Source organism: Kitasatospora sp. GAS1066B (assembly GCF_041262605.1).
In the GTDB taxonomy this organism is placed as follows: Bacteria; Actinomycetota; Actinomycetes; order Streptomycetales; family Streptomycetaceae; genus Kitasatospora.
The window spans coordinates 1-57671 of sequence record NZ_JBGCCO010000043.1 but is presented as its reverse complement, the minus strand read 5'-3'; the positions used below and the strand labels follow the sequence as shown (position 1 = coordinate 57671).

Annotated in this window: 44 protein-coding genes and 1 pseudogene; 26 read left to right on the top strand and 19 right to left on the bottom strand. The window is 72.4% G+C overall.

What is annotated here, in order from left to right:
• Positions 1–6: 6 nt before the first annotated feature.
• Entirely contained in the window at positions 7–1281 is a 1275-nt protein-coding gene (locus ABH937_RS33975; protein ID WP_280694290.1) for a S53 family peptidase, read from the bottom strand.
• Positions 1282–1800: 519 nt separating this feature from the next.
• On the opposite strand from ABH937_RS33975, the gene ABH937_RS33970 reads away from it, so the two are divergent.
• From ABH937_RS33970 to ABH937_RS33960, 3 genes are all read left to right on the top strand, one after another.
• Positions 1801–2997, top strand: a complete 1197-nt coding sequence (locus tag ABH937_RS33970) for an aminotransferase class V-fold PLP-dependent enzyme (RefSeq protein WP_370220462.1) — start codon at positions 1801–1803, stop codon at positions 2995–2997.
• Positions 2998–3382: 385 nt separating this feature from the next.
• Positions 3383–5530, top strand: a complete 2148-nt coding sequence (fusA, locus tag ABH937_RS33965) for an elongation factor G (RefSeq protein ID WP_370220461.1) — start codon at positions 3383–3385, stop codon at positions 5528–5530.
• Between the two features lie 307 nt (positions 5531–5837).
• Positions 5838–6947 (top strand): PP2C family protein-serine/threonine phosphatase, encoded by a 1110-nt coding sequence (locus ABH937_RS33960; RefSeq protein WP_280694274.1) that lies wholly within the window; start codon positions 5838–5840, stop codon positions 6945–6947.
• Positions 6948–6980: 33 nt separating this feature from the next.
• Here the strand turns inward: ABH937_RS33960 and ABH937_RS33955 are convergent, their stop codons facing one another.
• Positions 6981–7433, bottom strand: a complete 453-nt coding sequence (locus ABH937_RS33955) for a hypothetical protein (RefSeq protein WP_280694273.1) — start codon at positions 7431–7433, stop codon at positions 6981–6983.
• A gap of 124 nt (positions 7434–7557) precedes the next feature.
• Between ABH937_RS33955 and ABH937_RS33950 the strand changes: the two genes are divergently transcribed.
• Positions 7558–7932 carry a hypothetical protein gene (locus ABH937_RS33950; protein WP_280694272.1) on the top strand — a complete coding sequence of 125 codons (375 nt, stop codon included), beginning with the start codon at positions 7558–7560 and terminating at the stop codon, positions 7930–7932.
• Positions 7933–7981: 49 nt separating this feature from the next.
• Here the strand turns inward: ABH937_RS33950 and ABH937_RS33945 are convergent, their stop codons facing one another.
• Entirely contained in the window at positions 7982–8413 is a 432-nt protein-coding gene (locus ABH937_RS33945) for a nuclear transport factor 2 family protein (protein WP_370220460.1), read from the bottom strand.
• Between the two features lie 85 nt (positions 8414–8498).
• On the opposite strand from ABH937_RS33945, the gene ABH937_RS33940 reads away from it, so the two are divergent.
• Both ABH937_RS33940 and ABH937_RS33935 read left to right on the top strand, forming a co-directional pair.
• Positions 8499–9068 carry a PadR family transcriptional regulator gene (locus ABH937_RS33940; protein WP_370220459.1) on the top strand — a complete coding sequence of 190 codons (570 nt, stop codon included), beginning with the start codon at positions 8499–8501 and terminating at the stop codon, positions 9066–9068.
• Positions 9069–9250: 182 nt separating this feature from the next.
• Positions 9251–10057, top strand: coding sequence for an SDR family oxidoreductase (locus ABH937_RS33935; RefSeq protein WP_280694269.1), 807 nt, complete (start codon positions 9251–9253; stop codon positions 10055–10057).
• Between the two features lie 21 nt (positions 10058–10078).
• Here ABH937_RS33935 and ABH937_RS33930 read toward each other — a convergent pair whose 3' ends face one another.
• The 3 genes from ABH937_RS33930 to ABH937_RS33920 form a co-directional block, all read right to left on the bottom strand.
• Positions 10079–11659: a GMC oxidoreductase gene (locus tag ABH937_RS33930; protein ID WP_370220458.1), complete on the bottom strand. Its 1581-nt coding sequence runs from the start codon at positions 11657–11659 to the stop codon at positions 10079–10081.
• A 36-nt stretch (positions 11660–11695) separates the two neighbouring features.
• On the bottom strand, positions 11696–12643 hold the full coding sequence (locus tag ABH937_RS33925) for a cyclase family protein (RefSeq protein WP_370220457.1): 948 nt from the start codon (positions 12641–12643) through the stop codon (positions 11696–11698).
• 85 nt (positions 12644–12728) lie between these two features.
• Positions 12729–14549, bottom strand: coding sequence for a glycoside hydrolase family 15 protein (locus ABH937_RS33920; protein ID WP_370220456.1), 1821 nt, complete (start codon positions 14547–14549; stop codon positions 12729–12731).
• Positions 14550–14709: 160 nt separating this feature from the next.
• On the opposite strand from ABH937_RS33920, the gene ABH937_RS33915 reads away from it, so the two are divergent.
• The 3 genes from ABH937_RS33915 (at position 14710) to ABH937_RS33905 (ending at position 17992) form a co-directional block, all read left to right on the top strand.
• Complete coding sequence (locus tag ABH937_RS33915; RefSeq protein WP_370220455.1) at positions 14710–15660, top strand: DUF389 domain-containing protein; 951 nt, start codon at positions 14710–14712, stop codon at positions 15658–15660.
• Between the two features lie 62 nt (positions 15661–15722).
• The gene (locus ABH937_RS33910) at positions 15723–16220 is read left to right on the top strand and encodes a gluconokinase (protein ID WP_280694289.1); all 498 of its coding nucleotides are present in this window, start codon (positions 15723–15725) and stop codon (positions 16218–16220) included.
• Positions 16217–17992 (top strand): cation:proton antiporter, encoded by a 1776-nt coding sequence (locus ABH937_RS33905; protein WP_370220454.1) that lies wholly within the window; start codon positions 16217–16219, stop codon positions 17990–17992. The genes ABH937_RS33910 and ABH937_RS33905 overlap by 4 nt, the downstream gene beginning before the upstream one ends.
• Before the next feature lie 3 nt (positions 17993–17995).
• Here ABH937_RS33905 and cydB read toward each other — a convergent pair whose 3' ends face one another.
• The 3 genes and pseudogenes from cydB to ABH937_RS33890 all read right to left on the bottom strand — a co-directional run bounded on the left by cydB (position 17996) and on the right by ABH937_RS33890 (position 21628).
• Positions 17996–19015 (bottom strand): cytochrome d ubiquinol oxidase subunit II, encoded by a 1020-nt coding sequence (cydB, locus tag ABH937_RS33900; protein ID WP_280694263.1) that lies wholly within the window; start codon positions 19013–19015, stop codon positions 17996–17998.
• 26 nt (positions 19016–19041) lie between these two features.
• A complete protein-coding gene (locus tag ABH937_RS33895; protein WP_280694262.1) occupies positions 19042–20424 on the bottom strand; it encodes a cytochrome ubiquinol oxidase subunit I in 1383 nt (460 codons plus the stop codon).
• 179 nt (positions 20425–20603) lie between these two features.
• A pseudogene (locus ABH937_RS33890) lies at positions 20604–21628 on the bottom strand (alcohol dehydrogenase catalytic domain-containing protein).
• 190 nt (positions 21629–21818) lie between these two features.
• On the opposite strand from ABH937_RS33890, the gene ABH937_RS33885 reads away from it, so the two are divergent.
• On the top strand, positions 21819–22481 hold the full coding sequence (locus ABH937_RS33885; RefSeq protein WP_280694260.1) for a DUF998 domain-containing protein: 663 nt from the start codon (positions 21819–21821) through the stop codon (positions 22479–22481).
• A gap of 21 nt (positions 22482–22502) precedes the next feature.
• Here ABH937_RS33885 and ABH937_RS33880 read toward each other — a convergent pair whose 3' ends face one another.
• From ABH937_RS33880 to ABH937_RS33860, 5 genes are all read right to left on the bottom strand, one after another.
• Entirely contained in the window at positions 22503–23498 is a 996-nt protein-coding gene (locus ABH937_RS33880) for an alpha/beta hydrolase (protein ID WP_280694259.1), read from the bottom strand.
• 140 nt (positions 23499–23638) lie between these two features.
• Positions 23639–24337: an alpha/beta hydrolase gene (locus tag ABH937_RS33875; protein WP_280694258.1), complete on the bottom strand. Its 699-nt coding sequence runs from the start codon at positions 24335–24337 to the stop codon at positions 23639–23641.
• An 87-nt stretch (positions 24338–24424) separates the two neighbouring features.
• Positions 24425–26005, bottom strand: a complete 1581-nt coding sequence (locus ABH937_RS33870; RefSeq protein ID WP_370220452.1) for a glycosyltransferase family 39 protein — start codon at positions 26003–26005, stop codon at positions 24425–24427.
• Positions 26006–28774 (bottom strand): glycosyltransferase family 2 protein, encoded by a 2769-nt coding sequence (locus ABH937_RS33865; protein ID WP_370220451.1) that lies wholly within the window; start codon positions 28772–28774, stop codon positions 26006–26008.
• A gap of 263 nt (positions 28775–29037) precedes the next feature.
• Positions 29038–33723, bottom strand: coding sequence for a choice-of-anchor D domain-containing protein (locus ABH937_RS33860; RefSeq protein WP_370220450.1), 4686 nt, complete (start codon positions 33721–33723; stop codon positions 29038–29040).
• A gap of 331 nt (positions 33724–34054) precedes the next feature.
• Here ABH937_RS33860 and ABH937_RS33855 point away from each other — a divergent pair, with 331 nt between their 5' ends.
• The 3 genes from ABH937_RS33855 to ABH937_RS33845 all read left to right on the top strand — a co-directional run bounded on the left by ABH937_RS33855 (position 34055) and on the right by ABH937_RS33845 (position 37814).
• Positions 34055–35419 (top strand): ricin-type beta-trefoil lectin domain protein, encoded by a 1365-nt coding sequence (locus tag ABH937_RS33855; protein ID WP_280694251.1) that lies wholly within the window; start codon positions 34055–34057, stop codon positions 35417–35419.
• A gap of 205 nt (positions 35420–35624) precedes the next feature.
• Positions 35625–36545 (top strand): alpha/beta fold hydrolase, encoded by a 921-nt coding sequence (locus tag ABH937_RS33850; protein WP_280694250.1) that lies wholly within the window; start codon positions 35625–35627, stop codon positions 36543–36545.
• Between the two features lie 174 nt (positions 36546–36719).
• Complete coding sequence (locus ABH937_RS33845) at positions 36720–37814, top strand: M20 family metallopeptidase (RefSeq protein WP_280694288.1); 1095 nt, start codon at positions 36720–36722, stop codon at positions 37812–37814.
• A gap of 33 nt (positions 37815–37847) precedes the next feature.
• Here the strand turns inward: ABH937_RS33845 and ABH937_RS33840 are convergent, their stop codons facing one another.
• Positions 37848–38228, bottom strand: coding sequence for a nuclear transport factor 2 family protein (locus ABH937_RS33840; protein ID WP_280694249.1), 381 nt, complete (start codon positions 38226–38228; stop codon positions 37848–37850).
• A 139-nt stretch (positions 38229–38367) separates the two neighbouring features.
• Here ABH937_RS33840 and ABH937_RS33835 point away from each other — a divergent pair, with 139 nt between their 5' ends.
• Positions 38368–39273 (top strand): AraC family transcriptional regulator, encoded by a 906-nt coding sequence (locus ABH937_RS33835; RefSeq protein ID WP_280694248.1) that lies wholly within the window; start codon positions 38368–38370, stop codon positions 39271–39273.
• Between the two features lie 47 nt (positions 39274–39320).
• On the opposite strand, the gene ABH937_RS33830 is transcribed toward ABH937_RS33835, so the two are convergent.
• Positions 39321–40160 (bottom strand): oxidoreductase, encoded by an 840-nt coding sequence (locus ABH937_RS33830; RefSeq protein ID WP_280694247.1) that lies wholly within the window; start codon positions 40158–40160, stop codon positions 39321–39323.
• Between the two features lie 97 nt (positions 40161–40257).
• Here ABH937_RS33830 and ABH937_RS33825 point away from each other — a divergent pair, with 97 nt between their 5' ends.
• From ABH937_RS33825 to ABH937_RS33815, 3 genes are all read left to right on the top strand, one after another.
• On the top strand, positions 40258–40869 hold the full coding sequence (locus tag ABH937_RS33825) for a TetR family transcriptional regulator (RefSeq protein WP_280694246.1): 612 nt from the start codon (positions 40258–40260) through the stop codon (positions 40867–40869).
• 107 nt (positions 40870–40976) lie between these two features.
• Positions 40977–41993: a LysR family transcriptional regulator gene (locus tag ABH937_RS33820; protein ID WP_280694245.1), complete on the top strand. Its 1017-nt coding sequence runs from the start codon at positions 40977–40979 to the stop codon at positions 41991–41993.
• A 69-nt stretch (positions 41994–42062) separates the two neighbouring features.
• Complete coding sequence (locus ABH937_RS33815; protein WP_280694244.1) at positions 42063–42770, top strand: DUF3592 domain-containing protein; 708 nt, start codon at positions 42063–42065, stop codon at positions 42768–42770.
• A gap of 33 nt (positions 42771–42803) precedes the next feature.
• On the opposite strand, the gene ABH937_RS33810 is transcribed toward ABH937_RS33815, so the two are convergent.
• Complete coding sequence (locus ABH937_RS33810; protein WP_280694243.1) at positions 42804–43127, bottom strand: putative quinol monooxygenase; 324 nt, start codon at positions 43125–43127, stop codon at positions 42804–42806.
• 217 nt (positions 43128–43344) lie between these two features.
• On the bottom strand, positions 43345–44139 hold the full coding sequence (locus ABH937_RS33805; protein WP_280694242.1) for a polysaccharide deacetylase family protein: 795 nt from the start codon (positions 44137–44139) through the stop codon (positions 43345–43347).
• A gap of 523 nt (positions 44140–44662) precedes the next feature.
• Between ABH937_RS33805 and ABH937_RS33800 the strand changes: the two genes are divergently transcribed.
• Positions 44663–45919, top strand: a complete 1257-nt coding sequence (locus ABH937_RS33800; protein ID WP_280694241.1) for an APC family permease — start codon at positions 44663–44665, stop codon at positions 45917–45919.
• A gap of 59 nt (positions 45920–45978) precedes the next feature.
• Here the strand turns inward: ABH937_RS33800 and pepN are convergent, their stop codons facing one another.
• On the bottom strand, positions 45979–48456 hold the full coding sequence (gene pepN / locus ABH937_RS33795) for an aminopeptidase N (RefSeq protein WP_280694240.1): 2478 nt from the start codon (positions 48454–48456) through the stop codon (positions 45979–45981).
• 552 nt (positions 48457–49008) lie between these two features.
• On the opposite strand from pepN, the gene ABH937_RS33790 reads away from it, so the two are divergent.
• The 8 genes from ABH937_RS33790 to ABH937_RS33755 all read left to right on the top strand — a co-directional run.
• Positions 49009–50178: an acetyl-CoA carboxylase biotin carboxylase subunit family protein gene (locus tag ABH937_RS33790; RefSeq protein ID WP_280694239.1), complete on the top strand. Its 1170-nt coding sequence runs from the start codon at positions 49009–49011 to the stop codon at positions 50176–50178.
• 67 nt (positions 50179–50245) lie between these two features.
• A complete protein-coding gene (locus ABH937_RS33785; RefSeq protein ID WP_280694238.1) occupies positions 50246–51577 on the top strand; it encodes an MFS transporter in 1332 nt (443 codons plus the stop codon).
• 239 nt (positions 51578–51816) lie between these two features.
• A complete protein-coding gene (locus ABH937_RS33780) occupies positions 51817–52290 on the top strand; it encodes a VOC family protein (protein WP_280694237.1) in 474 nt (157 codons plus the stop codon).
• Positions 52287–53348, top strand: coding sequence for an FAD-dependent oxidoreductase (locus ABH937_RS33775; RefSeq protein WP_280694236.1), 1062 nt, complete (start codon positions 52287–52289; stop codon positions 53346–53348). The genes ABH937_RS33780 and ABH937_RS33775 overlap by 4 nt, the downstream gene beginning before the upstream one ends.
• A gap of 245 nt (positions 53349–53593) precedes the next feature.
• A complete protein-coding gene (locus ABH937_RS33770; RefSeq protein WP_348533716.1) occupies positions 53594–54901 on the top strand; it encodes a SidA/IucD/PvdA family monooxygenase in 1308 nt (435 codons plus the stop codon).
• Between the two features lie 80 nt (positions 54902–54981).
• A complete protein-coding gene (locus ABH937_RS33765; RefSeq protein WP_280694235.1) occupies positions 54982–55389 on the top strand; it encodes a cupin domain-containing protein in 408 nt (135 codons plus the stop codon).
• Positions 55386–56951 carry a class I tRNA ligase family protein gene (locus ABH937_RS33760; protein WP_280694234.1) on the top strand — a complete coding sequence of 522 codons (1566 nt, stop codon included), beginning with the start codon at positions 55386–55388 and terminating at the stop codon, positions 56949–56951. Before ABH937_RS33765 ends, ABH937_RS33760 begins: the two co-directional genes overlap by 4 nt.
• The coding region (locus ABH937_RS33755; RefSeq protein WP_370220449.1) for an MFS transporter at positions 56948–57671 on the top strand (724 nt) is incomplete at its 3' end. The genes ABH937_RS33760 and ABH937_RS33755, both read left to right, overlap by 4 nt.

The window sequence follows — 57671 nt, the reverse complement described above, 5'->3', positions numbered from 1 at the left end:
GGCGAATCAGCCGCTGAACGCCCCGGTGCCGTTCGGCGTGCCGAGGCCGGTGGGGCCGTCGTAGCCCGGGCCGGCGGTGCACAGGTAGGAGCCGCAGCTACCGTTGGAGCCGGTGGTGACGTCGTTCAGCGCGGACGGGTTGGCGTACAGGTCGGCGGCCGGCGTGGTGTTCGCGCCGGGGTTGCCGGCCAGCGCGTAGACGCTGGCGATGATCGGCGAGGAGGCGCTGGTGCCGCCGTAGACGTTCCAGCCGGAGGCGCCGTAGGTGTCGTACACGGCGACACCGGTGGCCGGGTCGGCGACCGCGGAGACGTCGGCCACCGTCCGGTTGGCGCAGCCGCTGTCGGTCTGCCAGCTCGGCTTGGCCTCGTAGGCGGAGCAGCCCGAGCCGGTGCCCTCGGTGGCGCTGGTGCCCCAGACCGACTCGCTCCAGCCGCGCGCGCTGGAGTCCTGGGTCAGCGAGGTGCCGCCGACCGAGGTCACGTACGGGGAGGCCGCCGGGTACTCCACGCCGTAGGCGCTGTCACCCGCCGAGGCGGTGATCGCGACACCCGGGTGGTTGTAGTACGAGCTGTCGGCCGACGTCTCGTCCGACGACTCCGAGCCGCCGTAGCTGTTGGAGACGAACTTGGCGCCCAGCGAGACCGCCTGGTTCACCGCGGTGCCGAGGTCCTGGGTGCTGGCCGTGCTGGCCTCGACCAGCAGGATGTGGCAGTTCGGGCAGGTGGCGCTGACCATGTCCAGGTCGAGGGATATCTCGCCGGCCCAACCGGAGTCGGGGGAGGGGTAGTTGGTCCCGCCGTTCTCGTCCACCTTGGTGAAGCAGCCGCCGGCGGAGGTGCAGGCGGGCAGGCCGAACTGGCTGCGGTAGGCGGCCAGGTCGGACTCGGCGTTCGGGTCGTCCTGGGCGTCGACGATCGCCACCGTCTCGCCGGCTCCGTTGGCGGCGGCCGCACTGGCCAGGTTGTAGGCGCCCTGGATGTCGGCCGGACCGTAGCCGGACACCGAGGCGTCGGCCTGGGCCTGGGCGGTCCGGGTGCCGGCCGGGTGCGCCAGCCGGGTCTTGACGGTGCTCCCGCCGGTGACCCGCAGGGCGTTGCAGGCCAGGTAGCCGGCGTGCTGCGGAACCGCGCAGGACCGGGTGAACGTCACGTTGTGGTGAGCGTGGTCGGCCGTGGCCGCGGTGGCGGACGCGGCCTGGCTGCCGATCCCGAGTCCGGCGATCGCCAGGCCCGTCGCGGCGGTGAGGGCCAGCGTGGTACGCCGGACCTTCGGGTTCATGGGGGTACGCAAAAACGTGCTCCTCTGCGGGTGCACCAGTGGGGGTGAGGCCCTTCGGGCGTGGGGTGCCCTCGGGCCGGCCGCGCACGGTCGCTGACGGTGTGCCGTCGTCAGGGGCCGGGTCAACTGAGCGGCTTGGCAAGAGAGTAGGGGCGCGTGGGCATGACAACAATGGGGCTCCCAGGAAACTCACAGAATCCCCTCACCTGACCGTCGATCAAGCCTGGACCTGCACCGGTGCTACGCACAGCTGACGCCCCGTCGGATCCCGGGCCGGATCCCAGGCCGGATCCCGGGCCGGATCCCAGGTCGGCCTCGCGGTCGCGTCGGGTGAGCGCGGCCGATCGCCTTCGCGGTGGTGCTGGTCGGCGTGGTCAGCCCGATGTGGGGGCGGCGTCGAGTCAGCCGTTGGAACCGGCAGGTGCACGTGGGGACAACGGCATGGGCTGGAGCGTTCTGGGGAAGTCGGAGTATGCGTGGACAGCCGAGGTGCCGGAGGCGACGGTGGGGACGACGGGGATGGCAGGGACAGCAGGGACGGCAAGGATCGACGTCGAACGGGTGCGGCGGGACACGGCGGGCTGCGCGCGGGTCACGCATCTGAACAACGCCGGGGCGGCCCTGCAGCCCCGTCCGGTGGTCGACGCGGTGGTGGAGCACCTGCGGCTGGAGGAGGAGATCGGGGGGTACGAGGCGGCCGTCGCGCGGGCCGACCGGGTCGAGCACACCTATGACGCACTGGCCCGGCTGGTGGGCGCGGCCCGCGAGGACATCGCGGTGGTGGAGAACGCCACCCGGGCCTGGGACATGGGCTTCTACGCGCTGCCCTGGGCCCCGGGGGACCGGATCCTGACCTCGCGTGCCGAGTACGCGAGCAACGCGATCGCCCTCCTGCAGACCGCCCGCCGGCACGGTGTCCAGGTCGAGGTGGTGCCCGACGACGAGACCGGGGCCCTGGACGTCGACGCGCTGCGGCGACTGGTCGACGAGCGGGTCAGGCTGATCGCCGTCACCCATGTCCCCACCCAGGGCGGACTGGTCAACCCGGCGGCCGAGATCGGCAAGGTGGCCCGCGAGGCGGGCATCACCTACCTGCTGGACGCCTGCCAGTCGGTCGGCCAACTGCCGGTCGACGTGGGCGAGATCGGCTGCGACCTGCTCACCGCGACCGGCCGCAAGTTCCTCCGCGGCCCGCGCGGCACCGGCTTCCTCTACTGCTCACCGCGCATCCGCGAGAACCTGGAGCCACCGTTCCTGGACCTGCACGCGGCGACCTGGACCACCGCCGACAGCTACCAGGTGCGCGCGGACGCCCGCCGGTTCGAGACCTGGGAGACCTCGTACGCCGGGAAGATCGGCCTCGGCGTCGCCGTCGACTACGCCCTGGACCTGGGTCTGGACGCCATCGAGGCCCGGGTCACCCACCTCGCCGACACCCTGCGAACGCGCCTGCGCGCCCTGCCCGGCGTGCGCGTCCAGGATCGCGGTACTCGGCAGGGCGGCATCGTCTCCTTCACCGTCGAGGGCCGGGACAGCCACCGGATCGCCCAGGAACTCCAGGCCCGGCAGATCAACGTGTCGGTCTCCGTGGTGACTTCCGCCCGCTGGGACCTCGAAGCGCGCGGGCTCGACTCCCTGGTTCGCGCCTCCGTGCACTACTACAACACCGAGGAGGAGCTCGACCGGCTCTGCGAGGCGCTGCCGGGTCGCGGGTAGGGCCTGTCCGTCCGGCCGTCGGTGGTCTGACGCTCTGTCATATCAGGCGGGTAATTCGCTTTCGGCGGCCGCGCGGCGTGCCTACACTCGCTCTCAGATCGCACACCGCCGAACCGAACGGCGGTGCGCCCGCGACGAGAAGGGGGCCCGGCCATGCGTGAGCGCATCGCTGCCGTCGTCCCCTCGTCGCTCTCCGAGGTGATTCCGGTGTCTTCGCCCCTCCGGTGCCCGCTGCGCGGCCGGCACCGGATGACCGTGGCGAACGCCTGACCCTTGCCCGCCTGCCGACGCCGGCGCGGGGGAACGCGTGCGGCCTCAACGGAGGCCGCATCGCCCGGTGAATCGCGCCGCCCGCTAGCGGAATCACCAGGAAAGGCCATCGGCCGTGCGTACCGACCTGCACCAGTCCCCGAACCAGCAGTCCGTCAACCCCCTTGCCACCGTGCGCAATCTGGGCATCCTCGCCCACGTCGACGCCGGCAAGACCACCGTCACGGAGCGGATCCTGTTCCTGGCCGGCACCACGCACAAGCGCGGTGAGGTCCACGACGGCACGACCGTCACCGACTTCGACCCGCAGGAACGGGAACGCGGCATCACCATCTTCGCCGCGGCGGCCAGCTGCGACTGGGACGGCCACCGGGTCAACCTGATCGACACCCCGGGTCACGTGGACTTCGCCGACGAGGTGGAGCGCTCGCTTCGCGTGCTGGACGGCGCGATCGCGGTGTTCGACGCCGTCGCCGGGGTCGAGCCGCAGAGCGAGTCGGTCTGGCGGCAGGCCGACCGGCACGGGGTGCCGAGGATCGCCTTCGTCAACAAGCTGGACCGGGCCGGGGCGGAGCTGGACACGGCGGTCGCCTCGATCCGGGAGCGGCTGCGCACCGTACCGCTGGTGGTGCAGTTGCCGATCGGCCGGGAGGACGGCTTCACCGGCGTGGTCGACCTGGTCCGGATGCGCGCCCTGGAGTGGCCCGACAGCCGGAGCACGGTCGCCGAGGTGCCGGTGCCGGCGGACCTGCTGGAGGAGGCGGCCCGTCGGCGCCGGCTGCTGGAGGAAGCGGTGGCGGAGCTGGACCCGCAGGCGCTGGAGGAGTTCTGCGCCACCGGGGCCCTCGTGGAACGCACGCTCACGGCGGCGCTGCGCGAGGTGACCCGCACCGGTGCGGGTGTCGTGGTGCTCTGCGGCTCCGCGTACCGCAACCGGGGGATCGAGCCGCTGCTCGACGCCGCGGTGGCGTACCTGCCCTCGCCGCTCGACGTGCCGCCGGTGCGCGGCACGGTGGCGGACCCGGGCGGTACGGCGCAGGAGCGGGCGGCCGATCCGGCGGCGCCGTTCGCGGCGCTGGTCTTCAAGGTGCAGGCGGCGCCCACCGGGCGGCTGACCTTCCTGCGGGTGTACTCGGGAACGCTGGGCAAGGGAGAGGCGGTGCTGGACGTGGGCGCGAAGCGCACCGAGCGGATCGCGCGGATCCTGCGCGTGCAGGCCGACCGCCACTTCGAGGTGGCACGGGCGGTGGCCGGGGACATCGTCGCGGTGGTCGGCCCCAAGGCCGCCCGCGCCGGTGCCACCCTCTGCACGCCGTCCGCGCCGCTGATCCTCGAACCGCCGACGGCGGCCGATCCGGTCGTCTCGGTGGCCATCGAGGCCCGGCGGAGCACCGACACCGAGCGGTTGGCGTCGGCGCTGGCCCGGCTGGTCGAGGAGGACCCGTCGCTGGTGGTCCGCACCGACCCCGAGACCGGGCAGACCGTGCTGTCGGGGATGGGCGAGCTGCACCTGGAGGTCGCGGTGGAGAAGCTGCGCCGCGCCCACGGGCTGGAGGTGGGCGTCGGCCGGCCGCAGGTGTCCTACCGGGAGACGGTGGTCCGTGGGGTCTCCGGGCTGGTGTACCGGCACGTCAAGCAGGACGGCGGCGCCGGGCAGTTCGCGCATGTCGTCATCGACGTGGCACCGCTGGCTGCCGAGCCGGCCGACGCGACCGATGCGGCTGTCGCGGCGGAGGGGGTTGATGCTGCGGCGGAGTTCGCGTTCGGCTCCACCGTCATCGGCGGCCGGGTGCCGCAGGAGTACGTGCGTGCGGTGGCGGCCGGCTGCCGGGACGCGCTGGCCGAGGGTCCGCTCGGTGGCCATCCGGTCACCGGGCTGCGGGTCACCCTGACCGACGGGGCCACCCACAGCAAGGACTCCTCGGAGCTGGCGTTCCGGACGGCGGGCCGGTTCGCGCTCCGTGCGGCGCTGCGGGCCAGCGAGATGGTGCTGCTGGAACCGATGGCCGAGGTCACGGTCACTGTCCCGGACGACGCCGTGGGCGCGGTGCTCGGCGACCTGGCCGCCCGGCGCGGCCGGATCGCGGGCCAGACCTCGCGGGGCGGCACGGCGCAGGTCACCGCGACGGTGCCGCTGGCCGAGCTGTTCGGCTACGCGACCCGGCTGCGCGGCCGTACCCAGGGCCGGGGCACCTTCACCACCCGGCCCGCCGGGTACGCCCCGGTGCCGAGCGGGCTCGCCGAGGCCGTGCGCGCCCGCTAGGGGCCTGTACGGCGGATCTTTTCGGATGAGCCCGCGGCGTTGGGCGCCCGGCTGGGCGTGCGCCCGAGTCGTCCTCGTACTGGACGTACTTGGGCGATTCGGGCGTGCGTCCAGCCGGGATGCCCGGCGTCGCGGGCCCGAAAAGATCCGCCGTACAGGTCCTAGCGCCGGCCCGGACCGGGTCTCGCCGCTGAGAATCAGCGGCGAGACCCGGCCTCGCGCCGGTGCCTCGCCTGCGCCCGGCCGGCAAGTCGACAGACCGATAAAATCGGTATGGCCCCCACCCCTCCGATGGATCGTGGTCGCCATGGCGTCGAAGGCCTTACGACTGCCCCGCTACGTGCGGTTCGCCCCGTGGGCCCTGATCGTCGGCGGGCTCACCTGGAACTTCCTGGCCCCCGCCGAGTACTGGGGCGACCCGATGCTGGCGGCGGCGGCCGTGCTGGCGGGCGCGCTCCTCACGCTGCGCGACACCGTGGTCGTCGGCGCCGCCATCTTCCTGGGGATCGTCGTGCTGACCGCCCATGACGGTTCGGTCAGCAACGACAACGGCTACCTCGAACTGGTGAACACGCTCGTCGCCGTCGCCGTGGGCCTCTGGGTCAACCAGGTGGTCGCCCGGCACGGGCGTCGGCTGCGGACGGTGCGGTCGGTGGCGCGGGCGGCGCAGCAGGCGGTGCTGCCTGTCCCACCGCCCGAGGTGGGACCGCTGAGCGTGGCCACCCACTACAGCGCGGCCCAGACGGAGGCGCTGATCGGCGGCGACGCGTATGCCGTTCAGGAGACCCCGTTCGGCGTCCGGGTGCTGATCGCGGACGTCCGGGGCAAGGGCCTGCAGGCGGTGACGGCGGTTTCGGTGCTGCTCGGCGTCTTCCGGGAGGCTGCCGAGCGGGCGCCCGATCTGGTCGCGCTCGCCGACGCCGTGGAGCACACCCTGATCCGCGAGGTCGCGCGCGCCAGCGAGGAACTGCGGATGGAGGGTTTCATCACCGCGCTGCTCGGCGAGTTCGACCCCGAACGCGACGAGCTGCGGCTGCTCGACTGCGGCCACCCGGGGCCGTATCTGCTGCCGGCCGACGGCGGCCCGGCCCGCCGCCTGGACGCCCGCGATCCCGGCCTTCCGCTGGGCATGGGCGCGCTCGGCGGCCCGCGTCCGGTGCCGGATCGCTGGCCATTCGCGGTGGGGGACACGCTGCTGCTGGTCACCGACGGGGTGACCGAGGCCAGGAACAGCGCGGGGGAGTTCTACGACCCGACCCCGCGCCTGCCCACCCTCGGCCACCGCGCCGCGCCGCTGGACTTGGTGCACGCCGTGGCCCGGGACGTCGAGTGCTGGACCGGCGGGCCGCGCGACGACGACATGGCGCTGCTGGCGGTGACCCGCCGCCGTCGCCCGCCACCGGTTCAGACCTATTGACGCTTCGTCAGGCGGGCCCGACCCTACGACCGCTCAGCCCCGGCCGAAGGTGGCCGGCACCGTCTGCCCGCGCTGGTAGCAGGGGAGGCAGCGGACCATCGAGTAGGTGACCACCGGCCCCTGGATCACGTCCTCGTGCCCGCCCGTCTGTGTGAGTTCACCGGCGAACACCCCGCACCCCAGACACCGGCGGGTGGCCTGCGCGCGGCGGAAGCACGGCAGGCAGTACCACCGCTTCGGCTCCTCGGCCAGCAGCGCCACCGGCTGCGGACCGCCGTTGAGGTGCGAACAGAACGTCAGCTCGCCGGTCGCCAGCGCCTGCTGCATGGTGGCCGAGGCCGTGCGGTACCACTGCGGCGCCTGGTCGATGGCGACCTTGCGCGGCGTTCCCCACCCCTCGGTCGCCCCCAGGCCCGCCGCGTCCGCACTGGCCGCGCGGATCTGGTCGTGCAGCGCCACCTCGGCGGGATTCATCTTCTGCTCCACGCCGCCGAGGGTACCGGCCGCCTCCCGCCGGGAGGCCGGGATTGACGGAATCTCCTCGCGAAGAGGCAGCACGGAGCGACTACTGTCCGGGTGTGAGCTCCCAGCAGGGAAGGTGAACCAGCCGATGCCCCGGATCAGCAAGCGGACCCGCAGCCTGGCGGTCGACGGCGAGACCTACCTCTGGTCGCTCGGCGGCGGCCGCCCCGCCGAACCCGGCCGGCCCGCGCCGGCCCGGCTCGTCCTCACCATCCGCCGCCTCGGTGCGCGCGGGCGAGTCCTGGTCGTCTTCGAGGAGGGCCCCGATCGGCTGATCCCCGACGGATGGGTCCCCTCCGGGGCCGTCGGCACGGCAGGCGCCTGGCTGAACCTGCACGAGCCGGGTACGGTGCGGGCCCTGCTCGACGCGGCGCTGGCCGGCGGCTGGCAACCGGACGACCCGGCACCCGAGGAGTTGGACGGCTGGCCGCTGCTCGCCCCGGTGGCCGGGCGGCGTGCCTGACCTGACGTTCCGTCAGCAGCGTTCCGCGGTCGGCGCGGCCGGACAGGCCCTAGCGGTCGAGGGGTGCGGGGACGAGGCCGTCGGCCACCAGACCGGCGAGGACCGCCTCGCCCAGGACGTGCACCGCGGACTGGGGGCGGACCATCACGGTGAACTCCTTGACCAGGCCGGCCTCGTCGAGCTGGAGCAGGTCGATGCCGTGGATCTCCTTGCCCCGCACGGTGGCCCGGAAGGGCAGGATGACCGACGGGGCCTGACTGCCGTCGGTACCGGTCTCGGCCGCGCCCTCGAAGTGTCCGACGTAGCGGAAGTCCTCGAAGGTGCGCAGCAGGACGCCGAAGAGTCCCAGCACCATGGGCTTGCCCTCGAAGGGGGTGAACTTCACCGGGCTGTAGAAGCGGATGTCCTCGGTGAACAGGCCGTCCAGCGCGGTGAGATCGCCCTGCTCCACGGCGACCCGGAAGCGTTCGGCACTCTCCATGGTTCCTCCTGGTAGTCAAGAATATGACTAGTCATTTTCTTGACTATGATGCAGTGACGGACCACGAAAGGGAAGGGCTGCCCCGATGGCCTTGCGACATGCCGTGCTGGCCGCACTGCTGGACGGCGAGTACAGCGGATACCAGCTGGCGAAGGCGTTCGACGTCGGCGTCGCGAACTTCTGGCACGCCCTGCCACAGCAGCTGTACGCCGAGCTGGCCAGGTTGGAGAAGGAGGGGCTGGTCGCCGGTCGGCAGGTGGTCCAGGAGAGCCGGCCCAACAAACGCCTCTTCCACGTCACCGACGCCGGCCGGGCCGAGCTGGAGAAGTTCGCCGAAGCCGCCGCGAAGCCCTCGTTCATCCGCGACGACCTGCTCGTCAAGGTCCAGGCCGCCGACCGGATCGGCACCGGGCCGGTGATCGGACAGCTCGAGGAACGAGCCCTGGCGGCCGAGGCCAAGATCGAGCTGCTCGGCAAGCTGCTGCGCCAGCTGCGCGGCGATGCGGACGAGGAGGAGTACCTGCGCCGGGGCGAGCGGATCGGACCGTACCTGACCTGCCTGCGCGGCCTCTCCTTCGAGCAGGAGCACCGGGACTGGTGCCTGCGGATCGCCGCCGTCCTGCGGGAACGGCAGGCGACTCGCGCCGACCACTGAATGACCGCGACGTGATCCTCGGCGCGTCCGGTCGTGTGACAGATCCGCGCGAATGGCCGCCGGGAGCGTGCCGGTGTGCCCTGCGGGTGGCCCTGGGTGGTGTGTTGGAGCCGGCGTGCCGACCGTCCGTCGTCCCGAGGGAGAAGTCCGTGGTCAGTGGTAGCGGTGAGCAGCGTGTGGCGATGTCCACGCAGCTGTTGCAGGGGCAGAAGGCGCTGGTGACCGGAGCCAACTCCGGCATCGGCAAGGCGACCGCGATCGCCCTCGGCCGGGCCGGTGCGGACGTCGTCGTCAACTACGTGGCCGGTGCCGACGAAGCCGAGAAGGTGGTCGCGGAGATCAAGGGCTTCGGGGTCCGCGCCTACGCCCACGAGGCGGACGTGTCCCAGGAGGACCAGGTCGTCGGGATGGTCTCGCGGATGGTCGACGAGTTCGGCACCATCGACATCATGGTCGCCAACGCCGGCCTGCAGCGGGACGCGCCGGTGACGGAGATGACGGCCGCCCAGTGGCACAAGGTCCTCGACGTCAACCTCACCGGCCAGTTCCTCTGCGCCCGGGAGGCGGCCAAGGAGTTCCTGCGGCGCGGTGTCGTCCCGGAGGTGTCCAAGGCCGCCGGAAAGATCATCTGCATGAGCTCGGTCCACCAGATCATTCCCTGGTCGGGCCACGTGAACTACGCCTCCTCCAAGGGCGGCGTCGGCATGATGATGCAGACGCTCGCCCAGGAACTCGCGCCGCAGAAGATCCGGGTCAACGCGGTCGCCCCCGGCGCGATCCGCACCCCCATCAACCAGAGCGCCTGGGACACCCCGGAGGCCGAGGCCGAGCTCCTGCGGCTGATCCCCTACCGCCGGGTCGGCGACCCCGACGACATCGCCAACGCCGTCGTGGCCGTGGCCTCCGACCTGCTGGACTACGTGGTCGGCAGCACGCTCTACGTGGACGGCGGGATGACGCTCTTCCCCGGCTTCGCCACCGGCGGCTGAGCACCGCAGGTCAGCCCTCCCTCAGCCCAGCCGCTCGATCAGGTGGTCGCCGACCCGCAGCGCGTTGGCGATGGCGGTCAGCGAGGGGTTCACCGCGCCGATGCTCGGGAAGAACGCGGTGTCGACCACGTACAGGTTGTCCAGGTCATGGGCCTTGCAGTTGACGTCCAGGGCCGAGCTGCGCGGGTCGTCACCGAACCGCACGGTGCCGGCCTGGTGGGCGGTGGCCCCGATCGGCATGCCCTTGTGCAGGTAGATGCTGTGGTCGAGCAGGCGGTGCGGGTGCATGCCGAGGTCCCCGAGCATGCTCTGGAGCTTCTGCTGCAGCTTCCTGAGGCCGGCCGTGTTGTTCTGCTCGTCGAGCGACAGGGTGACCTTCCCGTCGCGGTCGAGGGTCACCCGGCTCTCGGGCAGCGGGAGGTCCTCGCCGCAGAGCCAGAAGTCGACCGCGTGGTGAGCGAGCACCTCGAACGGCATGTCCGGAGAGAGCTTGCCGGCCAGCCGCGGTGCCTCACCACGGATCTGCTCGGCGTCCGACTTGCCGAGCATCTGGATGCCGCCGAGCGGGTAGTCGACGTCGTCCGCGCCGAGGTACCAGTCGTTGAGCGCCAGGGTCTTCTGGAACAGCGTGGGGTTGGGCTCCTTCGAAACCGCCATCAGCGCCAGGTTGTTGTGCCGCATGTAGTGGCGCCCGACCACGTCGGAGCTGTTGGCGAGGCCGTTCGGGTGCCGGTCGTTGGCCGAACGGAGCAGCAGCAGCGCGGAGTTCACCGCACCGCAGGCGACCACGACGACGTCGGCGGCAAAGCCCGCGGTCGAGCCGTCCGCCAGCTCCGCCACCACCCTGGTGACGGTGCGTCCGGCCGGGTCGGTCTCCAGCCGCCGCACGTTGGCACCCGTGATCATGCTGACGTTGTCGTGCTCCAGCGCGGGGTCGACGCAGATCACCTGGGCGTCGGACTTGCCGTTCACCAGGCAGGGGAAGCCGTCGACCCGGTTGCAGCGGATGCAGACGCTGTCATGGGTCGCCCCGCCGTTCTCGTCCTGCTTGAGGTTCACCCCGATCGGCAGGTGGAAGGGGTGCAGTCCCTGCTTCTCCAGGTCGTCGCTGAGCTGCTGGATGCGCGGCTCGTGCGCCACCGACGGGTGGGCGTACTGCGCACTGGCCGGGCCTTCGGTGGGGTCCTCGCCGTGCTTGCCGTGCACCAGGTAGAGGTGCTCGGCCTGGGTGTAGTAGGGCTCCAGCTCCTCGTAACGGATCGGCCAGGCGGGGGAGATCCCGTCGTGGTGCCGCAGCTCGCCGAAGTCCTCGGGGCGCAGCCGGAACAGGGCGGCGCCGTAGAACTTGGTGTTGCCGCCGACGTAGTAGTTGACCTCCGGCGGGAACTCGTGACCGTGCTTGTCGTACCAGGTCTCCCGCGCCAGGTACTTGGCCCTGACGAACACCGCGCTGGAGTCCCAGTTGTCGATCTCCCGGGGCAGGTAGCCGCCCCGCTCCAGGATCAGGACGCGTTTACCCGAAGGCGCCAGCCGGTGGGCCAGCGTGCCGCCGCCCGCTCCGGTACCGATGATGATGACGTCGTAGTGCCGATCGTCGGCCATGAGGGCTCCCGTTCTCGAGTCGCTGCCAGTGTGTGATCAGAAGATCGCGATCGGATTGACTGGTGCGCCGGTGGCCCCGGGCAGTCGCAGGGGCGCGATGACGCACAGGAACGACCACCGGTCCGCCTCCTCGCAGAGCGGCACCAGGTCCTCGAACTGCAGGTAGTCCAGCAGGTGCAGTCCCATGGCGTGGACGGCCAGCACGTGCACCGGGAAGTCGACGCCCTGCGTGCTGCTGGGCGCGGTGTCGTTGTTGCCGTCGCTGCCGAGTACCGCGACCTGCCGCCGTGCCAGGAACTCCATCGCCGTGGGGTGCAGCCCGGCACGGGCCACCGCCGCGTCCCACGCGCCGAGTTCGCGGTGGCGGCGGCGGTGGCCGACCCGGACGAAGAGCAGGTCGCCCCGGGTCACCTGGAGATGCTGCGCGGCCTCGGCGGCCTCGAGCTCGTCACCGGTCACATGGTCGCCGGGGTCCAGCCACCGCACCCCGCGCAGGCGCGGAATGTCCAGCAGGACACCGCGGCCGACGATCCCGTCCCGGGTCACGTCCAGCGAGAGCGCGCTCGCGCCGGCCGCCGTCAGGCTGTTCGCGGGCACGCCGTTGTGCAGCGTTCCGTCATAGATGACGTGACAGAGCGCGTCGAGATGGCTGTCGGCGTCGCCGTGCACGTTCATGGCGAAGCGGTCCGTGGCGAACTGCAGCCCGCGCGGCGCGATCGCGCCGGCGACCGCACCGGTCATCCGGTGCTCGGCCGGATCGGGATCGTGCGGGCCGGGGCGGGTCTCCACCGGCGCGGCGAGCGTGACCGTGCGACCGGATCGGACCTCTGCGACCGCTGCCAGCACCTGCGCCGCGGTGATGGTGTCCAGCGCGCCGCGGTCGGCCGCCCCCTGAGGTGCCTGCCGCCGCACCCGCTGGTACAGGGCGCCGAACTCGGCCGAGCTGAGCCGTGCCGGTCCACTGGATCCTGCGTGTGCTGCCATCGATCCTGGTCCTGGTGTGACGCCTGGCCGGCGGTCCGGGAACGGGGGGCCTCCCGGACCGTGGCGAAGGCGGGCGGGGAGAGCGTCAGCGACGCTGCTCGAGGTCGAGTGCCTTGTCGAGGGTGCTGGCGGCCATGATCAGGGACAGGTGGGTGAACGCCTGGGGGAAGTTGCCCAGTTGTTCCCCGCTCGGGCCGATCTCCTCGGCGAACAGGCCGACGTGGTTGGCGTAGGTGTGCATCTTCTCGAAGGCGTACCGCGCCTGGAGCGTGCGGCCGGCCCGGGCCATGGCGTCGACGTAGAGGAAGGTGCACAGGCTGAAGGTCCCTTCCGAGCCGCGCAGTCCGTCGGGCGAGGCGGCCGGGTCGTAGCGGTAGACGAGGCTGTCGGAGACGAGCTTGCGGTCCATCGCGTCCAGCGTGCTCAGCCAGCCGTGGCTCTTGGCGGCGAGGAAACCGACCCGGGGAACGAGCAGCAGCGAGGCGTCGAGCACGTCACCGTCGTAGTGCTGGACGAGCGCCTGCTCCTGCTCGCTCCAGCCGCGCGTCATGACCTGCTCGAGGATGGCGTCGCGGGCCGCCGTCCAGCGCGTGGTGTCGCCGGGCCGGCTGAACTCGGTGGCTGCCGCGATGCCGCGGTCGAAGGCGGTCCAGCACATCACCCGGCTGTAGGTGAAGTCCTTGCGTCCACCGCGGGTCTCCCAGATGCCCTCGTCCGGCCGGTCCCAGGTGTCGGCGAGCCAGTCCAGCGCCGTGGCGAGTCCCTTCCAGCCCTGGTAGTCCAGCTGCTCGCCCACCTGCCGGGCCTCGGACAGCGCGTAGAGGGCCTCGCCGTAGATGTCCAGCTGCAGCTGGTCCATGGCCGCGTTCCCGGCGCGGACGGGGGCCGAGCCCCGGTAGCCCTCGAAGTGCTGGAGGATCTCCTCGGGGATGTCGGGGTCGCCGTCGACGCGGTACATGATCTGCAGCCGCTCGCCGGGCAGGTCGGCCCGCTCGTGCAGCCGGGCGCCCAGCCAGCGGGTGAACCTGGTCGCCTCCTCGACGAAGCCGAGGTCCAGCAGGGCCCGCACGGAGAGCGAGCCGTCCCGGACCCAGGTGTAGCGGTAGTCCCAGTTGCGCTCGCCGCCGACCTGCTCGGGCAGGCCCATGGTGGCCGCCGCGATCGGGGCGCCCGTGGGGTGGTAGGTGAGCAGTTTGAGCGTGATGGCGGAGCGGGCGACCATGTTCGGCCAGCGCCCGCGGTAGCTGGAGCTGCGCAGCCAGGCCTGCCAGTACTCGCCGACCGCGACGAGCTGGTCCTCGACCGCGGCGATCGTGAGCGGGGCGGGTGGCTCGCCGTCCGGAGCGCAGACGGTGAAGGCCGCGGCGGCCGTCTCGCCGGCGTTGAGCGTGACCTCCCCCTGGACGTCCTGGCCGTCACGCCCCACGGGGAAGCTGCACTGCAGGTGGCCGGTCATTCCCGGGGCGCGGAACACGGCGCCGTCCGGCCGCAGTTCGAGGGTGTGGTCGGCGCGGCCGTAGTCGAACCGGGGCCGGCACTCCAGCGAGAACCGGACCGTGCCGCGCACGGCCCGGACACCGCGCAGCAGGGTGTGACGGTCGGTGGGCGTGCCCGTGCGGTCGGGTGCCATGAAGTCGACGACCTCGCCGACCCCGTCCGGCGACATGAAGCGGGTCACCAGGATGGCCGTGTCGGGGTAGTACAGCTGCTTGGTGGCGGCCTCCGGATGCTCGGGGGCGATCCGGAAGTAGCCGCCGCGGTCGTGGTCGAGCAAGGCGGCGAAGATGCTGGGCGAGTCGAAGCGGGGAGCCGCGAACCAGTCGACGACCCCCTGCGACGAGATGAGAGCGGTGGTCTGGAGGTCCCCTACCAGGCCGTGGTCGGCGATCGGCGGATAGCGGTCCATGCTGAGTCTCCGCAGGAATCGGGAGCGTCCCCCGCTCTCCACTATCCGCCTGGCCGCCACGGCGCGCTGCGGATACCACGATCGATCGCCGCCCGGCTTGCTGACCACGGCTACTGCGGTGTTACTGGGCCAGGGTGGTCCCTGCGGTACGGAGGTCCGAATGGAGATGGTCCACATCCGGCTGGTGAGTCCACCGGACCTCACCGAGCAGGTGGTCGGGACGCTCGCCGGTAACCGCCACGTCTTCGACCTCGTCGCGCTGCCGGGCGTGGTGCGCAGTCCGGACGGTGACGCCGTCGAGTGCGACGTCCTGGCCGGGGCGGCCAACGACGTGCTGCGCGGCCTGCGCGCGTTGCAGGTGGAGCGCCGGGGCGCGCTGGTGATCGAGTCGGTCGAGATGGCCTACTCCGGCATCGCGGCGGCAGCGGAGACCCGGCGGCTCGGGCCGCTGGCACACGAGCCGGTGTGGGAGCTCGTGGAGGCCCGGATCCGCGCCGAGGGGACCTATCGGCCGAGTTTCTACCTCTATCTGATCATCGCGGGCCTCATCGGCTCGGTGGGGATCGTCACCAACTCCCAGATCCTGATCGTGGCGGCGATGGTGGTCGGGCCCGAGTACGGCGCGATCGCCAGTGTCGCGCTGGGAATCGACCAGGGGAGCGGGGCGCGGGTCCGGCAAGGGCTGCTGGCCCTGCTGGTCGGCTTCCTGCTCGCCATCGTCGTGACCTTCCTGTTCTCGCTGGTGATCCGGGGCTTCGGCTTCCAGTCCAAGGCCTTCACGCTGGGCATCCGGCCGGTCTCCAACCTCATCAACACGCCCGACTTCTTCTCGGTAGCCGTGGCGTTCCTGGCCGGCGTCGTCGGGATCATGTCGCTGACGCAGGCCAGGACGGGCGCCCTGCTGGGCGTGTTCATCTCGGTCACCACGATCCCGGCGGCCGCTGACATCGGCGTCTCCAGCGCGTTCGAGAGCTGGCGCGAGGCCCGCGGCTCGCTGGTGCAACTGCTGGTCAACATCGTCGTGCTGATCCTGGTGGGTGTGCTCGCCCTCAGGATCCAGCGTGCGGTCTGGCGGCGGATCGGCCTGCGGGCCGGCCGTTCCCGCCGGTGACGGGGGCTACGGTGACGGGCGAGCGCCGGGAGTCGACGGCGCGGCCGGTCATCATCGTGGTCATGGGCGTGTCCGGCTCGGGCAAGAGCACGGTGGGCGCGCTGCTGGCCGCCCGGCTCGGGCTGCCGTTCGCCGAGGGGGACGACTTCCACTCGGCCCACGCCCGCGCGGAGATGGCTGCCGGCCGTCCGCTCGGCGACCAGGACCGGCAGCCCTGGCTCGCCTCCCTCGCCGACTGGCTGGACCAGCGGATCCGGCAGGGCGGCTCGGGCGTGCTGGCCTGCTCGGCACTGAAGCGCTCGTACCGGGACCGGCTGCGGGACGGCCGGCCGCAGGTCCGGTTGCTGTATCTGCAAGGCAGCCGCGAAGTCATCGCCGCGCGCCTGGCCGCCCGGCGCGGTCACTTCTTCCCGGCCCGCCTGCTGGAGAGCCAGTTCGACGAGCTCGAGGAGCCGGCGCCGGACGAGCACGCCGCCGTGGTGCCGCTCGCGGGCACCCCGGAGCAGACCGTCGACCGGGCGCTCGCGGCGCTCGGCGCCGAGCCCGGAGCCACGACATGACGACGAACCAAGTGCTCGTCGGTGCCGGGCTGATCCTGGTGCTCGCGGTCGGCTCGCAGATCCTGGCGAGCCTGCTGCGCATCCCCGCGCTCATCGTGCTGCTGCCGGTCGGCTTCGCGGCCGGCGCGGCGACCGGTGACGTCAACCCCCAGCGGCTGCTGGGCGCGGCCTTCTCGCCACTGGTCTCGCTCGCCGTGGCGGTGATCCTCTACGACGCCGGCCTCGGGCTCGACCTGGCGCGGCTCAAGGGGCACACCCGGCAGGTGGTGGTCCGGCTGATCTGGATCGGCGTGCTGCTCAGCTGGGTGGTCGTCACGCTCCTGGCGGGGCCGCTGCTCGGGATGGACGGCCGGGCGTCGCTGATGCTCGGGGTGATCCTGGTGGTGTCCGGGCCGACCGTGGTGGGGCCGCTGCTGAGCTTCGTGCGCCCGAAGGACCGGCTGCAGCACATCCTGATCTGGGAGGGATCGCTGATCGACCCGGTCGGCGGCGTCCTGGGCGCGCTGGTCTTCCATGCGGTCGATGCGAGCACCGGCCGTCAGGTCGGCAGCGGAGCACTGCACTTCCTGGGCAGCGCGGCCGTCGGGGTGGCCGGGGGCCTGGTCGGCACGGCGGTGCTGTGGGTGCTGTTGCGCAGGATCGGACTCGGGGAGCTGCTCGGCACCACGGCGCAGCTCGCGGTGGTGGTCGGCGTGGCGGCGGCCTGCGATGTGATCCGGGACGACTCGGGGCTCATCGCCGCGGTCGTGATGGGGCTCGCCGTCGCCAATCTGCGGAGCTTCGACGAGCCGGTGCGGCGGGCGTTCTTCGAGACCCTGGTCAGCCTGATCCTCGGGGTGCTGTTCGTCTCGATCTCGGCCACCGTGACCCCGCACTCGCTGCAGCACGTGCTGCTGCCCGCCCTCGCCCTGAGCGCCGTCCTGGTGCTCGTGGTCAGACCGCTGGTGTCGGCCGTGTCCGCGCTCGGCACCGACCTGTCCAAAGGGGAGCGCGGCTTCGTCGGCTGGATGGCGCCGCGCGGCATCGTCGCCGCGGCGACCGCCTCCACCTTCTCGGCGAGCCTGGTCGACCGGGGGATCGGCGGTGCCGCGAAGATCCTCCCGGCCACCTTCGTGGTCATCGTCGCCACCGTGACGCTGTACGGGCTGACCGCGGCTCCGGTCGCGCGGCGCCTGGGTGTCCTGCGCTCCGCCCGGTCCCGGCCGCTGCTGGTCGGTGCCGAACCCTGGGCGGTGGACCTGGGGCTGGCGCTGCGGGCCGCGGGCCTCGAAGTCCTGATGTGGGCCGGCCCCGAACAGCAGCGTGAGCGCATCGAGCGAGCCGGGATCGAGGTGGCGCCGGGCGAGCTGCTGGCGGCCGCCGCCGGTCAGGGCGCCGAGCTGGCCGGCATCACCGCGGTGCTGCTGCTCACGGCCGAGGACGACTTCAACGCGCTGGCGGCGGAGATCCTGCGGGGCAGTGCCGAGAGCGCGGTCTACCGGACCGGGCCGCCGCCGGACAGCCACGGTGTGGTGGCTCCGTTCCTGGGCGGCGACATCCTGTTCGGCGCGGGGCTGACCCGGTCCGCGCTGAGCGACCGGTACGCGCGGGGGGCGGCCATCGTCGTCCTGCCGGTGGCCGCCGCGCTCCCGGCCGGGCACGACCTGCTGTTCGTGGTCCGCGACGACGGTCGGCTGGACCCCGTCACCGAGGGCGCCACGCCCGTGCCGCGGACGGGCGACCACCTCGTGCTGCTCGGACCGGCGGGCGACGGGCGCGCACCGTCCGCCTGACGATCACTCGGGCGTCGGCTCGCTCGGGACGCTGAACTGGTCGGGCGAGACCCGCAGGCGGAACACGTGGTAGGTCCAGCTCTGGTAGGCGAGGACGACCGGGAACAGGACGATCGCGACGATGCTCATGACCTTCAGCGTGTAGTTCCCCGACGCGCTGTTGTCCACGGTCAGGCTGTACGCCGGGTTGGTGCTGGAGACCATGACCCGGGGGTAGAGGTTCGTGAAGATCGACAGGATGGTGGTGGCCATCGTGCAGGTCGTGGCGACGAAGGCCCACCCGTCGTGCCTGCCGAGCACCAGCCAGGCGGCGGCCAGCACGGCGAGGGCCGCGAGCAGCTGGATGATGTCCGGCAGCACGCCCTTGCCCGCCGTGGTGTGCGTCCAGGGGAGGAAGGCCAGCACCGCCAGCGCCGTGAAGGGTGCGAGGCGGCGGGCCAGCAGGGACGCCCGACTCCGCACGCCGCCGGTGGTCTTGAGGGCGATGAAGGTGGCCCCGTGCAGCAGGCAGAGCAGGACCAGGGTGATCCCCGTGAAGACGGCGTACGGCGGGAACAGATCGCCGAAGGAACCGCTGAACTCGCGGTCCTGCCCGATCGGCAGGCCGTGCAGCAGGTCGCCCAGCGCGATCCCGGTGAGAAACGGAACCAGCACGCTCCCGCAGGTCAGCAGCAGGTCCCAGGTGCGCCGCCAGCGGGGGTTGTCGACCTTGCCGCGGAACTCGAAGGACACGCCGCGCACGATCAGCCCCACCAGCAGCAGGACCAGCGCGAGGTAGAGGGCGGAGAACATCGTCGCGTACCAGTCGGGGAACGCGGCGAACATGGCCGCCGCGGCGACGATGAGCCACACCTCGTTGCCGTCCCACAGCGGCCCGATCGTGTTGATCGCCGCGCGCCGGCCCGGCTCGTCGCGGGCCACCAGCATGTGCAGCATGCCGACGCCGAGGTCGAAGCCCTCCAGGACGAAGAAGCCCGCCCACAGAACCGCGACGAGGATGAACCAGAACGTGGCGAGTGGCATCGCGCAACCTCGGAGGTGACGGGGACTCAGTAGGTCAGGGCGGGGACGGACGCGTCCTCGGCCGGCGGCGGGGCCGGCTCCATGCGTGCGTAACGCGTCATCAGGATCGCCTCCACCACCGCCAGTGCGGCGTAGAGGAGGAAGAAGACCAGGATGCTGATCGCGACCGTGCTGGTGCTGATCGACGGGGAGACCCCGTTCCTGGTGAGCTGGAGGCCCTGCACGATCCACGGCTGCCGGCCGTTCTCGGTGAGCAGCCAGCCCGCGGTGTTCATCAGGAAGGGGAGCACGACCACCCAGACCGCGGCCCGCTGGAACCAGCGGGAGGTGCCGAGCGTGCCCCTGCGGACCAGCCACAGACCCCAGAGACCGACCAGGAGCACCACGACCGCGAGGTAGGCCATCACCCGCATCGACCAGTACTGGATGAAGATGTTCGGTACGTAGTCGCCCGGTCCGTACTGCTGCTGGTACTGGCTCTGGACCTGGTCGAGTCCGAGGACCTTTCCGTTCCAGTGGTTGGTGGCGAGGAGCGAGAGCAGGTGCGGCACGGCGACGATCTTCGTCGGCGTCTGGTCGTTCTTGCCGCCGCCGACCTGGATCAGCGAGAACGAGCAGGGCTGGCAGGTGGTCCACTGGGCTTCCGCACCCGCGATCTTCATCGGCTGGTACTTGCCCTCGGTCACGCCCAGCTCGCTGCCGACCAGCATCGCCAGCATGAGCGCCGGCACCAGCACGAAGAGCGCCAGCCGCGCCGACGCGCCGAACACCTCCGGGGTGCTCCCCTTGCGCAGTTGCCAGGCCGAGACGGCCAGCATGACGACCGCCCCGGTGACCAGCGAGGCCAGCAGGACGTGCAGATACCCGCGCAGGAAGACCGGGTTGGTGAACAGCGCCCAGACGTCGTTCAGTTGGGGACGCCCCGTGGCGGAGTTGATGGCGTAGCCGACCGGGCGCTGCATCCACGAGTTCGCCGCCATGATGAAAGCCGCCGACAGCGCCCCGCCCAGCGCCACCGCCCAGATCGTGGCCAGGTGCACGCGCTTGGGCAGCCGGTCCCAGCCGAACAGCCAGAGCCCGAGGAACGTCGACTCCAGGAAGAACGCGGCCAGCCCCTCCATCGCCAGCGGGGCGCCGAACACGTCCCCCACGGTGCGCGAGTAGCCCGACCAGTCCATGCCGAACTGGAACTCCTGCACCAGGCCCGTCACCACGCCGACCGCGATGTTGATCACCAGCAGGGTCCCGAAGAACCGGGTGAGCCGCAGGTGGTCCGCCCGACCGGAGCGGTGCCACGCGGTCTGCAGCAACGCGGTCAGAAACCCCAGGCCGATGGTCACCGGGACGAAGAGGAAGTGGTAGATCGACGTCATCGCGAACTGCAACCGGGCGAGGTCGAGCTGACTCATGCTGCTCCCGATCAGGATGACGTCGGGGGCCGTGCCGCCCCTCGGCCGCACTCAATCACGGGGCCTGCGGACATCGTCCGCAGGCGCTCCGCGATTGGGCCGGTCGGCCCATGCCCCAGACTCCCTGACGGACCGTCAGGGAGTCTGGGGCAGCCGCTCGTCGAAGGCCGGGCGCCGATTCACCTGCCGGTGGTGAGGACCATCCGGAAGCGGCCGCGCCGGACAGCATCTTCTCGAACGCCGCCGCCGCCTCTTCCAGCGGTGCCTCCTCGGTCCACGGGCGGATGCCGGTCTGGGCGGCGAAGCGCAGCGTCGCCTCGGTGTCCGTGGCGATGCCGGAGGCGTGGCCCTGGATCCTCCGGCTTCCCCCGATCAGCTGCAGGCCGCTGATCGGCAGCGGGTCGGTGGTGGCGCCCGCGATGATCAGCTCGCCGCGCCGGGCCAGCCCGTCGACGGTGGCGGCCATCGCGGCGCTGTTGGTGACCGTGGCGAGGACGACCTTCGCACCACCGAGCCGCTGCAGCGCCTTCGCGACATCCTCAGCGGTGCTGTCGATGTAGTGGGCGGCGCCCAGCTGGTGGGCGAGCGGCGCCTTGTCCGCGCCGCGCGCGATGGCCACCGTCACGAACCCCATCCGGGCCGCGAACTGCACACCGAGATGCCCCAGCCCGCCCAGGCCGAGGATCGCCACGACGTCCCCGGCGCGGGCCGAACTGCGGCGCAGCGCGTTGTACGTCGTGACACCGGCGCAGGCCAGCGGCGCCGCCTCGACAGCGGTCAGCCCGTCGGGGATCCGGGCCAGCGCGATGGCCGGGACCAGCACCTGGTCGGCGTACCCGCCGGGGTACGCGACCCCGGGAATCCGCACCTCGGGGCAGTTGATCCCGTCTCCCTCACGGCAGGCGTCGCAGTGCCCGCAGCTGCCGCCGTACCAGCCGACCGCGACCCGGTCGCCGACCGCCCAGCCCGTGACCCCCGCGCCGATCGACTCGATCCGCCCGGCGATCTCATGGCCGGTGGTCACCGGGAACGTGGTGCCGGGGAGGTAGCCGCCGGTGATCATCGCGTCGGAGTGGCAGATGCCGCACGCCTCGACGTCGACCCGGACCTGGCCCGGGCCCGGCGGCGGCGTGTCGACCTGGACCAGGGTAAAACCGGTGCCGGGCTCGGCTACCTGCATGGCGCGGGTGGTGGTGGAGGTCATGACGGAGGTCCTTCCGTGACGCGGGGAGCGGAGGTGGACTGGCGGTGGGGGCGGTGCTGACCGCCCCCACCACCAACTCTGGTCCGCCCGGCGTCCGCCTGCCACCGGCCGGGTGCCGCCGCCGCGCAGGAGACGCGTACCGCCAGCGTGTGCGAGTGGCCGACCGGCGATCGCGATCTACGGTGGGCGGGTGCGAGTCATTCCGTGGTGGGCTGTGCTGTCCTCCGTCTGCGCGCCCGCGGTCCTGATCGGCGGCTGGGTGTTGGCGGGCCTGCTGCGCGGACCCGGGTACGACCCGGCCGCCCAGACCATCAGCTCGCTGGAGGCGGACGGAGCCCCGTACCGCTGGCTGATCGTGGGCGGGCTCGCGGCGCTCGGGGTCTGCCACCTGGTCACGGCGCTCGGGCTGCGCCCCGCCGCGCTCCTCGGCCGCATCGCGCTGGCCGGCGGGGGAGTCTGCTCGATCCTGGTGGCGCTCTTCCCGCCACCGCTGAGCGGCGGGTCGCTGCGGCACGGGGTGGTGGTGGGGCTGGGCTTCGCGCTGCTCTCGGTCTGGCCCTGGCTGGCCGTAGGCCTCCGCTCCCAGCCGGGCGGCATCCGCCCATGGGCTCTCAGGCCCGTGCCGGCCCTGCTGGTGTCCGGGTCGATGCTGGCCGGAGCGGCCTGGTTCCTGATCGCGCTGCGCGGTCACGGCCCCGCCGGGGCGGTGGAACGGGTGTTGACCACCACTCAGTCGTGCTGGCCGTTCATCGTGGTGGTCTCCTGCGCCTACGGGGCCCCCGCCGGGGCGGTCGGGATGCGCTCAGGCGGGGGGAAGGAGTCGCTCGACCCCCGGCGACCGGGGCGGCGGTGAGCGTGGCGGTGGGCCCGGGCATCAGGCCAGGGACGCGAGCCACTCGGTCAGCAGCCGGTTGAGCTCGGCGGGGCGTTCCTGCTGGATCCAGTGGCCGCAGCCCTCGAGGAGGTGGGCGGCGCGCAGGCCTGGCAGGGTGGTGGGGAAGGCCGAGATCGCGTCGGCCAGCCAGGTGGTGGAGGCGTCCAGGCCGCCGCCGACGAAGAGAGCGGGCTGGGGGACGGGGGCGCCGGCGAAGTCGGCGAGGTCTGCCCAGTCCCGGTCCATGCTCCGGTAGCGGGCCAGGGCGCCGGTCATGCCGGTGCGCTCGAACTCCCCGGCGTAGACGTCGAGATCGTGCTCGGTGAGCCAGCTGGGCAGTCGGCCGGTGGGGAACCGGTCGCGCAGGGTCCGGCCCCGGCGGACGAAGTGCGGGGAGGGGGCGTCCGGTCCGGGCATGGTGTCGGCGGACAGGGCGGCGTAGAAGCCCGCGAGCCAACCGCGCACATCGGGTTCGATCTCGGCCTCGGCGCGGCCCGGCTGCTGGAAATAGGAGACGTAGAACTCCTCGTCGCCGCCCATCTGCGCGAAGACCTCGCTGGGCTTCGGTCCGCCCGGCGGGGCGTAGGGGACGCTGAGCAGCCCCACCGCGTGGAAGACGTCCGGCCTGAGCAGGGCGCAGTGGGCGGCGATGGTGGCGCCCCAGTCGTGGCCGATGATCACCGCGGACCGCTCACCCAGGGCGTGCACCACCGCGGCGTTGTCCTCGACCAGGTCGAGCATCCGGTAGGCGGCCGGGTCGGTCGGCTTGCTGGAGCGCCCGTAGCCGCGGACATCGATGGCGACCGCGCGGTACCCGGCGGCGGCCAGCGCAGGAAGCTGCCGCCGCCAGGAGTACCAGGACTCCGGGAACCCGTGCACGAGCAGGACCAGCGGCCCGGTGCCCTGCTCCACCAGGTGGATCCGCCCGGCGGGCGAGGCGACCAGCCGATGGGTGGCGGCGGTGGCCTGCTGCGAGCCTGTGGCCTGCTGTGACATGCGGTCCTCCTGGGTTCTCGACCTGCCGCGTGCCTGGGAGGGCACCGGCCGGGCCGCGTTCGGCGGCTCGCTGTCGATCATGCCGGGGACGGTCCGGGGCGACGGAGCTTTGTTGCCGTTTCGGCAAACCGGCCTGACCCCTACGTCGACAGCAGCAGCTCAGCGAGCTCCCGTGGACGGCTGAGCGCGACCAGGTGTCCGCCGGGCAGCTCCTCGAGGTCCAGTCCCAGCCGCTCGCGCACCACCCGGCGCTGGAACTCCAGCGGGAAGAAACGGTCCTCGCGGCCCTGGAGGAACCGGGTCGGGACCTCGGGCCACCGGGGCAGCGGCCAGGGCTCGGCGAAGAGCGCCGAGGGGGGCGGCGGGGGCGGCTGCGCCGCGAACGCCTGCTCCGTCAGCTCGCGCGGGACGTCGTGGAAGAAGTCGGCGCGCACGTCGAACGGTGCGTCAGGATCCCGGCCCGAGGCGGCGGCGTACGCGGCTCTGGCCTGCGGCTGGCCGGTGTTCTCCCACCACTGCCCGGCGCTCTCACCGCTCACCGGCACCATGGCGTTCACCAGCACCAGCTCGTCGACGGGCAGCCGCCCGCAGACCAGCGGCGCGGAGAAGCCGCCGAGCGACTGGGCGACCACGACGAGCCGCTGCTGCCCGGCGCGTTCGCCGACCGTGACCTGGACGGCCTCGCAGATCGCGTCGGCGAACTCGGCCAGGCCGGCCGAGTCCTCGTCGGGCAGGTCCATGGTGACCGTCTCGTGGCCCCTGGCGCGCAGTTCGGGCACGAGGCGGTGCCAGTACCAGGCGCGGCCGTCGGCACCCGGGACGAGGACGTGGATGGCCATGGTCAACCTCCTTCAGCGCCTGCCACCGTACTCGGCCGCACCGACATCGAGTGCCGGCCACGCCGCCGCGCCCCGCCTCGCCCCGTCTCACTCCGCCACAGCGCGCCAGACGAACCACGTCCCCGTGCCGTACCCGCTCTCCGCCGGGACCGTGGCGATCAGCTGGTACCCGCGCCCGGCCGTCAGATCCCCGTCGATCTGCCGGTCGAGGGCGGCGGTCGGTCCGTACCGGAGCACGATCAGGTCGAAGTAGCGGTCGGCGATCGCGGCCCGGTAGGCGGGCGCACCGCTGTAGTGCCGCCCCTGCTGGTCGGTGTACTCGAAGAAGTAGGTGCCCGACCACTGGTACGGCTGGACCAGGTCGCGCAGGTAGTACCGGGGCACCTCGGACTCCTCGGCCAGGTAGCGCCCGGTGGTCGGCCGGACCTGGGCGCGCAGCACCTGGACCAGTCCACTCGCGTCGGGCCACTGCCGGAACAGGTCCGCCGACTGCTGGATGCCGAGGCCCGCCACCGCCAGGCAGGCGGCCAGCGCCAGGCCCAGCCGGCGCGGGTCGCGCAGCCGGGAGCCGAGCAGCCGGGAGAGCGCGTAGCCGGCCATCGGCGCGGCGAAGAAGAGCCCGTACCCGACGTGCTTGTGCAGCGAGGTGAGGGTGTGCAGGTGGATCTGGTAGGCCGGGGCGAGCAGGGCGGTGCCGGTGAGCAGCAGGCCCAGCGCGAGCCGGCCCGGGCGGCCGCCGCCGTGCGCGCCGGTCCGGGTGCGGTGCCGGGCCAGCAGCACGGTGCCGACGATGGCCGGCAGGAACACCGCGCCGCCGTACTCGACCGAGAAGCGCACCAGCAGGCCGGTGGGATCGGTGCCGGCCTGCCGTGCGGTGGTGGTGCTCCGTACCCCGGCCACGAACGCCCGGCCGGCCAGGCCGATCAGGCCGTACCCGCAGCCCGCCGCGGCGGCGACCACGATCGCGCCGCGCAGCAGGCCGTGCCGGCGGCCGCGGTCGGGGACGGCGGCCAGCACGGCCAGCGCGATCACGGTGGGCAGGTAGAGCAGCGCGGCGTACTTGGTGAACGCGGCCAGCACCAGCGGCGGGGCGACCAGGGCGGCGCTGAGCGCGGGCAGGCTCGCCGTGCGCACCGCCGTCCAGGAGGCCAGCGCGAGCAGGAAGAGCGCCATCGCGTCGTAGGTGGCCAGGTGCCCCAGGAAGAGGGTCGGGCCGGTCACCGCGAAGACGGCGGCGGCCAGCAGCGCGGCCTGCCGGCCGAACAGCCGCCGGGTCAGCGCGTGCAGCAGGCCGGTGGTGGCCAGCATGAAGAGCAGGCTGACGGCCCGGGCCGCGGCGAGCCCGCCCAGCTGGTCGGCGAGCGCGCCCAGCACCGGATAGAGGAACGGGGCGCCGGAGAAGTAGGCCGAGTAGTTGTCGAAGGTCGGGGTGTGGTGCAGGAGTTGGGCGATCTCCCGATGGCCGGCGTAGAGGTAGAGCGACTCGTCCTGGAAGGCGCTGTTGCCCAGGCGCAGGCTGAGTGCGGCCTGCAGCATCAGCAGGCCGAAGAGCGGGATGCGGGTGCGCACGGGAGCCCAGCCGGGACCGGTCCAGGGGCGGGCGAGCGCGCTGCGGAGTCCGCCCACAGGCCCCGAACGGTGGGCCTGGGCAGGGATGGTGACGGTCACTCAGGATCCTCCGGCGATGGTGCGCAGCAGCCGGCCGGCGGCTTCGGTGGTCAGCGGGTCCGCGCTCAGCGACCAGCGCCGGGCGAGCTGTGAGGTGGGGTCGAGTTCGGGACCGGTCTCCTGGTAGACCACGCCGGCCACGTCCCGGCGGGTGGCCACGGCGGCGCCGAGCCCGTCCAGCCAGGCGGCCCGCTGCTCGGGCGGGCCCGCCACGCTGACGTCGACCAGCAGCGGCTTGCCCGGGTGCGCCGCGGCGGCGCCGGCCAGCGCGGCCGCCGGGTCGGCCCAGGCCGTCCCCGGGTACTCGAAGAGGGTCACCGCGACCGCGTCGACGGCCGGCGCCGGCGGGGTGTAGGGCTCGTCGTGGGCCGGGTCGGCCGGGCCCCAGACCCAGCCGACGTTGCGCGCCCCCGCGTCGTGGAAGATCCGCTGGATCCGGCTCCAGGCGGGCCGCACGTCCTGCGGGATGCCGCCGCGGGCGACCGCCGAGCTGGCGGCGTAGTTGCGGTCCGCCTCCGGCAGCACGGTGAGGTAGACGGGCTTGCCGTACTCGGCGATCCCCCGGGCCCAGCGCCGCAGCGCCACGTCGTCGACGCCGTTGGCCACGGCGGTCAGCGAGGAGTCGAGGTCCGGCTGCCCGTGGCGTGAGAGCACCAGCGTCAGCCAGGGCACGCCGCCGGCGGAGCTGACCGAGCCGGCCCATCCGCTGTCGAACTGCGCGTCGATCTCGTCGGTCCGCCCGCGCAGGCCCAGGCCGACTCCCAACATCCCTGACACGGTGATGGCCTGACGATCGGTCACCGAGCCGATACCGACCCGGGGATGCCCGGGAACGGCGGTCGGCGGGAGCCAGGCCGGGGCGCCGGAGCCGCCCGCCGTGGGCACCAGAGTGGCTGCCGCGACCACGGCGAGCACGCCGGCCAGCAGGCCGCCGGGCAGCAACCGCCGGGCCCGGGACGGCAGGCGAGGCGTGCGGCCGCGCGAGGACGGCCCCTCGCCGCGCACCACCCGCACCGCCGGCAGCGCGGCGGCCGGGCGGGCGGCGGCCCGCACGTCCTGGCGGACCAGCGACAGGTGCGCCACGATCAGCACGCACAGGTACGCCAGCCAGAACGCGGCCAGGTAGTAGGCCGGTTGGCGGTGCAGCGTGACGGCCAGCACCAGCGCGAGGCCGCAGGCCGCCAGCGACAGCAGGTGCCAGCGGGCGGTGCGCCAGGCCGAGCCGGCGGTGCGCCGCTTGGGCGTGATGGTGAACCGCCCGCGGTTGCCGGTCAGCGTCATCCAGGCGGCCCGGAGCAGCGCCGGGAACGAGCCGAACCCGACCACGATGCTGCGCCAACTGGTGGTCCGCCAGGCGGCGTGCGCGAACGCCACGGTGGCCAGCAGGTAGTACGGCGCGAAGTGCGCGAGGAACGCGCCGAGGGTCGCGCCGCGCACCCCGGTCGCCCCGGTGAGCAGGTAGAGCACGGGGGCGAGCAGGAAGACCAGGTCCCGCACCCCCGACAGGTAGTGGGTGACCGCCAGGCCGTACTGCAGGCGCTGCTGGGCGCGCAGGCCGCCGCGCCGGGGCAGCAGCAGGTCGCGCCAGTGGCCGCGCAGCACCGACAGCGTGCCGCGGGCCCAGCGCTCCTGCTGCTTGAGGTAGGAGTCGAGGTCCACCGGGCCCAGGCCCACGGCGAGCACCTCGGGCAGGTAGACGCTGCGCCAGCGCGGCGCCAGCCGGATCGAGGCGGCGAAGTCCTCGGTGACCGAGTCGGTCGGCAGGCCGCCGATCTCGTCCAGGGCGGCGGCCCGCAGCACCACGTTGGTGCCGCAGATGAACGCCGAGTCGTGCAGGGCCTTGCCGGGGCAGAGCAGCCGGTAGAAGAGGGACTGCTGGTCGTCGGCCCAACGGGCCACCGGATTCTCCCGGTTGCCGTAGAACTGGCCCGACTGCACCCAGCCGACCCGGGCGTCCGCCAGCGGGGCCAGCGTGCGCAGGAAGAACTCCTCGCGCGGGATCTGGTCGGCATCGAAGACCACCAGCAGCGCATCCCCGGTGGCGCCCAGCAGTTGGCGGGCGTGCTCGATGTTGCCGGCCTTGGCGCCGCCGCCCGTGGTGCGGGTCACGCAGACCACGCCGAGCCGCTCGCAGAGCGCGATGACCGCCTCGCTGCAGGCGGCGCCGGCCACGCCGCCGTCGTTGCAGACCACCACCGTGATGGTGGCGTGCGGGTGTTCGGCGAGATAGCGGTCGCGGGCGGCCAGGATGCCGGCCAGCGTCTCGCCGACGATCTCGGTGCCTTCGTCCACCGTCGGCACGAAGACGAAGATCGGCTGGCGGCAGGGGAGTTGGTCCAGCCGGGCCGGTTCGGGGCGGCGCGGCCAGATGGTGACGTGCAGGCCCACGGTGTGGACGGCGGCGTGCAGTTCGGCGAGGAACAGTGGCAGGCCGATCCACCAGCCGGACCAGGAGAGGACCGACAGCCGCCAGGAGAGGTAGTCGACAGCGCTCACGTAGACGGCCAGCGCAAGCGCTATCAGCCGCAGGTTGCGGCCGTGCCAGCCGCCGACCCAGGCCAGGCAGACGCCGAGCAACAGGGTGGCCAGCGGCAGCAGCGGCCCCGGCTGGTACCACGCGATGCCCGCACCGCCGCCGGCCAGTGCGACGCGCCCGCCCCAGAGCGCCAGCCGACCCGGCTCGCGGTAGGCGGTGGGCGGGTGGGTGGTCTCGTACGAGCCGAGTTCGCTCGCGCTGCGCGCGGGCGGTGTGTCCAGGATCGAGGTCACCGCGCGCGTCCCTCGCTCCCACGGCGGCGCCCGGGCGCCGCCGAGCGCTCCTCCTGAACGGCGCACCGGTGCGCCCTGACGGTCCGACCTGATCCGGCCTGCGCCCGCGCGGCGCGTGGCCGCCCTGCTGGTGCTGTCCGCACAGCTGCCCCCTTCGAAAGCCCCCCAGGGCCCTCGTGACGTTCCGTTGCCCCCGTGCACCATGGTGCTACCTGATGGGGCGTCATGTGCATGTAAATCTGAATGTCACATCGAATTAACGCTCAGGCCTGATAGCTCACCGTCGGGCTGCTCACCACGTGGTTGTCGCACAACCCGCCCGCGCCGCCCGTGAAGGCGACCAGCACCATGGGCGGCAACGTGACGGCGGCGTCCATGATCTGGGCGCCGTCGAGCGAGACCACCAGGTGCCCGGCGGGGGTGACCCGCACGTCCACGGTGTGGCTCGCGCCGCGCAGCGCGCCGATCGCGGTGGTGGACCGCAGCGTCGTCAGCGCCGTGGAGGCCGCAGCGGTGCTGCCGATCGAGGCGAAGTTGTAGGAGTCCACGCCGCCGCCGGGATAGGTCTGGAAGCCGACGTAGGTCGCGGGCAGCCCGCCGACGCCCAGCGAACCGCCCGTCGCCCCGAGCGAGTTGGCACCGGCCCCGGCCGGGTCGAGCAGCGCCAGGGTCAGCCCGTCCGCGCCGGTGCTGCCGGCGCCGCCGAGCTGCTCGGTGAAGGTGGCGTGCAGCCCGGCCGAGGGCACCGGAGTGCTGTCGACCACCGAGCCGGCCGCGAACTTCTGCCCGTCCGCGGTGAGCGTGGCCACCGTGCCGGCCGTGGTCGCCGTGCCGTTGGCCTGCCAGCTCGGGTCGGTGAAGGCCGGCAGGGTGTGGGTGAGCGGCTGGCCGGCGGTGATCGAGACGGCTCTGACGAGGTGGTTGTCGTCGCTGCCGCCGTTGGCCGCGGTGAAGCCGACCAGCACGTTGGGCGGCAACTGGACGGCGGTGTCCAGCACTTGGGCGCCGTCCAGCTGGACCACCAGGTGGCCGGCCTGCGTGTAGTCGACCGTGACCGCGTGCGGGGTGGCGCGCAGCGAGGGCACGGCGGTGTCGGTCGCCGTGTAGCCCAGGTCGCCGGTGGCGCCGGCCGTCGAGCCCGCGATCCCGACGAAGTTGCCCGAGTTCGCCTGGCCGCTCCAGGAGGTGACCAGGTCGACCGAGACGCCGGGCAGCCCGGCGAAGCCGAGCCCGCCGCCCGCGCTGCCCAGCGCGCTCGCCGAGCCGGCCACCGGGTCGAGCAGCGCGAAGGTCAGCCCGTCCGCGCCGCTGCCACCGTCGAGTTCGGCGGTGAAGCCGGCGTGCAGCCCGGCGGAGGGCACGGCGACGGGGTAGAACGAGGAGCCGGCGCCGTAGCCGCCGCCCGCCCTGGTGAGCAGCAGATCGGTGCCGCTCAGCGCGGCCGAGCCGTTGCGCACCCAGGCGGCGTCGGTGGTCGCCGGCAGCACCTGGCCGGCCGGCGCCACCGCGCCGCCGGTGCCGGTCAGCGGCACGGTGGTGGTCCCGCCGCTGGTGGTCACGGCGAGCGAGCCGGTCTGCGTGCCGGGCGCCGCCGGAGCGAAGCCGACCGGGATCTGGATGCTGGCGCCGGCCGGCACGCTGGTCCCGGTGGCCGGCAGGGTGGCGCTGAACGGCACGCCGGGCGCGGTGACGGCCGTGACGGCGGCCGGCGCGCTGCCGCTGTTGGTGAGCTGGAGCGTCAGGTCGGCGGTGTTCCCGGTGGGCACGGTCCCGAAGTCCAGCGACCCGGCCGCCGCCTTGAGCGCGGGGCCGGCCGGTGCGGTGCCGGTGCTGATGGTGACGTTGCTGATCGCGTGCGCGTCCGCGCTCGCACCGGTGCCGCTGGTGAAGCCGGCGTACGCGGTGGCGGGCAGCGCCGGGGTGCTGTCCAGGTAGGCGGTGCCGTCCACGCTGACCGTCAGATGCCCGCCGGTGACCGCGACGGCCACCTGGTGGGTGCCGGTGCGCAGCGAGGCGGGCAGCGGGGCGGTGGCGAGGTAGTGGAGGTTGTCGGCGCCGCTGTTGGGGCCGACGGCGATCCCGACGAAGTTGCCCGAGCCGGCCTGCCCGTTCCAGGAGGTGACCAGGTCGACCGAGACGCCGGGCAACCCGGAGAAGCCCAGGCCGCCGCCGGTCACGCCGAGTCCGGCCGAGCTCGCCTTGCTCGCGTCGAGCAGGCTGAAGGTCAGGCCGTCACCGCCGGTGCCGGGGCCGAGCTGCGCGGTGAAGCCCGCCTTGAGGCCGTCGGTGGGCAGCGGGTCGACGAAGAACGCGGAGCCCGCCGACTGGTTGGTCGGCCCGTTCAGCTGGATGGCGCCGCCGCCGGGCAGCGTGGCGGTGCCGTTGGCGCTCCACCGGCCGGCGGCCGGCGCCGGGAGCGTGCCGGTGCCGGTGCCGGTCAGCTGCTCCAGCATGGCGCCCTGCCCGGCGTCCCCGGTCACCTCGTAGGCCGCGTTCTGGACGCCCGGCACGTTCGGGGTGAAGGTCACCGACTGGTGGACCACCTGGTCGGGACCGATCACCAGGCCCTCGGCGAGCGGGGTGGCGCTGGTGAAGTCGGAGTTCGGCGCCTTCGCCTTGGTGACGGTCACCGGCACGTTCCCGGTGTTGGTGATGTCGAAGCTCGCGGTCGCGGAGCCGCCCACCGCGACGTTGCCGAAGGAGAGCGAGGGCGGGCTGAAGGTCAGGTGCCCCTGCCCGGCGGTGGCGGTGCCGCTGATCGGGACGGTCAGGGTGCCCGAGGTGCTGGTGACCGTCAGCGCGCCCGTGTCGGTGCCGGCGGCGGTGGGTGCGTACGTCACCGAGGCGACGAACGAACTGCCGGGCGCCACCGCCGTCCCGGCCGCGGGCACGCCGGTGACGGTGAACGGCGCGGCCGGCAGCGTGGCGGCGCCGATCGTCTCGGCGGCCGTGCCGGTGTTGGTCACCTGGACGTTGACGGTGGCGTTGGTCCCGCTGGGCTGGTCGGTGAAGGCCGCCGCGCCGGGGAAGGCGGCCAGCCCCGGCTTGGTGCCGACGCCGTGCAGGCTGAGCAGGAAGCTGCCGGCGGTGGTGGTGACGGTCAGCTGGCCGCTCAGCGCGCCGGCGGCGGTGGGCGCGAAGGAGACCGGCAGCGCGAGCTGCTGACCTGCCGTCAGGGCGAGCGGCAGCGTGGTCGGCGCGGTGACGCCGAACGGCGACCCGGCGGTGATCCCGGTCACCGTCACGGCGCTGCTCGCCGTCAGGGTGGCGGTGCCGCTCGCGGTGCCGCCCACGGCGGTGTTGCCGAAGTCGACCGGCTGCCCGTTGAGCGAGGTCTGCGCCGGACGGCCGAAGGCGAGCAGCCGGCCGTCCCGGGTGCCGACGTAGATCCGGTTGCCGTCGGTGGCCGGGGTGGTGAACTTGACCGCCGTGCCGATCGGCGCCGACCAGACCAGCTGCAGGGTGCCGTTGGCGTCCGGGACCGGGTTGTAGGCGCGCAGCGTCGCGTTGTCGCCGCTGGGCCCGCTCGACCAGACCGCCCAGACGAGCGCGCTGCCCGAGGTGGTGCCGTCCGAAGTCACCACCGGCGAGCCGCTGGTGTACGGGAAGGTGTCCTTGCTGGTCCCGGTGAGCGACAGCGCGGGCGTGCCGGCGCCGGTCACCCCGGCCTTGAGCGCGCGCAGCGGCCCGCCGTTGCCGACCAGGTACACGTAGCCGCCGTCGCCGCCCCAGACCGCCGGGTGCCCCCACTGCCCCTGGTACGGGCCGGTGACACCGACCACCGCGTCGGTGCCGCCCGGGCCCTGCGAGCGGCCCCCGAGGTTGTCGCGGTCGAGCAGGAAGACCCGCCCGTCCTTGCCCTGCTGGACCAGCAGGTGCGGGTGCGCGGGCGTGCCGAAGCTGTCCGGCAGTGCCATCGGCCCGCCGGACGCCATGTCGGTGTCGTTCTGGTCGAGGGTCGGCGCGTTCGCCGGGCTGAAGAAGTCGGCGGTGGACAGGCTCTGGTCGCTGTTCACCTGGAGCCGGACCACCGACTCGGAGAGCGTGCCCGGCGGGGTGCCGCCGGGCGGGGTCAGGCCGGGCCCCGGCGGCGGGTTGATGCCGTTCCCGGTGGCCAGGAAGATCCGCCCCGGCCCGTCCGAGACCAGCCCGCCGCCGGACAGCCAGATGCCGCCGCCGTCGTTGCTCGAGCCGACCTCGCTGGCCCACATCGAGGAGACCGCCGCCTTGCCGGTGCTCACCCCCACCACGTAGCCCCGGTACGGGCCGAAGTCGCAGTGCGAGCCGAACGCCGCGTACACCACGCCACCGAGCAGCAGCAGGCCCGGACGCTGCATCTGGCGGTACGGGTCGAACGCCCCGCTCGGGTCGTTGCTCGGCGCACCGGCGATGGTGACCGGCCAGCCGGGCCGTTCGGCTCCCGTGGTCGGGTCGAGCGCGTGCAGGTACCAGTGCGGGTGCTGCACGTCCGGGCCGTCGTTCACCTTGGTGGTGAGGTAGACGGCGTTGGTCGCCGGGTCGTAGACCGGCGTCGAGGTGGAGCCGACGTTCGGCGCCAGGTCACCGCAGTTGATCGCCGAGGAGGGCCAGGTCGGGCCGAGATCGCGGCTCCACTTGACGGTGCCGTTCACCGGGTCGAGCCCGTACACCTTGTCCGTCTCGGTGTTCGCGATGACCGTCCCGTGGACGGAGAGCGGTTGGGCGTAGACCTGCCCGTCCAGCTGGGTGGCGAAGAGCTGCCCGAAGTCCGAGGACTGCACCGAACTCGGACCCAGCCCGGGCTCGTTGGGATCCCAGCCGGTGCGCAGCGAGTCCGTCGACGCCGTCGTGACATCGGCGCCGGCGCGGCCACCCGTCAACCCGAGCAACGCCACCGCCAGCGCGACGACCAGCAGCACCGCCAGTCGACGCGACGCCAGGCCCCTTCGGGCACGCAGAACGGTCCCCACCAGCCCCCACCCCCTGCAACACACCATGAACACAGGTGAGGTGGCGGGTTACCACCTCACGAACGGTCAGATTATCGGTCTGGTCGGGTAGTCATGGCGGTTATGCGGATTCTGTCCGCACGCGATCGTCACAACCGGTTCGCCCAGGAAAGCCGCGTTCATGAAGTGACGTGGTGGAACGCCTCTCCGACATCTTGACGCTTTGACAAGTACAGGAGTTGAATGAACGTCAGCTCAGCACGCGATGGGATGATTCCAGTAGCTCCGCACCGCGGGACCGGCTCCCACCTCGTCCGCCGGGCCCGCGCCCCCCTTCTGTCGGGAGCCGCAGATGACCCGTGACCTTCCGCGCCGGCACTCCGCCCGGCGCGTTCACTTCTTCACCCGACTCGCCCGACCCGGCCGATCGGCCCGATCCGGTCGCCGGTTCGCGCTGCCGGCGATCCTGGCCCTGCTCCTCGCGCTGATGACCCACGCGCCGGCCGCCACCGCCACGACCGTCCCCGGGCCGCCCGCGGGATGGACGACGGTGTTCAGCGACGACTTCTCGGGCTCGGCCGGATCGCCACCGTCCGGGGCCAACTGGATCTACGACACCGGCCCGGGCTCGAACTTCGGCACCGGTGAGATCGAGACCATGACCAACTCGACCGCCAACGTCTCGCTCGACGGCAACGGCCACCTGAACATCACCGCCCTGAACAACGGCGGCAACTGGACCTCGGGCCGGATCCAGACGCCGAGCGCGAACGTCGGCGCGCCGGCCGGCGGCAAGCTGGAGGTCACGGCGTCGATCATGCAGCCCAACCCGGGCAGCGGGCTGGGCTACTGGCCGGCGTTCTGGATGCTGGGCCCGGGCCAGTGGCCCGAGAACGGTGAGGTCGACATCATGGAGGACGTCAACGCCCTCTCCGACGTCGCCGGCACCATCCACTGCGGTACGTATCCGGGCGGCCCCTGCAACGAGGGCAACGGCATCGGCAGCGGCCTGAAGGCCTGCCCGGGCTGCCAGAGCGGCTACCACACCTACACGGTGATCCTGGACCGCACCAACACCGCCGCCGAGTCGATCACCTGGTACCTCGACGGCAACCAGTACTTCAGCGTGACGGAGGGTCAGGTCGGTACGGCCACCTGGCAGCAGGCCTTCGACCACAACCTCTCGATCATCTTCGACCTGGCCATCGGGGGCGGCTTCCCCAACGGCGTCTGCGGCTGCACCACGCCCAACGGCTCGACCAGTTCGGGCGCGACGATGAGCGTCGGGTACGTCGCGGCCTACACCACCACCGGTGGCGGCAGCGGTGGTGGCGGTTCGGCGATCACCGGCTACGGCGGCCTGTGCCTGGACGACCGCTCGGCCTCCACCGCCAACTACAACCCGGTGCAGGTCTACACCTGCAACAGCAGCGCCGCCCAGCAGTGGACGGTGGTCCAGGCCGGCAGCACCCTGCACGTGCTGGGCAAGTGCCTGGACGTGAACGGGGGCGGTACCGCGAACGGTACCGCGGTGGACCTCTACGACTGCAACAACACCGGCTCGCAGGTCTGGATACCGCAGTCCAACGGGTCGTTGTACAACCCGCAGTCCAACAGGTGCCTGGACGACACCGGATGGTCCACCACGCCGGGCACCCAGGTACAGATCTGGGACTGCACGGGCGGCGCCAACCAGGTGTGGCACCTGCCCTCCTGAGGCGCTGGGCGGGCCGCCGGGGGGAGCCCCCTGGCGGCCCGCCCGTCGAACCACCGCTACCGGCTGGGGAAGCCGGCGGTACGCCGGCCGACTCGGATTGACAGCAACATTGACGGAGAGTCACCAAGCTTGTTGGATCGTGCGGGGCGAGGTCCCCGGGCGGCCGCCGGTGATTCTGATGTGCTGACGATCTGAGGAGATGTTCATGGCAGGGTCTGTTCGCCGGGAGCGCGTGACCTTCCCGAGCGCGGGTGCGGAGTTGGTGGGCGACCTCTACCACCCCGTACCGGCCGGCGGGGTCGAGGTGCGGGGCCCGGGCGTGGTGGTGGCGGGTTCGTGGACCACCGTGAAGGAGCAGACGGCCGGCTTATACGCGCGGTGTCTGGCGGAGCGGGGGGTGCGCGCCTTGGCGTTCGATTTCACGGGTTTCGGGGGCTCCGGCTCCGGCGGAGGGCCCCGGGATGCGGAGCTCCCGGCGCGCAAGGTGGCGGATCTGGCGGCGGCGGTGCGCTTCCTGTGCGGCCACCGCCTGGTGGACCCGGGGCAGGTGGCGTTGCTGGGAGTGGGTGCGGGCGGCGGCTACGCGGCGGTGGCGGCGGCGAGCGATCCGCTGGTCGGCGCGCTGGCCCTGGTGGTGCCCTGGTGGCACGACGCGGGGCCGGCGGAGGCGGTCCAAGGCAGCCCCGACGTGGTCCGCGAGCGGCTGGCGGCGGCGGCCGCGGCTCGGGACGAGTACGTGACGACCGGTCAGGTGCGCTACGTCCCGGCGGTCAGCGAGACGGATCCCGCCGCGGCGATGTACGGGCCGTTCGACTACTACCTGGATCCCGCTCGTGGCGCGGTGCCCGAGTGGTCGAACCGCTTCGCGGTGCTGGCCTGGGCGGACTTGCTGGCCTTCGACCCGATCGCGCACGCGGGGCGGATCGGCGCGCCCACCCTGGTGGTGCAGGGCGAGGACGTGCCGCTGCCCGAGGGCGTGCGGCGGTTCCACGGCGAGCTGCGGTCGGGCGGCGAGCTGCTGTGGCTGAAGGGCACCCGGTTCGACTTCTACGACGGCCGGGCTCAGGTGGAGGCCGCGGTCACGGCCGGCGTCGAGCACTTCCGGCGGGCCTTCGCCACCGGCTGAGCTGCGTCCTGGCGACTGCCTCTGTGACTTGATCCATGACTTGGAGTCATCTGCGCCATGTGCCGCTCGGGCCGTTGTGCTCGTTCAGGGGCGCCTCGACGGTCGGGATCTCTCGGCCGTCCCCGGCCTCGGCGAAATCCGGCGCGGCGTACGAAGTACCCTTGCCGCGTGACGATGCACAGGACCATCGGCGTGAGCGTCGAAGCGATGATCGAGGATCTCAGGACACTCGTCGAGATCGAGTCTCCGTCCCGCGATCTCGACGCCTTGACGGTATCGGCGAAGGCTGTCGCCGCCGTCATCGAGCGCCGCCTGGGCGGGCAGGCCGTCCTCGTCGAGAGCGAGGCCGGCCCGCACGTCCACTGGTCGGCCGGCGGCGCCCCCAGAGTGCTGATCCTCGGTCACCACGACACGGTGTTCCCGCTCGGTACCGTTCGACGCCGCCCGTTCAAGGTCGAGGACGGGCACGCCACCGGCCCCGGGGTCTTCGACATGCTCGGCGGCTTGGTGCAGGCCGTCCACGGCCTGGCGACGCTCGACGACCGGTCGGGCGTCGAGATCCTGGTGACCGCCGACGAAGAGGTCGGCTCCCGCTCCTCTCGCGCTCTGATCGAAGAACGGGCGCTTGCCTGCGGCGCCGTCCTCGTGTTCGAGGGCGCGGCGGACGGCGGAGCCCTGAAGACCGGCCGTAAAGGCTGCGGCACGTTCCAAGTCTCCATCACCGGAAGGGCGTCGCACGCCGGTCTCGAGCCCGCGGCCGGCGTCAACGCCCTGATCGAAGCGGCTCACCAGATACTGGAGATCGCAGCGCTCGGCCGCCCCGAGATCGGCACCACCGTCACCCCGACCGTCGCCTCCGCGGGAACCCTGGACAACGTCGTGCCCGCAGCCGCGACCATCCTCGTCGACGTCCGGGTCGAGTCGGCCGACGAGAAGGAACGCATCGAATCCGCGTTCGCGGCGCTGGCCCCGCACCTCGACGAGGCGGAGATCGCGGTCCAGGGAGCTGTCGGCCGACCCCCGATGCCCGAGTCGGCATCGGCTGAACTCTTCGCGCTCGCGAAGCGGTTGCTGCCGGGCCTCGAAGGCAAGGCAGTCGGCGGCGGCAGCGACGGCAACTTCACGGCCGCCCTGGGGGTGCCGACACTCGACGGCCTGGGCGCGGTCGGCGGTGGTGCGCACGCCGACCACGAGTACCTGGTGATCGAGGCGATGGCGGAGCGGGCGAACCTGGTCGCGGGACTGGTGAACGCGATTCGGAACCCGTAGGGGGACGCGGGCGTCCGCGACCGGTGCGCGCGCTCAGGCGGTGCCGAGCGGGTTGAGGAGGGTGAAGTGCCAGCCGCCGTCGGCGCCTTGGCGGGCGATGTTGGCGGTGGTGCCGGTCGGGGCGATCCGTTCGCCGTCGGGGCCGTCGATCTCCATGGTCCAGTCGGTGACCAGGAGGGCGGTTTCCGCGCCGACGAGCGTGTGCCGCGAAACGTTCGTCAGCTTGCCGTGGGCAGCAACGGTTCCGCCGATCTCCGCACGCAGCGCCTCGGCGCCGGTGAGGTGCTCGCCGGTCACCGTGCGCATGCCGGCGCCTGGGGCGAACAGGGCCAGCACGCCGTCGACGTCGCCGGCGTTCAGGGCGTCCTGGAACAGGATCGGCAGCTTCGCGGGGTCGGTGATGACAGGGGACATGGTGAAGGGTCCTTACTTCACGAAGGGGTGGTGGTGACGGCTCGTCGGCGCGGTGCCCGGTGTGGCCGCTCGCCGTTCGGCCGTGATTCCACGATGCCCCCGCGGCCGCCGTCCGGACGAGGTAGAGTCGGGACTCGAGATGGTCGAAAGTGGACAGCACGATGTCATCGACATCGCCTACGACAATCCCGACCGGTTGCACACCGGCGTCGAGGTGCTGACCTTCGATGCGCTGAAGCTGCGCCTGAAGGGCTCGGTGGCCCGCCGGCCGAGCCGGCTCGACTTCCACCAGCTCATGCTGGTGCGCGGCGGCGAGGGCACCGCGATGGTCGATTTCGTCACGTACCCGTGCGCCCGCGGCACGCTGCTGCACCTGCGGCCCGGTCAGGTGCAGCGCCTGCCGTACGGCACGGACGGCCGCCCCGCGGACCTCGATGCCGTCCTGCTGCTGTTCACCGCCGACTTCCCGCCGCCGCTGCCCGCCACAAGCGAGGTGCTCGACGGATTCGGCCCGGTCGCCTGGCCTCTCCCGCCGGACGAGTTCGCCACGTTCGATCGCGCCGTGACGGAGCTGGAAGCGGAATACCGGACGGTTCACACGACACCGCCCGCCGACACCGACGTCGAGCTCACCGCAGCGCTGCTGCGCCAGCTCCTCGGCGCCCTGCTCATCCGCCTGGCGCGCCTCGCGGACCCGGCCGGACGCCCCGGCCCCGCCGCGCCCGGCGCCGAGGTGTACCTCGCCTTCCGGCGTGAGCTGGAAGGTTCCTTCGCCACCACCCGTTCCGTCGAGGAGTACGCCGCGCGGCTCGGCTACTCCCCGCGAACCCTGACCCGCGCGTGCCTGGCCGCCACCGGCCGCAGCGCCAAGCAACTCGCCGACGCCCGCGTCGCCCTGCAGGCGCAGCGGCTGCTCGCCCACACCGACCTGCCCGTGGCCGCGATCGGCCGCGCGCTCGGCTTCACCGAGGCCACCAACTTCGGCAAGTTCTTCGCCCGCGAGACCGGCCGCGCCCCGGGCGAGTTCCGCCGCGCTCAACGGTGAGAGGGCCAGAGCCTCTCTTACGGATCTTGCCGGGCGCGCGACGCCGGCTATTCGCCCCGGGGGAAGTCGGCGGCGCGGCTGACGTCGGCCCACCGTTCGGCTTCGGCGGCGCGGCTCGCGGAGGAGGCGGCGGCCATCTCGACGGCTCCGGCACCGAGCAGCAGGCGCAGCGGCGGTTCTTCGAGGTCGGTGATGTCGGTGATGATCTTGGCGGCGCGGGCGGGGTCGCCCGGCCAGGTGGCGGCGGTCTCCTCGCGGTAGCGGTTCATCGCGCCGACGGTCTGGTCGTAGTGCGGGCTTACGGGCAGTGCGGTCATGGACGCGCCGCCCCAGTCGGTGCGGAAGCCGCCGGGCTCGATGATGGTGACCTTGATGCCCAGCGGCTTGACCTCGGCGTTGAGGACCTCCGAGAAGCCTTCGACGGCGAACTTCGCGGTCTGGTAGGCGCCCAGGCCCGGCGATCCGCCCACCCGCCCGCCGATGGAGGAGAACTGGAGGAAGTGGCCGGAGCCCTGCTCGCGCAGCACGGGAAGGGCGGCCTTGGTGACGTTGACGACGCCGAACAGGTTCGTCTCGATCTGGGCCCGGAAGTCCTCCTCCGGGATGTCCTCGATCGGGGCGGTGTTGGCGTAGCCGGCGTTGTTGACGACGACGTCGAGCCGGCCGAACGCGTCCACGGCCGCCTGGACGGCGGCCCGTGCGGCAGCCGGGTCGGTGACGTCGAGGGCGATGGTGCGGACCCGGTCGCCGTGGCGGTCGGCGAGGTCCTTGAGCTGTTCGGGGCGGCGGGCGGTGGCCACGACGTGGTCGCCGTTGGCGAGGACGTGGTGGGCGAGCGCCCGGCCGAAGCCGCGGGAGCTGCCGGTGATGAGCCAGGTCTTGGTCATGAGGTGTCTCCACTTCCTGATAACTAAACGTTCATTTACAAAGTGCACCTGCCCGCGATCGCTGTCAAATAAACAGTTGTTTACCTATGCTGGGACCATGCCCCAGCACCAGCCCGCCACCCGGATCCGAGATGCCGAGGCCACCAAGGCCCGCCTGCTGCAGGCCGCGACGGAGGAGTTCGCGGCCCGCGGCATCGCCGGTGCCCGGGTGGACCGGATAGGCGCCGCAGCGAAGGCGAACAAGGCCCTGATCTACACGCACTTCGGCAACAAGGAGCAGCTGTTCGACGCCGTCATGGACGCACACGTCACCCGCGTCCTCGACGAGGTACCGTTCACGCCCGAGGACCTGCCGGGCTACGCGGGACGCCTGTTCGACTTCCTGCTCGCCAACCCCCACCAACTGCGGCTGGCCACCTGGAACCGCCTCGAACGCGCGGGCACCGGTCACGAGCCGCCGGAGCTGAGCGCCTCCATGCGACGCAAGGCGGACGCGATCACCCGGGCGCAGGCCGACGGCCTGCTGACCCCGGCCTTCACACCCGAGGACCTGCTCGTCTTCACCCTCGCCCTCACCAATGCCTGGATGCCCACCAGCCCCGTGGCCGGCAGCGAGCACGGAGTCGAGCAGGCCCACCGCCACCGCACCGCGGTGGTCGAAGCGGTCCGGCGCCTCACCGCCGACGGCCCTGCGACAGCAAACCCCTGAGGCACGGGCGCCCGCCGCGGCTGCCGCGCGTGCGGCCGGCTCTGCCAGGATGGGCGTCCCGGACAGGATGGGCGTCCCGTACCTCGGGCGACGCGAAAGGCCAAGGCGTGGTGGAGCTCGACCCGAAGAGACTGCTGATCCTGCGCCAGATCGCCGAGGCCGGCAGCGTCGCGGCCGCCTCGCGCGCGCTCGGCCACACCCCCTCCGCGGTCTCCCAGCAACTGAGCCGGCTGGAACGGGAGGTCGGCGTCCCGCTGGTGGACCGCGCCGGCGGACGGGCCGAACTGACCGCCACCGGACGCCTGCTGGCCGGCTACGGCGAGCGGATCGGCCAGGCGCTCCAGGACGCCGCCCGCGACCTGCGCGCACTCGGCGGCATCGCCACCGGCCCGGTCGCCATCGGCGTGCCGCCGCCCGCCATCACCTTCTTCGCCACCAGCGTCGTCCACCTGCTGGCCGGCTCCCACCCGGACCTGACCCCGCGCCTGGTGGAGAGTGGCCGGGAGGAGGGGCTGCGCGCGTTGCGCCTGGGCGAGCTGGACGTGCTGGTCATCGAGGACGACAAGCAGGAGCCCACCCCGCTGCCGGCCGGCGTCGAAGCGAGCGTCATGTTCGAGGACGCCTACCGCCTGGTCGTCCCGGCCGACTGGCCCACACCCACCGACGCCGGCCAGTTGTCCGCCCGCCCCTGGATCAGCGCCCCGGCCGGCTCACCTCGGCAGCTGGCCTTCCAACGCCTGGCCGCCCAGCACGACATCGTGCCCTCGTTGGAGCACCAGGCCCGCTACCGCTTCGCCGTCTACACCATGCTCGCCGCCCGCCTGGGCGCAGCGATCCTGCCCGCGAACGCCGCCGCCCTGATCGCCCCGGGCGCCGGCACCGTCACCACGCTGCCGGTGCCCGGCGCCTACCTGGTGCGCCTGCTGCGCCGCACCGGCCCGTGGGGGCCGGCGCCGGCGGTGCGGGCGGCGGCCGAGGCGCTGCAGAACGCGCTGTTGATGGCGGGCGAGCGGCTGGCGGCCCAGGGCCTGACCGACGGCGAGCCGCGCGTGAACGCCCACCTGGTCGACCCCAGCGAGCAGACCTCGCCCGAGCAGCCGGGCCCGCCCGCCACGATGCCGTAAGTGTTGCTGAACGCCGGGGGTGAGCGCCGCTGTCTGGTGTCCCGCGCGGCCGCCTGCCAGCGTGACCGGGTGACCACCATCGAGGACCAGCGACCCCCCACTCCCGAGGACCAGCGACCCCGCGCCGCGCCGACCGGGACGGCGCCCCGGGCCCGGCGCTGGCGCGAGCGGGCGGGCCGCGCCATGCGCACGTTCCAGCGTCTCGCCTGCGCCGCCGTCCTGGTCGGCGCGGCCGTGACGGCCTTCGCGCCGTGGGGATCGGACCCCTGGTTCGCCGGCTGGGTCGGCGCGAGCATCGCCGCGGGGCTCGCGGCGCTGGCCGCCCCGGTGCGCGTGGTCCTGAGCCAGGGCCGGCAACTCGGCGCTGCGGCCGGCGCCCTGTTCAACACCGCCCTGTCGACAGTGCTGCTCTGCCTCTTCGCGGGCCTCTTCGCGTTCGCTCTCAGTGGCTTGTTCCACGAGCAGGACCGCGACCGGCACGCCACGTTGCGGGTGCCGGCCACCGTCACCGACTGCCAGTCCGACAGTGACTCCAGCACCGCGTGCACTTACCACTGGCTGGTGGACGGGCGCGCGTACAGCACCCGGGACGGTGCGGCCGACCAGTGGCCCGACGGGCATCAGGTGAGCGTGCGGATCGATCCCGCGCACCCGGCGCGGGCGGGCGTACTCGGCGGCGACTACTGGGGGTTGTGGATCGGGATCGTCCTGGGCGCGCTAGGCACCCCGATCGCACTGGGTGTCTGGTGGGTCACGGCACAGTACCTGTGCGACTGACGCCGTGCCGCGAGCCCGCCCCGGCGCCCTACGTCAGTCGATGCCGAGTTCGCCCATCCTGCTCCAGCCGTCGGCGCCCTCGATCGTGGTGCTGACGATCTGCGGCGCCCGCTGGACCAGCGGACGGAGGGTCTCCATCGCGGCGCGGAAGTGATCCGAGTTCACATGGGCCTCGCCGGCGCCGTCCTGGAACGCCTCGAGGAGCACGAAGGTGTCGGGCTCCTCCACGCTGCGCGACCACTCGAACCACAGGTTGCCGGGCTCGGCGCGGGTCGCCAGGGTGAACGCCTCGACGTGGGACAGCCAGGAGTCGGTGTACTCGGGCCGGACCGGGAACTTGACGGCAATGAAGATCATTCAGTGAGTCTAGGGCCTCTCTTACGGATCTTGCCGGGCGCACGACGCCGGGCATCCCGGCTGGACGCACCGGCGAATCATCCAAGTACGACCCAGTACGAGGACGCTTCGCCGGCACGCCCAGCCGGGCGCCCACCGCCGCGCGCTGATCCGACAAGATCCGTAAGAGAGGCCCTGGCCGCCGCCCCGGTGCGGCCCGGGACCTGCCGGAACGAGGTCAGCGTCCTGTCGGTACCTCAGGGCACTGCGCCTGCCCGGTCTGCAGCGGTGGATGGGCGTCGGGGGTGGTGAACGTGTAGCCGGCGTCGAGCAGTTGCGGCAGGTAGTCGCTCAGGGCGGTCACCGTCTGGGAGCGGTCGCCGCCGGTGCCGGCGGGCGGATCGTCGTCGCCGCCCTCGGTGCCGTCGTGCTCCAGCACGATGGCCCCGGTGGCGGCCCCGGCGAGGACCCGGCTGGTGATGGCGTCGGACCCGGGGTTGGCCCAGTCCGTCGGGTCCACCGACCAGGAGATCGGGCGCAGGCCGAGGTCGGCGCAGACAGCCAGCGAGGCATCGGCGAACTCGCCGTAGGGGGCGCGGAACAGCACCGGCGTCCGCCCGCTGACCTGGGTGACGGCGTCCTGGGTCCGCTGGATCTGGTCGCGGACATCGTCGTCGGAGAGGTCGCCGAGATGGGGGTGGGACCAGGTGTGGTTTCCGATGGTGTGCCCCTCCGCGACGATCCGGCGCACGACGTCCGGGTACAACTGGATGTTGTCGCCGCACACGAAGAAGGTCGCATGGACACTGTGGTCACGCAGGATGTCCAGCACCTGCGGCGTGTACTGCGGGCTGGGGCCGTCGTCGAAGGTGAGGGCCATCACCATGGGACCGGCGTTGACCTGGGTCTCGGGCGTCGGGACCGACCGGGTGCGCGCGGCGGCCCGCCCCGAGGAAGCACCGAGGCCGAGCAGTGCGGTGGCGCCCGCGGCGAGGAAGCGGCGGCGGGGCAGCGAACGGTGGCTCTGTGGCATCGGACCAGTCTGTGCGGCGGCGGCCCGACCAGGGGTGAGCCGCGCCGGACGCTGCTCCTTGCGGGTCGCCGAGGCGGGTCGGCGAGGCGATGGGGCGGCGCGTCGGCGCGACGCCGGCCCCCTACTGGCGGACCCTCTTGCACCGCGCCGCGGCACCTGGGCCGCGTCCGGTGCACCCGGCTGAACGCGCACTACCGGCCCGCCCACACCTGGGCCCGGCTGGTCCTCGGCGGTGGCGGCGTCGAGGACCAGCTGCTCGACCGGGGGCCCGCGCGGTCGGCTCGGGCAGTTGCTCGGGCAGGTCGAGGTGCTCGGTCCGGACACGCCGCTGGCGCCCCATCAGGCGGTCCAACCACTGCATGAGTTGGTCACCCGGTTCGCGGAGACTGGTGGTAGCGCCGGGACGGGTGGGGGACGCCCCGGAGTTCGGGAGTTTTGGACTCGGAGCTGTCATAGTGTGCCGGTGGCCGATGCAGCTGACATTCCCGGTAGATCCGATCAATCCCCGCCGCACCACGGCACGTTGTCCCTCGTCCAGGGCACCGCGATGTACGTCGGCGCGGTGCTGGGCACCGGCGTGATCGCCCTGCCCGCGATGGCGGCGAAGGTGGCGGGGCCGGCCTCGCTGCTCGCCTGGGCCGCGCTGGTGGTGCTCTCCGCCCCGCTGGCCGCGGCGTTCGCGGCGCTCGGCTCGCGGTATCCGGACGCGGGCGGGGTCTCGTACTACGCCCGGCTGGCCTTCGGTCCCCGGGCCGCCGCCGTCGCGGGCTGGTGCTTCTACTTCGCGGTGCCGCCGGGCTCGGCGGCCGCGGGGCTGTTCGGCGGGGCGTACGTCTCGTCGGCGCTCGGCGGTGGGAAGGCCACGGTCGTGGTGACGGCGGCCGGTCTGATGGCGGTGGTGGGCCTGGCCAACTGGGTCGGACTGAAGGTCTCCGGACGGCTCCAACTCGGCCTCGCGGCCCTACTGGTGACGCTGCTGCTGGCGGCGATCGCGGCCTCCCTGCCGCAGGCGCGGCTGGCCCACCTGCACCCGTTCGCGCCACACGGCTGGTCGGCGATCGGACCGGCTGCCGCGCTGCTGGTGTGGAGCTTCGCGGGGTGGGAGGCGATCACCTACCTGGCCGGTGAGTTCCGCTCCCCGGCCCGGGATCTGCCCAGGGCGACCGGGCTGGCCGTGGCGATCGTCGGTGCGCTCTACCTCGCCCTGGCCTTCGCGGTGATCGTGGTGCTCGGGCCCGGCGCGGCGAACTCCACCGCGCCGCTCGGCGACCTGATGGCCAGCGGCCTGGGCGGCAACGCCCGTCTGCTGGCGGCCGGTTCGGCGCTGCTGCTGACGATGGGGGCGATGAACGCGTACTGGGCCGGCGCGTCCAAGCTCGGTGCGGCGCTGGGTCGGGACGGGCAGCTGCCCGCCGTGCTGGCGCGCGGCAGCATGGCGGGGGAGGTGCCGCGGCGCAGCCTGATGGCGGTGGCCGTGCTCTCGCTGCTGGCGCTGGGCGCGGTGGAAGCAGCCGACGTGGGCCCGGCGCCGCTGGTGCTGCTGACCACCGGGTCCTTCGTCATGGTGTACGCGCTGGGCGTGGGGGCGGCGGTGAAGCTGCTGCCGAAGCGGAGCGCGGCGCGGGCCGCGGCGCTGGTGGCGTTGGTGGCGGTGGCGGTCCTGCTGGTGATGTCGGGGCGCTACATGATCTGGCCGCTGCTGGTGGGCGCCGGGGCGCTGGCGTACGGGAAGTACGGCCCGGGCGCGCCGAAGGTGGCACGGAGCACCGAACCGGCCTGACCTGACCTGACCTGACCGGGGGCGGGTGCTGTTCACCCGCCCCCGCAAGCCACAGCGTGTCAGCGGACGGCGGCCGCCCGGGCCAGGTCGTCCGTCAGGTCGGCGGCCGCCCGGCGCAGTGAGGCGGGCAGCTGGCCGCTGTCCAGCAGCGTCCGCGCCAGCCGCACGGTCGCGGGGCGGGCCGAGTGCCTCGGGTAGAGGGCCTTGACCAGCAGGTCCAGCACCAGGTCGCCCTGCTTCCCGGCCACCGCCGGCAGTTCCTCGAAGAAGCGGACGACGTACGGCGCCGTGAGCTCCTCCTGCTCGGGCTGCCAGAAGCCGTCGGCCAGCGCGAAGACCTCGAAGTTGGAGAGGTCGCCGGGGGAGAGCAGCGCGTTCCAGACGGCCTCCTTCGCGGCCGGATCGGGCAGCGCGGAGCGGCACTTGAGGGCGCCGAGCGCACTGTCCGAGCCGGGCTCGGCCTGCTGCGCCGCCTCGATCTCCGCCGCGCCCAGTCCGCCCAGCGCGGTGAGCCGCAACCGGATCCGCCAGGCCAGGTCGGTGTCCAGGGTGAGCCCGGCCGGGAGTTCCACCGGGCCCAGCCAGGAGGCGAGTTCCGCCGCATCCGGGGTGAAGTCGATCAGGCCGCGGAAGAGGGTGAGGCCCTCCTCGGCCTCGGGCCCGGTGCCCGCGAGGCGGCTGCGCAGCGCGTCGGCGATCTTCGCCACCGCCGCCGGACGCTCGGCGGGGTCCAGCAGGGTGTCCGCCACCTGGAACCGTGCCTGTTCCAACACCTCGGTGATGATGGCCAGTTCCGGTTCCACCCGGACCATGTCGGCGACCAGCGCGAGGTGCGCGGCGGCGGGGTAGGCGCCGTCCTTGACCGCGAGCAGCAGCTGGCACCAGAGCATCGCGCGGTTGATCGGTGCGAGGTGGGCCAGCAGGCCGGGCAGCGCCTGCTGGGAGCGCTCGTCCAGGCGGATCTTGGCGTACGTCAGGTCGCCGTCGTTGAGCAGCAGGAAGGCGGGCTCGGGCCGGCCGACCAGTTCGGGAACGAGGGTGTGGGAGCCGTCGGCCACCGCGCGGACCAGCGCGGTGCGGGTCCCGGTGGCGTCGTACAGGCCGATGTCCAAGGTGTGCCGGCGCAGCACGGGGTGGCTCTGCGGGGCGGACTGGTGGATCGCGGCGGCGGTGATGACGCCGTCGGAGGTCTCCAGTTCCGGCCAGAGGGTGTTCACGTTCGCCGACTTGAGCCAGCTGTCGGACCAGTGGGTGAGGTCCTGCCCGGCGGCCTCGCTCAGCGCGTCCAGGAAGTTCTTGTAGGTGGCGGTGCGGTGGGCGTGCCGTTCGAAGAAGAGGCGCAGCCCGGCGCGCAGCGCGTCGTCGCCGATCGCGGCGGAGAGCTGGCGCAGCGCCGCGTGTCCCTTGAAGTAGGAGATCCGGTCCAGGTCGAGCAGGGCGGCGGCGACGGACTCGCCCGCCACACTGACCGGGTGGGTCGACGGGCGCTGGTCGGCGTCGTACGCCTGGCCCTTGCGGCGGGCCGCGAAGGTGGTCGGCGGGCCGGTGAACCGGGTGACCTCGGAGGGGATGCGGTGCGCGAGGTAGTCGGCGAACGCCTGGCCGAGCCAGAGTTCGTCCCACCAGGCGTTGGTGACCAGGCCGGCCATCCACATCAGCGAGATGCCGTGGGCGAGGATGACCGCCCTGGTCTCCCGCTCGCTGTCGGGCGCCGCCGAGTTGAAGAGCCACTGCTCGCGGAGCAGCACCAGTCCGGGGTGGTCCAGCGAGATGACGCTGAACTCCGGAACGAACATCTGGTCGAACTTCGGCAGCGGGTAGCGGACCCCGAACAGCCGGTGGCTCTCGTCGAGGCATCGCCGTGTCACGTCGAAGAGTTCAGCCACATCGGCCTTCATCGCCTCGGCCAGCGAGGCTCGGCAGTGCAGTCCGAGCCGGATACCGTCGTGGTCGCTGGTGAACGAGGCGTACGGGCCGGCGGCGATGGTGGTGAGGTACGTGGCCTGGGGGGCGGTCGGGCCGATCTCCCACTGGCCGGGAGCGGTCTGCGTCGCCTCGGCGGTGGACAGGACGCGCCAGTGCGCCGGCGTGGCGACGGTGAACGCGAAGGGGGCCTTCAAGTCCGGCTGGTCGAAACAGGCGAAGATCCGCGGCGCCTGGTCCGCGTAGGGGAAGCCGTAGACGTAGACCTGCCCGTCCGCCGGGTCGGTGAACCGGTGCAGGCCCTCGTTGCTGCGGGAGTACGGCATGTCCGCCACGACGGTCAGCTCGTTCTCGCCGGCCAGCTCGGTGAGGGGGAAGCGCCCGTCGCTCAGCCGGGCCGGGTCCAGCGGCCTGCCGTTCAGGGTGACCTCGTGCAGGACCGCGGGCCGGAGCTCGAAGAACGTCTGTGCCGCCGGCTGTGCGGCGGTGAAGTGCATGGTGGTGGTGGAACGGAATATCTCGTCCGTCCCGGTGAGGTCGAGATTCACCTGATAGCCGTTGACCGAGATGACGGAAGCCCGCTGGGAGGCTTCCGCCTTGGTGAGGCTGGACATTCTGCTTTCCCCTTTCCAGAAGTATTCGGGGAATCCGGAATACCCGGAGACGTCCGGTGGCCTGCGGTTCGCCTATCCGGACCCGGTCCCGGCCCCGGGAGAGCCGACAGAGGGACATGATGCCTGTCGGAGCGAGTCGTCGACAGGGTCCGGGTGGGGAAAACCTGACGCCCGCGCCTGTGGTGGCGGCTCCATGTACGCGGACACCGGTTTGAGTAGCAGTCAGATGCGCCGGAGTGCATGGCTATCCGCTGTTCAACTGTCGAGAACCTCCGGTTGAACGGGCCTGGGAGTGGCCTGCGGGAGGCCGACGGGAGGCCGGCGGCGCTCGCGGCGCGGGTGGCACCTCGACAGTCCGTCAGGACGACTTGTAGGTTGTGCCATCGCGCTCACTGAGACTCCAAAGGGGCGACTCGGCCCGTGCCACGGACGGGCCGAGCATGGAGATCAGGGAAGGAATCCGGAATTATGGTCACCGGCAGTGACGAAGCGACAGAGCGGCCACTTCTCCTCCTGGTCGCATCAGGTCTGCGTCCGTACCGCGAGTATCTCTTGAGGTCGATCGCCACTCGCTTTACGGTTCACCTTTTCCACACCGTCGAACCGTCCTGGGAGAAGGCCTATCTGGACGGCTGGACGGTGCTCCCCGACACCTGTGACGGGCCGGCGATGGCCAAGGCGGCGCTGGAACTGCACGCCGCCACCCCGGTGGCCGGCGTGCTCTGCTGGGACGAGGTCCGCATCCACGCCACCGCGTACATCGCCGAGGCGCTCGGGCTGCCCAACGGGGACCCGGCGGTGATCTGGCGGCTGCGCGACAAGGGGCAGACCCGTGCGGCGCTCGCCGCGGCCGGCGTGCCGCAGCCCGCCTCGATACCCGTCGCCACCGCGCAGGAGGCCCTGGCGGCCGCTGAGTCGCTCGGCTACCCCGTCGTGCTCAAGCCCCGCGGTTTCGGCGCCAGCCTCGGCGTGATCCGGGTCGAGGACGCCGCCGCGCTGAGCGCGGGCTTCGCCTTCACCAGCTCGATCGTCATCCCGGAGCCGGTCCTCTTCAACTCCGCGGAGCCGTACCTGGTCGAGGAGTGCGTCACGGGCGAGGAGATCAGCGTGGACGCGGTGATCCGCAACGGCGTGGTGACCCCGCTGTTCGTCGGCCGCAAGGTGGTCGGCTACCCGCCGTACGCCGAGGAGATCGGCCACTTCGTCGACGCCGACGACCCGTTGCTCACCGACCCGGCGCTGGTCGCCGCGCTGACGGGCGCGCACGCCGCGCTCGGCGTCGAAAACGCCTGGACCCACACGGAGTTCATGCTGACGGCCGACGGCCCCAAGCTGATCGAGGTCAACGGGCGGCTCGGCGGGGACCTCATCCCCTACCTGGGCCTGCTGGCCACCGGGATCGACCCGGGGCTCGCCGCCGCCTCGGTGGCCTGCGGGCTGGCGCCCGACCTGGCGCAGCTGCGTCACCAGGTCACCGGGGTCCGCTTCTTCTACGTCGCCGAGGAGGACACCACCCTCGGCTCCGTCGCCTTCGAAGGCGAACTGCCCGCCGCCGTCGACCAGTCGGTGGTGGTGGCCGCACCCGGCGCCGTCGTCTCGCCGCCGCCCAGGGGCACCGTCTGGGGCCGGATCGCCTTCGCGACCGTGGCCGGCGACTCGGTGGACTCCTGCCGGCAGGCGCTGGACGAGGCCGGCGCCGCGCTGGTCGTCGTCTCGGTCTGAACAACTCCGTCCCGCCGTATGCCGTCCGACCGACGTCTGCCATCCGACTGAAAGACAGCCATAGCAAATGACCGAGAACGAGCAGCAGCCCTCCTCCCAAGGCCCGGGGGCCTGGGTCACGTTCAAGGAATCGCACCTCGCGGTCAAGGCGATCCTGGCCGGTGTCATCGTCAACCGCCTCGGCGCCTTCCTCACCATCTTCCTCGTGCTCTACCTGATCGCGAAGGGCTACTCGACCGCCGAGGCCTCGCTGGCCCTGGGGGCCTACGGCGCCGGCGGCATGGTGGGCGTACTGATCGGCGGTGCGCTCGCCAGCAGGCTCGGCGCGCGCAACGCCACCGTGCTGAGCATGGCCAGCTCGGCGCTGTTGCTGACCACCATCGTGTACGTGCCGAGCTACCCGGCGAAGGTGCTCGCCGTCTTCCTGGTGGGCCTGCTCGGCCTGATGTACCGGCCGGCCTCGGCCTCGCTGCTCTCCGAACTCACCCCGGACACCCGGCAGGTGATGATTTTCGCGATCTACCGCTGGGGTCTGAACCTGGGCACGATGGCCTCGCCGCTGCTCGGGTACGCCCTGTTCAACCTGCGCCACAAGAGCTACACCGTGCTCTTCTGGGGCGAGGCGCTGGTCGCGGTGGTCTACGCGCTGATCGCCTTCTTCCTGATCCCCGCGAAGCACGACGAGGCCGACGTCGCCGCGTCGGCCAAGGCCGACACCACCGAGCCGGCGGCGGAGCCCGTCGTCGAGCAGCCCGCCGCGGAGTCCGCTGAGCCCGGGGAGAGCGGCTACCGCGCGGTGCTGCGGGACCGCCGGTACCTGTTCTTCCTGATCGGCATGCTGTTCAACACGATCGTCTACGTGCAGTACACCAGCACGCTGCCGCTGGACGTCGCCAAGGAGCACGTGAACGTGCTCTGGTACACGCTGGCCGTGGCGCTCAACGGCTTCATGGTCATCGTCTTCGAGCTGCCGCTGACCAAGTTCACCCAGAAGTGGCCGCTGCGGCTGAGCGTCGTGCTCTCCTGGGCGCTGGTCGGCCTCGGTGAGATGTTCTACGGCTTCCCGCTGGGCGGGGCGGTCATCCTGATCGGCACCTTCATCTGGAGCGCCGCCGAGATCATGGGCGGCCCGGCGGTCTTCTCCTTCCCGGCCATCGCAGGGCCGGCCCGCCTCAAGCCGGTGTACATCAGCAGCTTCCAGTTCACCTTCAACCTCGGCACCGCGATCGGCCCGGTCATCGGCGGCGAGCTCTTCCTGGGCCTGGGCCGGGCGGTCTGGCCGACGCTCGGCCTGCTCGCCGCCGTGGCCTGCGTGCTCGGGTTGTTCGCCTTCCCGGGCGCCGACAAGGGTGCCAAGGACGGGAGTCCGGAGCCGGAGCCGGTCACCGAGTCCGTCTGAGCCCGGTGCGGGCCGGTCGTCACGGACGGCCGGCCCGCACCGCCAACCTCAACCGGTCGAGCGCGCCGGGCAGCGAGTTCTGCCGGCGTTCGACCGGTGAGAGTGTGCAGTTGAACGCCAGGGCCGGACCGCGGGTGGCGGCGGCCGGCGAGCTGAAGTGTGAACTCCGCGACGTTCCAAAGCAGTCACGCATGCGCGCAGCCACGCATGCGCGCACGGCAGATCGGAGAGGGGAGATCGTGATCATCAGACTTGACCACGTGGGCGTGGCGACCGGCGACCCCCAGGGTGTGGGCGACCTGTTGGCCACCCTGGGCCTGGCCGCCGGGGATCGCGGGAACGCCGAGACGTACGGCGTCAGTTGTGAGTTCTGGCAGGCCGAGAAGGGCGGCGGCGCCATCGAACTGGTCGCGCCGTTGAACGACGAGGCGGCGGTCAGTCGCCGGCTGGCCGAACACGGACCGGGCCTCTACCACATCGCCTTCGAAGTGGACGATGTGGCAGCGGAGTTGGCGCGGCTGCGCGGGCTCGGCCTGGTCGCGCTGGACAGCGAGCCGCAGCCGGGGGCGCGTCCCGGCATGTGGGTGGCCTTCGTCTACGCCAAGCGCCCGGCGGGGCTGCTGATCGAGCTGGTCGAGTACCGGCGCACCGATGCGGGCCCCACTGGGACGCCCGCCGACGCCCACCTCGGCACCGCGGCCGGCGCGCCGTGAGAACCGCCATCGTCGGCGGCGGCCTGGCCGGCGCCGTGCTCGCCTGGCGACTCACCGAACTCGGCCTGACACCAACGGTATTCATCAGTGAGCAGGGCCGCTCGGCGGATGCCACCCAGGCCTCCGGCGGGTTGCTGCGCGGCTTCGAGACCGACCCGGCGGCGGCCCGCGCGGCCGCCGAGAGCCTGGCCGAACTGCGGGGCTCGCCCCTGCTGCGGGGCTGGGCCGGCTACCGCGAGCTCGACTCCACCATGGTCCTCCCGCCGGACACCGACCGGTCGGCGGTCACCGCCGTGCTGCGGCTGCTCGACGAGCTGCTGCCGGGCTCCGCCGAACTGCGCGAACTCCCCGACCTGAAGGCCTTCCTGGGACTCCCGCCCGGCGCCGTCGCGGTGGTCGAACAGCAGGCGGGCTACCTCTCCCCGGCGGCACTGCGGGACGCCCTGCTGGAGCAGGCGGTCCGCGCGGGCGCGGTGCTCCGCCCCGAGCCGGTGGTCCGGGTGCTGCCCGAGGGCACCGTGCGGACGGCCGCCGGCACCGGACTCGACTGCGACACGGTGGTGCTCGCCACCGGGCCCTGGACGCCGGCACTGCTCGCCGCCTGGGGCTTTCCGGGCGGGGGGTTGAGAGTCAAACAGATCCAGTACACGCTGGGCCGGGGTGCGCCGCCCGGCCTGGGTGCCTTCGTCGACGAGACCTCCGGTCTCTACGGACGCCCGGCCGGCCCGGGCCGCTTCCTGTTGGGCCTGCCCACCGACCGCTGGGGGGTCGATCCGGCGGCGCTGCGGACCGACACCGAGCTGGCCCAGCGGGTCGCCGGGTGCGCCGAGGCGCGGCTGGGCCTGGACTCCTGGCCAGGGCCGGACGCCGTCACGGTGGCCGCCGCCGACTGCTACGCACCGTCCGGCGGGCTGCGGTTGCGCGCCTGCCTGCCGGGCTCGCCGGTGCTCACGTTCACCGGCGGGACCGGTGGCGCGGCCAAGTACGCGCTCGGGGCGGGCCGTTCGGCCGCCGCCGCGCTGATCTCCGGTGAAATTCTCACCGAAATGGGCAGTTGAACGCTTGCCGGGAGAATAGCCGGCTGGCAGCATCGGATTCATTCCCGAGCCGCCGAGCTCCCGGACTCCCGGACCCCCACGTTCCCGGATTCCCGAGCCCCGGACTCTCCAGTTCCCGAACTCCTGGACAGCCGGACTCCCGGTTCCCGAGTTCTTGATTTCCAGCCTGCTGAGCTCCAGTCTTCTCGAGCTCCAGAGATCGTGATTTTCCAGAGTTTCAGAGTTCCTGTGTTCACTGATAGGGGATGGCATTGGACGGACAGGAAGTCGAACTGCTCGCCATCGGGGCCGGCCCGGCGAATCTCGCGCTGGCCATCGCTCTGGAGGAATTGGCGCCCGGCGAGGTGGCCGGAAACACCCTCCTGGTGGAGCAGCATGATTCCGTGGTCTGGCAGCGCGGCATGCTGCTGCCCTGGACGCAGAGTCAGGTCTCCTTTCTCAAGGACCTGGTGACGCTGCGGAATCCGCGTAGCAAGTTCTCGTTCATCAACTACCTGCACTCGGTCGGCCGGCTCGACGAGTTCATCAACCTCGGTACCTTCACGCCGTACCGCCAGGAGATCTCCGGGTACCTGCAGTGGGTGGCCGACGAGCTGAGCGAGGTGCGGGTCGCCTACGGCAGGAGGTGCGAGGGCATCGTCCCGAGGCGCGGTGCCGGCGGAAAGGTGACGGGCTGGCTGGCCCGCTTCTCCGACGGCTCCGAGGTGGCCGCCCGGGACCTGGTGATCGGCGCCGGGCGGGACGCCCGGATCCCCGCCGAGTTCGCCGGGCTGCCGCCCGAGCGGGTCATCCACAGCGCGGAGTACTCCGCGCGGATCGCCGGCCTGGACCCGGCGGGGCTGAAGCGGATCACCGTGATCGGCGGGGCGCAGAGCGCCGCCGAGTTGCTCTGGGCGGTGCACCAGGGATTCCCGGGGGCGGAGACCACGCTGGTGATGCGCTCGATCGGGTTGAAGAACTACGAGTCGAGCAAGTTCACCAACGAGATCTACTACACCTCGTTCATCGACGAGTTCCATTCGGCGCCCCCGGAGGCCCGCGAGCAGCTGCTCCGGGAGATGCATCTGAGCAATTACGCGGGACTTGCGCCGGCCATGCTGGACACGCTCTACCGTCAGCGGTATCTGGAGCGCCTGGGCGGAGCCGAGCGGCTGAAGATCGTGACGATGACCGAGATCACCGCGACCCGCATGGAGGGTTCGGAGATCGTCCTGTCGATGCGCGATCGGAAGACCGGGAAGATCAGCGAATCGCGCTGTGACCTGGTGCTGCTCGGCACCGGATTCGAGGGGGCGATGCCGAGGCTCGTCCAGGAGTTGGCCGACGAACTCGGCCTTGCCGAGATCACCGTCGACCGCCATTACCGGCTGGATGTTCCGCAGGTCACCGACGGTGCCTCGTGCTACCTGCAGGGCGTGAACGAGGCCACCCACGGCATTTCGGACTCGTTGCTCAGCGTGCTGGCCGGCCGCTCCAGCGAGATCGTCTCCGATCTGCTGCTGCACCGCGGGCAGGACGGCCGGCAGACCCGTCTGCTGGCCGACGTCGCCTGACCTCCACCCGACACGGTCTGACGAACCGTCAGCTCACGGCGGTTCACACTCTCCACCAGCACGCTTCGAGGAGGATCAGCATGGCGCATGAAGTCCGTTCGCTGGACCGGGCAGGCCTGAAGCTCGACAACCAACTGCGCGCCCAGCGGCTGGTGCCCTGGCCGCTGCTGAACGCCCCGTTCGAGGGCTCCTGGTGCGTGGTCGCACCCGGGAACGAGTCGGGCGAGCACGGGCACCACGAGTACGAGATCTGGATCGCGCTGTCCGGCGCCGCGGAGATCCGCACCGAGGGCAGGAAGGTGCCGTTCGTCGCGGGTGACGTCATCCACTTCGAGCCGCAGACCGTGCACCAGGTGGTCAACGGCTCGGACACCGACTTCGAGTTCTACGCGATCTGGTGGGACGCCGACCTGGCGGGCGGCTTCCTGACCCGTCATCAGGCGGGCCCGCACGCGGGGACCGGGCCGGCTGAGGGTGCCGGGGCATGACCGACTCCGACCGGCGGCCGCGGATCCTGATCGCGGCCACCCCGACGCCCAACGGTGACCTGCACGTGGGCCACATGGCCGGTCCGTACCTGGCCGCAGACGTGTACGCCCGGTACCTGCGGGCCACCGGCCTGCCGGTGACGTACACGACGGCGACCGACGACAGCCAGACCTACGTCCTTGCCACGGCCCTGCGCCAGGACACGACGCCGGCCCGGCTGGCGGCGGAGTCCACCGTCGCCATCGAGCGTTCGCTGACGGCGATGGGGATCGAGACGACCGCTCCTGAGGGTCGGGTGCTGCCGCCGGTCGACGCGCGCTACCGGGAGGCGGTGACGGAGTTCGTCACCGCGTTGCACGAGGCCGGCCGGCTGCGCAGGCTGACGGTGCGGTTGCCGTACGCCGAGCGGGCCGGACGCTACCTCTACGACGGTCTGCTGACCGGCAGTTGCCCGTCCTGTGGGGCCGGCAGCAGCGGTGGCGCGTGCGAGGACTGCGGTCACCCGAACAACTTCGACGAGTTGCTCGACGCCCGCTACGCGCTGGATCCGGACGACCCGGTGTCGTTCCGGGAGGAGACCGTCCTGGTGCTGCCGATGGAGGAGTACCGGGCCGAGTTGGAGGCGCACTTCGCCGAGGTGCTGCCGCGCTGGCGTCCGCATCCGGCCCAGCTGATCCGGGACCTGCTGGCCGGCCCGTTGCCGGTCATCCCGGTGACGGTTCCGGGTGGTTGGGGTGTCCCGGCGCCGTTCGCGCCGGCCCCGGGTCAGATCGTCTACCCGTGGGTGGAGGCGATGCCGGCGGCGATGTACGCCACCTGGTGGGCCAATGGCGGGGACCGGCAGCTCCCGTACGACGAGTACTGGAAGGCGTCGAACGGCGCCGAGCTGGTCTACTTCCATGGTTTCGACAACGTCTACCACTGGGGCCTGATCGACCTGGTCCTGCTGCTGGCGCACGGCGAGCGCTACATCCGGCCGAGCGCGAGTGTGGTCAACGAGTTCTACGAGCTGGACCACGCCAAGTTCTCCACCAGCCGCAACCACCTGATCCGCGGCTCCGAGCTGGTGGCCACCACCCCGCGCGATGCCGCCCGGTTCTACCTGGCGCTGACCTTGCCCGAGCGGGAGCGGACCAACTTCGACCGGGCCGACCTGGCCGAGGTCACCGCCCGCCGGCTGACCGGTCCGTGGAACGAGCTGGCAGCCAGGCTGGCAGGCCTGACGGACGCGGCCGGCAGCGGGCCGCAGCAGGTCACGGCGGCGGGCCGGGCGGAGGAGGAGCGGTTCGCGGCACAGCTGCGCGGCTGCTTCGCGTTGTCCGGGTTCAGCCTGGCCCGGGCGGCCGAGCTGATCGCCGAGCGGATCGCCACGCTCGACGAACGTTCCCGCGAGCAGGGGGAGTTGGGTGACCTGCTGCTGGCCGTGAGGTCGCTGCTCGCCTGGGCGGCGCCGATCCTGGTGGACACCGCGAGGCTGGCCGCCGAGGCCGGGGTGGAGCTGTCGCTCGCCCTGGACCCGGTCGACAAGATCGCGCCGTTTCGTCTGCCGCCGCTGCCGTGACCTCGATCTTCCTGCGACCGGAGGCCGCGGCCGCTCACACTCGGGTGAGCCGGGCCGAACGGCTGCTGCTGCCGGCCGCGTTCGTCACCAATCTGGGCAACAACATCCAGCTGATCGCCGCCTCGTTGCTGATCTACCGCAGTACCGGCACGGCGCTGTCGGTGGGCTGGGTGTACATCGTGACGGCGCTTCCGCAGGTGGTGCTCTCGGCGTTGTTCGGGCGGGTGGCGGATCGGTTCGACCGGCGGACCCTGTGCCTGCTGGCCGATGTGGCCAGTGCGCTGGCCGCGCTGACGCTGCCGGTGTGGCTGCTGGCTCATGGATCCGCCCGGATCGGGGCCTACGTCGTCAGCTTCGTGCTGGCCTGTCTGGCGGCGCTCTTCACGCCCGCCAGCCAGGCGCTGGTGAAGGAGCGGATCGCCACCGAGCGGTTGGGGACGTTCAGTTCTCGCTACGAGGTGGCGGTCCAGGCCGGCATGGTGCTCTCGGGGTTGGTCGGCGGGCTGGTCGCCCAGTTCGCCGGGGTGGTACCGCTGTTCTTCTTCAACGCGGTGACCTTCCTGGCCTCCGCGGTGTGCATGCTGCTGATCGGACGCCATCGCCCGGTGGCCCAACCGGCTCTGGCCGAGCGGGAGTCGGAACGGCTCCACGACGGGCCGGTGGTCCGGCTCGGTGCCTTGTACTGCATCGGTAGCGTCATCGTGACCACGGCCAACACGC

Excerpts from the sequence above, each read along its gene's own strand:
- ABH937_RS33975 (WP_280694290.1), bottom strand. The coding sequence starts at position 1,281 with ATGAACCCGAAGGTCCGGCGTACCACGCTGGCCCTCACCGCCGCGACG.
- ABH937_RS33970 (WP_370220462.1), top strand. The coding sequence starts at position 1,801 with ATGGCAGGGACAGCAGGGACGGCAAGGATCGACGTCGAACGGGTGCGG.
- ABH937_RS33960 (WP_280694274.1), top strand. The coding sequence starts at position 5,838 with ATGGCGTCGAAGGCCTTACGACTGCCCCGCTACGTGCGGTTCGCCCCG.
- ABH937_RS33950 (WP_280694272.1), top strand. The coding sequence starts at position 7,558 with ATGCCCCGGATCAGCAAGCGGACCCGCAGCCTGGCGGTCGACGGCGAG.
- ABH937_RS33945 (WP_370220460.1), bottom strand. The coding sequence starts at position 8,413 with ATGGAGAGTGCCGAACGCTTCCGGGTCGCCGTGGAGCAGGGCGATCTC.
- ABH937_RS33940 (WP_370220459.1), top strand. The coding sequence starts at position 8,499 with ATGGCCTTGCGACATGCCGTGCTGGCCGCACTGCTGGACGGCGAGTAC.
- ABH937_RS33935 (WP_280694269.1), top strand. The coding sequence starts at position 9,251 with ATGTCCACGCAGCTGTTGCAGGGGCAGAAGGCGCTGGTGACCGGAGCC.
- ABH937_RS33930 (WP_370220458.1), bottom strand. The coding sequence starts at position 11,659 with ATGGCCGACGATCGGCACTACGACGTCATCATCATCGGTACCGGAGCG.
- ABH937_RS33925 (WP_370220457.1), bottom strand. The coding sequence starts at position 12,643 with ATGGCAGCACACGCAGGATCCAGTGGACCGGCACGGCTCAGCTCGGCC.
- ABH937_RS33920 (WP_370220456.1), bottom strand. The coding sequence starts at position 14,549 with ATGGACCGCTATCCGCCGATCGCCGACCACGGCCTGGTAGGGGACCTC.
- ABH937_RS33915 (WP_370220455.1), top strand. The coding sequence starts at position 14,710 with ATGGAGATGGTCCACATCCGGCTGGTGAGTCCACCGGACCTCACCGAG.
- ABH937_RS33910 (WP_280694289.1), top strand. The coding sequence starts at position 15,723 with ATGGGCGTGTCCGGCTCGGGCAAGAGCACGGTGGGCGCGCTGCTGGCC.
- ABH937_RS33905 (WP_370220454.1), top strand. The coding sequence starts at position 16,217 with ATGACGACGAACCAAGTGCTCGTCGGTGCCGGGCTGATCCTGGTGCTC.
- cydB (WP_280694263.1), bottom strand. The coding sequence starts at position 19,015 with ATGCCACTCGCCACGTTCTGGTTCATCCTCGTCGCGGTTCTGTGGGCG.
- ABH937_RS33895 (WP_280694262.1), bottom strand. The coding sequence starts at position 20,424 with ATGAGTCAGCTCGACCTCGCCCGGTTGCAGTTCGCGATGACGTCGATC.
- ABH937_RS33880 (WP_280694259.1), bottom strand. The coding sequence starts at position 23,498 with ATGTCACAGCAGGCCACAGGCTCGCAGCAGGCCACCGCCGCCACCCAT.
- ABH937_RS33875 (WP_280694258.1), bottom strand. The coding sequence starts at position 24,337 with ATGGCCATCCACGTCCTCGTCCCGGGTGCCGACGGCCGCGCCTGGTAC.
- ABH937_RS33855 (WP_280694251.1), top strand. The coding sequence starts at position 34,055 with ATGACCCGTGACCTTCCGCGCCGGCACTCCGCCCGGCGCGTTCACTTC.
- ABH937_RS33850 (WP_280694250.1), top strand. The coding sequence starts at position 35,625 with ATGGCAGGGTCTGTTCGCCGGGAGCGCGTGACCTTCCCGAGCGCGGGT.
- ABH937_RS33845 (WP_280694288.1), top strand. The coding sequence starts at position 36,720 with ATGCACAGGACCATCGGCGTGAGCGTCGAAGCGATGATCGAGGATCTC.
- ABH937_RS33840 (WP_280694249.1), bottom strand. The coding sequence starts at position 38,228 with ATGTCCCCTGTCATCACCGACCCCGCGAAGCTGCCGATCCTGTTCCAG.
- ABH937_RS33835 (WP_280694248.1), top strand. The coding sequence starts at position 38,368 with ATGGTCGAAAGTGGACAGCACGATGTCATCGACATCGCCTACGACAAT.
- ABH937_RS33830 (WP_280694247.1), bottom strand. The coding sequence starts at position 40,160 with ATGACCAAGACCTGGCTCATCACCGGCAGCTCCCGCGGCTTCGGCCGG.
- ABH937_RS33825 (WP_280694246.1), top strand. The coding sequence starts at position 40,258 with ATGCCCCAGCACCAGCCCGCCACCCGGATCCGAGATGCCGAGGCCACC.
- ABH937_RS33810 (WP_280694243.1), bottom strand. The coding sequence starts at position 43,127 with ATGATCTTCATTGCCGTCAAGTTCCCGGTCCGGCCCGAGTACACCGAC.
- ABH937_RS33805 (WP_280694242.1), bottom strand. The coding sequence starts at position 44,139 with ATGCCACAGAGCCACCGTTCGCTGCCCCGCCGCCGCTTCCTCGCCGCG.
- pepN (WP_280694240.1), bottom strand. The coding sequence starts at position 48,456 with ATGTCCAGCCTCACCAAGGCGGAAGCCTCCCAGCGGGCTTCCGTCATC.
- ABH937_RS33785 (WP_280694238.1), top strand. The coding sequence starts at position 50,246 with ATGACCGAGAACGAGCAGCAGCCCTCCTCCCAAGGCCCGGGGGCCTGG.
- ABH937_RS33770 (WP_348533716.1), top strand. The coding sequence starts at position 53,594 with ATGGCATTGGACGGACAGGAAGTCGAACTGCTCGCCATCGGGGCCGGC.
- ABH937_RS33765 (WP_280694235.1), top strand. The coding sequence starts at position 54,982 with ATGGCGCATGAAGTCCGTTCGCTGGACCGGGCAGGCCTGAAGCTCGAC.
- ABH937_RS33760 (WP_280694234.1), top strand. The coding sequence starts at position 55,386 with ATGACCGACTCCGACCGGCGGCCGCGGATCCTGATCGCGGCCACCCCG.